The organism is Hymenobacter psychrophilus, assembly GCF_900107135.1.
GTDB lineage: Bacteria > Bacteroidota > Bacteroidia > Cytophagales > Hymenobacteraceae > Hymenobacter > Hymenobacter psychrophilus.
Genome location: NZ_FNOV01000009.1, coordinates 89140 through 146810, shown reverse-complemented (window position 1 = coordinate 146810; position 57671 = coordinate 89140). Strand labels below are relative to the sequence as shown.

Here is a 57671-nt window from a genome sequence, read left to right as displayed (position 1 = left end):
TCCAGCAGCGCCTCGAGGAAGCCGGCATCCGCCTCGAAGCCACCGACGAGGTGCTCGACTTCCTCGGCGAGCAGGGCTTCGACCCCACCTTCGGGGCCCGGCCGCTCAAGCGCGTTATCCAGCGTTTGGTGCTCAACGAGCTGAGCAAGGACATCCTCTCGGACCGCGTGAGCAAGGACGCCGTGGTGGAAGCCATACTCGAAGACGGCCAGATCCGCTTCAACAACGTAGAGATGCCCGCCGTGTAGGTTTTGGTTTGTTTGTGAATGGGAAAGCCCCGCTGGCATTGTGCCGGCGGGGCTTTTTGGTTAATCGTAGGGCTGTAAATCCTTCTTTTTTAATCTGTCCCGGAGTTTCTTTGGCAGCGGCTGGCCAGCGCGGTAGTTCCGTTCGACCTCTTCCTGCCGTTGGGGATTGTAAGCGCTAAAATTCGCAATGCCGATGGCAACCGGAGCAACAACAAACCCTCCCAAAAGTGCTGCCAGGCCACCACCGCTTACAGAGCCAGCGTCGGCATTGGGGCTGGCCAGGCTGACGGCTAATACCAGGGCGCTGCTTAAGCCGCCGCCGGCCCACACTCCACCACCCCGGCGACGACGCTCAAACAGCCGGGAAATTGCGCGTAATGTATCGGAATAGGCCATTTCCTGCGCCAGGGCAGGCGCAGTAGAGGTGCCGAGTTGTTGCGGCAGGCCCGCGACCTGAACCTGGGTGGTATCGGATGGCGGCGGCGCGCTGGTGGGGGCAATTGCAGGTGCTACACCTTCCGCCAGCAAGGGATTGTAGTCAGAAGCAATTCCTTTCGTAACCTTGAATTTACCCCGCAAACGACGCGCTATGTTGGGAGCGAGTCGGCCGGTAGCTGCCAGTTCGCGCAATACCTGCTGCTCCTGGCCGGGGCGGAACTGAATGCGTTTATTCAGCCCGATGAGCATAAAAGCGGAACCCGCCGCTACCCCAGGCGTCCAGACGCCCGCACTGGTAGACTGCTGAGCCGGCAGGGTCGAAGCGAGTATACTACTTGTGCCCAACGCCAGCCAGCCAATGCCTCCCCCGCGCCGGCTTCGGAACAGGCGCCGGATGGCACGGGCGGTATCCGCCCGGGTGAAGCCGGACGGCGAATCCAGGGATACGTAGGGGATGCGGGAAGCCGGTGAGGGATACTGCTGGGCTTCGGCGTTGGGGCTGAGCAGCAGCAGCAGGGTCAGGCTCAGGAGGCCAAAAAAATGGAATAGGTATCTAGTCATAAAGCGGGAGGCCACATAGGAAACGGGCAAATATACCTGTTGTGCGAAAAGCACAGTATCCCCTATCGCCTCACTTATGCCACAACTGCCAAACCGCCACCTCAGTGCGAATAGTGGCACCAACCGCTCCTGGCCCACCGTCGCTGCCGGGGTCCGCCGCCGCCCATTCGGCCGCGGTGTCTTCGCCCAACCTAGAAAGCCGGCAAACTTGTTGGCGGCCTCTGCCTCAAGCAACGAACCAACAAAGCACGCCCGTCCGCACCGCCGGAGCGCGGCGGTGTTGACCTCAGAATACCTGCAGCAGCTAGCGGCTACACCCTCCCCGCAAGTTGCGCGGCCCGTATGCACGTCATATAAACATCCGGGGGCGTTATCCTTTTTGGGTGGCAACCCGTATACCTGGCTCACTGTAAATCAGTACGTAACCTTTGCTCAATGGCTCACCTGCTTCCGATCAACCCTGCCCGCCGATTGACGCTACCGCGCTTTTTGCGGCTCGCCATACTGGCCATCGGCCTGGCCACCGTACTGCCCGGCTGCTCCGACGACGACGACATGGTAACCGCCCCCGCCTCCCCCGAATTCCTGACGGTACGGCAGGCCGCTTTGCATCCCGAGGGTATTCAGTGGGATGAGGCCAACAAGCGGTTTATCGTGAGCTCGCGCACGCAGGGCCGCATTGGCACCGTGAAGGACGACAGCACCTACACGCAGTTGGCCGACGACGCACGCCTGGTTTCCACCATTGGCTTGCACCTCGACGCCAGCCGGAACCGCTTGCTGGCCGCCGTGTCCGACGCCGGGGGTAATGCTACGCGCACCTCGGCCGCTACCCTGCGCAAACTGGCTGCTTTGGCCATTTTCAACGCCAGCACGGGCAGTCTCACCTCCTACATTGATCTGGGGGCGCTGCGCCCGGGTGTCAACCACTTTGCCAACGATATTGCCGTGGACGCCCAGGGTAATGCCTACATCACCGACAGCTTCGCGCCCATCATCTATAAGGTTGACTTGCAGGGCACAGCCTCTGTATTTCTGGAAGACCCGCAACTAAGCGGTGGCACCGGCTTCGGCCTGAATGGTCTGGTGTTTCATCCCGACGGTTATCTAATTGTGGCCAAGGCCAACGACGGCACGTTGTTCAAGGTGCCGCTTGCTACCCCTAAAACATTCACGCGCGTCACCACCACTCAAAGTCTGGTGGGAGCCGATGGCCTGCTGCTGCTCAACCCGCAAACCCTGCTGCTCGTGTCGGGTAGCCAGACTACCGTGTTCCGCCTGACGAGCACTGATGGCTGGGCCAGTACTACGGCCAGCGGCAGTTTCGCTACTGGCCCGGTAAGCCCAACGACTATTACGCGCCGCAGCGATGCGGATGCTTACGTGCTCTATCCCTACCAAGCCACCTCGCCACGGTTTGCCATCACGAAGGCCAAGTTTTAAACGGCACTGCGGCTCCACAAAAAGCCCCGTCGGCCTTGTGCCGGCGGGGCTTTTTGTGAGCCTAAGCAGCCACAGCCCTCCGCCTACTGGTACACCCGCAGCGCCTCGTAGAAGATGTAGGCATTCAACAGCATGAACAGGAACGATGGCAGTGAGGCCCAGAAGCCGTCCTTTATCTTCAGCCGGACGCCAAACCCCAGCAGCATCAGCAGCGTGAGGCCCGCGGAGGCGAGCAGCAGAATCAGCGGCACCCAGAGGCCCAGCAGCAGCCCCACGGCCCCCAGGATTTCCAGCGCGCCCGTAAGAGGGCCGAATTTGGCCAACCCAAAGCGCTTGAATTCCTCCTGAAGCTTGGGGGACACGAAGTAGCCTATTCCGTAGCCCAGGAACGACAGGCTGGAAAGCCAGATGAGCAGCAGTGTGAACGTGCTCATGCGTTAATCAGTCCGGCATGCGCGGCAGCCACGAAAAGCGACAGTAGCAGCAGCACAAACGACGGCACGTACTTGATGAACGGGTTGCGCACTTTAATGTGGGCCAACTGCGCACATACCATCAGCGCGGCCATCAGCAGGGCCGGCACCAGCACTAGCTGCGGGTACCAGATGCCCGCCACCAGCAACGTGGCCAGGGCTATTTTGGTAGCGCCAACCATATTACGCACTAAATCGGGCAGGCCGTACTGTTTGAATTCCAGCACAATATTATCGAACCGAAAAACCCATACAATAATAATGGAGGCCGCAATAATAAGTTGCGCAAGAATAACTAAAGTGTCCATGGCAGTTGCTTCGGGTGCTGCCGGATAGCAAGCCCCGGTAGGTTAGCAACTCCAAAGCACTCTATTAGTTATGCCAGGCGCCGCTGGCTGCGAAAGAAACCGTCGCCTCCGGTGCCTATGGTCGCACTGGTTGCTCGGGGCCCATTTGCTGCCGCAGAACTTCGCGCAGGTAGGCAGCCTCGGCAAAATGGCGGTCGTTTAGCTGGCTGCGGTATTTGGCCGGAACCGGCTGACCGGCGACGTAGGCCTTAGCGGTGGCCAGCAGGTGGGCCTTATTGAACTTAGCGGCGTGGGCAATGAAACCGGCCACGGTACCCACCAGAACCACAACGCCCAGTGGAGGCGAAATGGCCTCGTCAGCTACATGGGTTTGGCCGTAGCGGTCAGTCGAGGAGAGCGGGAAGGTGAGCGACAGCCCGGCAATAAGTGGTACGGAGTACAGCCAGCCAGCATAGCGGCGCTTGCGAAAAAGGCTCAGCAACGCCCCGGTGGTATCGGCCACACCCGCACGGGGCTGGTAGCGGGGCAGGTACCAGCCATTAAAGAGCAGCACCGCGCCCGCATCGGGGGAGGCAGCCAGGGCAGCGGCCGGGTTGGCTGGGAGCGAAAGTTGGGGGCTGATACTGGTTTGCGCGTGGCCTGCACTGGCGGCCCAAAGCAGTAGGATAAGCAACAGGCAGAAACGCATAGGTTATGTGGTAGGAACGTTGGGAACCGTTTTGTACTGAACAGTGGGCCGGTTGAAAAGCGCCGCCGGCTTGCCTGTTTCGTAGCCTGGAATCGGGGATGGCGCAAGCAGGATGGCGCCAACACGCGGCCCTTGCTGGTCGACAATCATGCCGTGGAGTTGGTACTGTCACCGCCACTGATGAGCCTTCAGGTAACAACCTGGGGCGGCCGGCGGCTATCCGGATGCGCCCTTCCCCCTGCGGCCGGCCATAGAAGCTGATGACCACTTGGGCGTATTGTTTTAAAGATAATGACTGCGCAGCTTCTACTTGAAGACAGCATTGGCGAGGCTATAAGAACTTTGGGTCGAAACCGTCTGAAAAATGAGCTTTAGCGGAACCGCCGCGCTAATTGAGCAGAGCAACACAGATCAAGAAACAGGGGCAATATAGGATTTTTCTCCAATGCTAACACCGCCTAAATATCCTATTTACAACCGGAAGCCCCGAACCATTCTGCTGCGAATAAATCCGGCGGCGGCGTCCTTTGGTCGGGCCACTGATTTCCTCTTCGCACAGACGGAACGCTGGCGGAGTCCAGTCCCGAACGGCACCGGCGCATGGCAGCGCTGCAATGAGCATCAACTGGTGCCGACAAAACACTAATAGTTAGGCGTAAGAGCCGTTTTCTGACAGATCTGACAACTTGCGGGCGCAGTTAACGGCAGCCTTCTCAATAAGCCCAAAAAAAATACGCAATCAATCGTAAAGCAATAGTTGTAGAACACATTATAATCCGGATATTGGGCAAGTTTAAGCCCCTATCCACATTACTTATCGCCGATTGGCTTAGTACAATTCAGCACCTCTCACCCATTCACCTTTCGCCCGCCAATCAAATTGGCGGGCAGCAGTTCCGTTGTGGCCGCCCGCTAAGCCCGGGTAGCGCTGCGTGAGCCGGCAATAGTTTACCGGCGGCCGGTTGGCCGACGGCGTATTCCTTTCTCCCATTTTCCCATTTGTCTGCATGGCAAAAACCTTACTTTCTTCGCCGGCCACGCCGGCCGTACAGCTGCTGGCTGGCTGGCGGCCGGCGCTGCTGCTAACGCTGGGCCTGTTGCCGGCGCTGCCTACCAGTGCTCAGCAGCGTCCGCTGCTTAAGCCAGTCGAAACAGCCACCCGCGTAACGCTGCCCGCACCATCGGTCCAGGTTGCGGCTCCAGTCGTTGCGCCCCGACGTGCGCGCCGCGCGCCACTGGCCGCCATTTCCTCCACCGCCACGGGCGGTAACTGGAGCGACCCCGCCTCCTGGGTGGGTGGCACCGTGCCAACGGCTACCGACGATGTGACCATTGTGGCGGGCGCAACGGTAACGCTCGACGTGGCAGCCAGTGCGGCTTCGCTAACGGTAGCCGCCACCGGCTCGCTGCTCAATTCGGCCACTACCAGCTACAGCCTAGCAGTGGGCGGCAACGTAACCAACAACGGCACGCTCGACCTGAGCGCCGACCCCGCCATTGGTTCCGACTTGCGCTTCACCGGCGCGGGCAATGCTACGTTCGGCGGTTCGGGTATCACCGACCTGCAAAGCCTGACGCTGGCCAAAGCAGTGCGGGCCGACGTAGTAGAACTGGACCTGCCCACGCTGTCGGTGAAAGGCAGCACGAGCACCGGCGACGGGTTTCTGCTGACGCGCACCACGGGCGCTACGCCGGCCGACGACATGACCGGCACCCTGAAAATTTCGGGCACGGCGACTATCAGCAACAAGGTATTTGGCAACGCGGCGTCCTATGTTATTCCGGCCACTGGCGGCTTCTGGCTGAACAACTCCAATTTTACGGTGGCAGGCCAGACCGGCTCGGCCACTGTAAGCGGCTTGTTGCGGATTTCGGCGGGCGCTTATAACGTGGGCACGGCGGCCGGCAACTCCCTCACCCTGGGTACGGCTTCGGTTTTAACCGTGGAAGGGGGCGTACTGACTTCGGCCGGACGCGTTACCTCCTTCACGTCGGCCACCGCTGCGGCCGCTACTACGTTCACGCTCAGCGGCGGAACCATTAACGTGGCCAACGTGGGTAATGCCTCCGGTACGCCCTCGTTCGGCATCAATGGGGTCAGCAATGTTTCGGGGGGCGTCATCAACTTGGTGCAGCGCAGCACGGCCACCACGCCGCTCGACTACTACGTGGCGGGCACCTATAATTTCACGGGTGGCACCGTGAACGTGGGCACGGCTGCTACGGCCACCAACTTCGATTTCCGCATTCGCGGCTCGTTTCCAAACCTGACCGTCGATAACACGACCAACCCCAAGAGCGCCTTGATGCAGGGCCAGACCAACGTGTATGGTACAACGCTGGTTACGGCCGGTGCGACGCTGAATCTGAACGGCCAGTTGCTGCTCCAGTTTGGGGCGACTATCGCCAACAACGGCACACTCACGGGCACCGCTGCCAACAGCACCATTTACTTCGCGGGCAGCGTACCCCAGACGGTGGGTGGCACAGGTATCTTCACTACCATCCGCTCCCTTACGTTAGATAACGACGGGGGCGGCCTGACGCTGAATGTACCCCTGGTGGTCACGCGCGTGAACCTGTTTACGGGCAATCTGAATGGCACCAGTAACCTGACCATCGGCGACGGCTCAGCCATTTTCTTTGCGGTTCAGATTGGCGTAACGGGCAACACGACAACGAGTGGTTCCTTCACATCGGCCCCAACTTTCAACATCGGCAACGGCGGCTACCAGCTTATTTACAACTCGGAAACTACCAACCGCACGACAGGCCTGGAGGTACCAACTAACCGCCTTACAGATGTGGTGGTAATCAACAACCCATCGGGTGTTACAGTGGCCGGTGGCAACTTGCTAGTTGGGGGTTCTACTACCTCTTCTCTGGTACTGACCAACGGGATCCTGACTACTTCGGCCGCCAATACGGTTATTATTGGCTCGGCTGCCCCAGTTATCCCGACTGGCTCGGCCATTAGTTATGTGAATGGACCATTGGGCTTATTTGTTAACAGTACTACGGCTGTAAATCGCACCTTCGCCGTGGGCGACGCGGCCGGCTGGCGGCCGGTGGTGGTAACTGGAATTACAACAACTGCCAGCCAGCTTTTCACGGCTACGGTTGTTAAGGCTGCTACCGGTGGCACGCTCTCGGGCGGGCTTTCGAGTTTGAACCCCACCCGCTACGTGCGCCTGCAAAATTCGGCGGCCCTGCCGGCTACGGCCCGCATGCAGCTGAGCTACGGCACCGATGATGTACTTGGCGCCCCGGCCACGACCGTAGTAGCGCAGGCCGCCACGGCTGGCGGCAGCTACGCCAGCCTCGGCGGCGCACCAGCCACGGTGCCTACTACCGGCATCATCTCCACCCAGGACCTGACGCCCGGCAACGATTTCTTCGTGCTGGCTAACACCGAAGGCGGTACGCTGACCTCGTCGGTTGCCGCAGTGTGTGCCGGCTCGAACACGGGTACCATTACTTTGACCGGCAACACCGGCACCGTAACGGGCTACGAGGCTGATTCGGGCAACGGCTTTGTAGCCGTGGCCGGTACCAACACTGGCTCGACCTACACCTTCACCAACCTGACCGTTACGACCACCTTCCGGGCTGTGCTCACGACGGCCGATGGCCGCACGGTGTACTCGGCCCCGGTAACGGTAACCGTGAACCCGGCCACTACGGCCACGTTCACCTACGCCAGCGCTACTTTCTGCCAGAGCGGCACCAACCCCACGCCCACCATCACGGGCACGGCCGGCGGCACGTTCAGCAGCACGACGGGTTTGGTCATCAACGCCACCACCGGCGTAATCGACTTGGCCGCCAGCACAACCGGCACCTACGTGGTCACCTACAGCGTGGGTGGCAACTGCCCCTCGTCGGCCACGTTCAGCGTAACGGTTACGGCCCCGGCCACGGCTGGCTTTAGCTACGCCAGCACCGCGTTCTGCACCTCCAACACCGGCACGCGGGTACCCGTGCTGACTACCGGCGCTACGGCTGGCACCTTCAGCAGCACGACGGGCCTGAGCCTTGATGCCGCCACCGGTGCTATTACACCCGGCACCAGCACGCCCGGCACCTATGTGGTAACCAACACGGTAGCCGCCTCGGGTGGTTGCGCCACGGTTACGGCTACGTTCAGCGTAACGATTACGGCTCCGGCTACGGCGGGCTTCAGCTACGCCAGCGCAAACTACTGCGTGGGCGCCACCAACCCCAGCCCGGTGCTGGCTACTGGCGCTTCGGCCGGTACGTTCAGCAGCACCACTGGCCTGGTTATCAGCGCTACCGGTGTTATCAACCTGAGCACCAGCACAGCCGGCACCTATGTGGTAACCAACACAGTTGCTGCTTCGGGTGCCTGCGCGGCCGTTACGGCCACGTTCAGCGTAACCATCAACGCCCGTCCGGCTCAGCCAACGGTGTCGGTGCAGTACAACGGCCCCGTTACCACGCTCACGAGCAGCGCGGCAACCGGCAACCAGTGGTTGCTGAACGGCACGGCCATTGCCGGCGCTACCAACCCGACTTACGTGGTGAACTCGGCGGCCCAACTGGGCTCCTACACCGTAACGACGACCAACGCGGCCGGCTGCACCTCGCTGCCTTCGGCCCCGCTCGTTGTCACGTCGAGCAGCCAGCCGCTGGCCGGCTCTTCGCTGCAGCTCTACCCCAACCCTACCACCGACGGCCTGCTGACGGTGAAGCTGGGTGGTTACAATAAAGCTGTGGAGCTGACCGTGTACAACGCCGTAGGCCAGCAGGTGCGCACCCTTTCGGTGCCCGCCGGCCGCCTCGAGCAGCCACTCGATCTGAGCCAGCTGCCCAACGGCGTGTATGTACTGAAAGCCCGCACCGAAGGCGGCCTGGATGTACGTCGCATTGTGAAGCAATAGCCTGACCTGTTTTCCGGCTATAGTTAAGGAGCCTGCCGACGTTTGTCGGCAGGCTCCTTTTTTTGCGTTCAGGCCAGATCGGGCCGGGTTTCGCATATTTGCCCACTCATTGCTTCCGGCGCCCGCATGTCTGTTTTCACGACCTACCTCCAGCTCGGCTTTTTCCACATCTTCAGCCTGCAGGCCTACGACCACCTGGTGTTTCTGCTGGCCCTGTGCGCGCCCTATGTGCTGCGCGACTGGCGGCGAGTGGTGCTGCTGGTTACGAGCTTCACGCTGGGCCACTCGCTCACGCTAGCCCTGGCTACGCTCGACTTGGTGAACTACTCGCCCCGGCTGATTGAAACGCTGATTCCGATAACCATCGCCCTTACCAGCCTGCTGAACCTGATGCAAGCCGGCCGCGCTACGTTGCGCCGCCCCGAGCCCGCCGCCCCCGCCGGCCAGCCGCTGGTGCTGGCGCTGCCCAATCTGCTGGCCGTCGGCTTCGGCCTGATTCATGGCCTCGGCTTTTCGAGCTACCTGCGCGAGCTGCTGGGCCCGCAGCGCCGGCCGGTGGTGGAGTTGTTCAGTTTCAATGTGGGCGTCGAGTTGGGCCAACTGCTGATTGTGGGGCTGATTCTGGCCCTGGGCTACGGCCTGATCCGGGGGCTGGGCGTAGCCCGCCGCGACTGGCTGCTGGTAACCAGCGGCGCGGCCCTGGGCATTTCACTGGTGCTGCTGCTGGGCTGAGTGGTTGGTGGTTAGTGGTTAGTGAAGGAACGTCATTCTGAGCATGTGGCGCATGGAGCCAGGGTCCGGAGGCGCAGTTGAAGAATCTCTACCGTTGCGGTAATCCCAACGCCTGCCTAGAAGCGGCAGAGATACCCCGGCAGGCTCGGCCTAACGTGCTATTTTTAGAAGTCCCTGCAACTATTGAGAATATGTTGCCCCTTTCCGACGCAAAAAACGCCTAACTTTCTCCCTCAAACCCCCACCTGCTTTTTATGCTGAAAACTACGCTACTGGCCGCCGGGCTGGCAGTGCTGCTGGCCCTGCCCTCGGCCGCGCAGAACACCAACTCCGGGACCGATAAATTCGCCCAGCTCGAAACGCTGCTGCCCACGCCCAACAGCTACCGCACAGCCTCGGGCGCGCCCGGCAACGACTACTGGCAGCAGCGCGCCGACTACAACATCCGCGTGCGGCTCGACGACGAGAAGCAGGCCATCAGCGGCGACGAGGACATCACCTACACCAACCTCTCGCCCGATGTGCTCACCTACCTGTGGGTGCAGCTCGACCAGAATATCCTCGATAAGAACTCCATCACGACGGCTACCCAGGTGGGCGAAATCCAGGCTCGGATGCCTTTCCAGGCGATGGACTACCTGCAGCGCGACGGATTCGACGGCGGTTTCAAGATTGGCGAGGTGAAGCTGAAAGGCGGCAAGGCGCTGCCCTACGTCATCAACCACACTATGATGCGGATTGATTTGCCCACGCCCCTGCGGCCTAAGCAAGCCGTTACGTTCAGCATCAGCTGGCGCTACAACATCAACGACCAGCTCAAAATCAATCAGCGCAGCGGCTACGAGTTCTTCCCCGACGACAAGAACTACCTCTACGAAATTGCGCAGTTCTACCCTCGCATGGCGGTGTACTCCGACAACCAGGGCTGGCAGCACAAGCAGTTTCTGGGCAACGGCGAGTTTGCCCTGCCCTTCGGTGATTACCGGGTGAGTATTACTGCCCCCGCCGACCACGTGGTGGGCGCTACCGGCGTGCTCCAGAACCCCAACGACGTGCTCAGCAGCGCCCAGCGCCAGCGCCTGCAGCAGGCCCAGGGCGCCAAAAGCCCGGTTTTGATTGTGTCGCCGCAGGAAGCGGAAAAGGCCGAGCAGACCCGCGCCAAGGGCACCAAAACCTGGACCTACGCCGCCAAAAACGTTCGTGACTTCGCCTGGGCTTCGTCGCGCAAGTTTATCTGGGATGCCATGGGCATCAAGCAAGGCGGCAAGGACGTGCTGTGCATGAGCTACTACCCCAAGGAGGGCAACCCGCTCTGGGGCAAGTATTCGACCGAGGTAATTGCGCACACTATCAAGGTGTACTCGCGCTATACAATCCCCTACGAGTATCCGGTGGCCATTTCGGTGCACGGGCCGGTAGGTGGTATGGAGTACCCGATGCTGAGCTTTAATGGCGGCCGGCCCGAGAAGGACGGCACCTACTCGGCCGACCGTAAATACGGAATGATTTCGGTGATTATCCACGAAGTGGGCCACAACTTCTTCCCGATGATTGTGAACTCGGATGAGCGGCAGTGGACCTGGATGGACGAAGGCCTGAACTCGTTTGTGCAATACCTGACGGAGCAGGAGTGGGAGCGGGACTATCCCTCGCGCCGCGGCGATGCGGCCCAGATTGTGCCCTATATGCGCACCGATAAAAGCCTGCAGACCCCGATCATGACCAACTCGGAGTCGGTGCTACAGTTTGGCAACAACGCCTACGGCAAGCCTGCCATCGGCCTCAACATCCTGCGCGAGACCATTATGGGCCGCGAGCTGTTCGACTACGCCTTTAAGGAGTACGCCCGCCGCTGGGCCTACAAACACCCCACGCCCGCCGACTTCTTCCGCACGATGGAAGACGCTTCGGCCGTGGATCTCGACTGGTTCTGGCGCGGCTGGTTTTACACCACCGAGCATACCGACCTGGCCATTGCCGGCGTGAAGCAGTACAACGTCAACTCGCAGAACCCCACCGTGGAAAAGGGTCTGCAGCGCGAACAGAAGGACAAAGCGCCCCGCACCATCTCGCAGCAGCGCAACCAGACGGCCATTGCCCGCACGCTGGTCGATGACAAGCCCCAGCTCAACGACTTCTACAACAGCTACGACCCGCTGGCCACCACGCCCGCCGACCAGCAGCGCTACCAGCAGCTGCTGAAAACCCTGAGCCCCGAGCAGCAGCAGCGCCTGGGCAGCGGCCTGAACGTGTACGAAGTGAGCCTCAAAAACCTGGGCGGCCTCACAATGCCCGTTATCATGGAGATGACCTACGCCGACGGCCAGAAGGAAATCCAGACCATTCCGGCCGAAATCTGGCGCAAGAACAACGCCGAGGTTAGCAAGGTATTCGTGACCGAGAAGCCGGTGGCCAGCTTCGTAATCGACCCCTACCAGCAAACCGCCGACACCGACCTGAGCAACAACGCCTGGCCCCAGCAGGCCGCGCCTTCGCGCTTCGAGCTGTACGAGTTCCAGCAGCGCGCCGCCCCGAACCCCATGCAGCAGCAGTCGGCCCTGCAACAAAAGGAGCAGAAGCCGCTGACCACGCCGGTTTCGACGGGCGGTTCGAACTAAAGAACTGGTGTTTCTGACTTGAGTCAGAAGGCTGAAAATGCGAACGGAAAGAGCCGGGCTATCTTTAGTCCGGCTCTTTCCGTTTAGCAACTATTCCTTTTCCCCGAACCCAACCCGTTTTCTCATGAGACTTCTCGATGGCCTGCTGGGCAATGCTTCCGAAACCGACACCAACGCCATTCAGTTAGAACTGGCACAACTGCTGGCCCCCGGCGAGGAGGTGCGCAAATCCTACGTCGTTATCCGCGACCTTATGGTATTCACCACCAAGCGGCTGCTGCTGATTGATAAGCAGGGTGTAACGGGCAAAAAGCGCGAGTACATGAGCATCCCTTACCGTAGCATCGAGCGGTACAGCACCGAAACCACCGGCCACTTCGACCTCGACGCGGAGCTAAAAATATGGGTGCGCGGTATGGCCGAGCCTATCAGCAAAACCTTCCGCGACAACACCCTTATCTCCGACGTGGGCCAGACGCTAAGCGAGTATGCTCTCTAAAGGCGAGATGGTGAAATGGTGAGTTTACGTTCCGACGGCACAAGCGGCCCTGATTGCACCACTTGCGCAGATAGCACGTAAACTCACCAGTTCACTATCTCACCGCTTATGGCTTTGTTTTCTTCGGCCCACATGCTGGCCCAGGCCCGGCAGCACCCGCTGCTGCCGGTTTTCTACCACGCCTCCGAGGAGTACGCCCGCACGGTGCTGGCGGCCGGCTACGCGGCCGGAGTGCGGCTGTTCGAGTTTACTAACCGTGGAGAGGAAGCGCCCACCATTTTCGGCCGGCTCCAGCGCTTCGTGGAGGCCGAATACCCCGATCTGCTGCTGGGCGCCGGCACCATCTACACGCCCGAAGAAGCGGGCCGCTTCATTGAGGCCGGCGCCGACTTCATCATCCAGCCCATCACCAGCCCCGAGGTGGCCGCCATCTGCCGCAGCCACGACCTGGCCTGGCTGCCCGGCGCCCAGACCCTGAACGAGGTGTACGCGGCCCACCGCCTCGGTGCCACGCTGGTCAAGCTTTACCCCTCGGCCTACCTCACGCCCGCCTACCTGGCCATTTTGCGCGGCCCATTGCCCCACGTACCCCTCATGGCCACCGGCGGCATTCAGCCAACGGTAGCAACGATGGCCGAGTGGCAGGCGGCCGGCGCCACCTGCGTGGGCCTTGATGCCCGGTTGCTCGATACCACCGAGCCGGCCCGGCTCACGGCGCAGTTCGCTGAGTTGCTGGCGGCGTTGCGGCCAACGCAGTAGCATAGCTTTCTTTATGGCAGAGGCCGCTATCCAACTGGATAGCGGCCTCTGCCATAAAGAAAAAGCAGGTTATTATCCGCCCACTACCGGGGCCTCGGGGGCCGATACGGGCGGGATGTAAGCAGAAGTGGCGGCCTTTTTTTCGGCGGCTTCAACAACGGAGCGTTCCGCGAAATCGTGGCGCTTGAAGGGGCGGATGATCAGGCGCAGCGCCTTGTCGGAGCTGAAGTAGCTGATGGCCCAGCTGATGAGCGTAACAGCCTTGTTGCGGAAGCCCACCAGCGTCATCAAATGCACAAACAGCCAGGTCAGCCAGCCCAGAAAGCCGCCAAAATGCAGGTCGCCGGGCAAATCGACTACGGCCCGGTTGCGACCCACGATGGCCATGCTGCCTTTGTTGGTGTACTTGAAGGGCTGCAGGGCCTCCCCCTGGAGTAGCCGCCCGAGGTTGGCGGCCAGCTGCTCGGCCTGCTGAATGGCCACCGGCGCCAGCATGGGGTAGCCGCGGGGCATTTCGTCGGTTACCATGTTGGCCACGTCGCCGATGGCGTACACGTTGCGCAGGCCCAGCACCCGGTTTTGGGTGTCGACGCCCACGCGCTTGTTGCGGGCCACAGCGTTTTCGGGCAGTCCGTCGAGGGCGGCCCCGTTCACGCCGGCCGCCCAAATAAGGTTCTGGGTGCGAATGAACTCGGTATCGGAGTAATAGATGCGGCCGTTCTCATAGCGCTGGGCGTGGGTGTTGAGGCGCAGGTGAATGCCCATCTCCTCGAGGTAGTGCTTGGCCTGCACCTGCGACTCCTTGCTCATCGGCCCCAGCACCTCGGCCCCCGCCTCAATCAGGTAAATTTCCATCTGCTTGAGGTCGAGCTCGGGGTAGTCCTTGGGCAGCACGTCCTTGCGCATCTCGGCCAGCGAGCCGCAGATTTCGACGCCCGTCGGGCCACCGCCTACCACTACCACGTTCATCAGGGCCTGACGCTGGGCCGGGTCTTCGGTCAGGATGGCCTTCTCGAAGTTCTGAAACAGGTAGCTACGCAGGTTCAGGGCGTTGGGCACGCTCTTGATTTGCATGGCATTCTGCTCGATGCTATCAAGCCCAAAGAAGTTGGTGAGCGAGCCGGTAGCCAGTACCAGGTGGTCGTAGTGGATTTCGCCGATGTTGGTTTCCAGCACGTTGCGGGCCGGATCTACCCGCTCCACATCGGCCATGCGAAAGAAAAAATTGTGCTGGCCGGCAAAAATTTTCCGAATCGGGTAGGCAATGCTGTCGGCCTCGAGGGCTCCGGTAGCCACCTGATAAAGCAGGGGCTGGAAGTTGTGGTAGTTGTTCCGGTCGATAACAACCACCTGCACCGGCAGCTTCGCCAGATCTTTGGCCAGCCGAAGCCCGGCAAAGCCGCACCCGATAACAACGATGCGGGGCTGGGAGGTTTGCGGCAGATTGGTATCCATAAACAGGAAAATGCGTGGGGGTCAAACACTTGCTTTACCCGGAAACGGCTGGCAGGGTTGTAGTTGGTGAGATGGAAAAAAAGAACGTCATTCTGAGCGCAGCGCAGTGAAGTCGAAGAATCTCGCGTGCCAAAGCAATTTCCGACGACAGGTATTACCATTGCACGCGAGATTCTTCGACTCCGCTGCGCTGCGCTCAGAATGACGTTTTGTTTACTTTCTCCCCACTCAATACCCCCTAGTAATCCACGCCCTCTTTCTTCTTGAACTCGCCGTCTTTAACCTGCTTGATGAGCTGCAGCCAACTGAAAGGGTTGAGCAGCGGGTTGTTGGTGGCCGGCGTGGCGCCGAAGCCCATGCGGCGCTGCTGGTCCTGCTGCTGGGCCTGCATGGTTTGGCGGTAGTTGCCCATGCTGGTAACGGGCAGCGTGTTGAACATGCGGCGCATGGTCTGCTCGTTGAGCTTTTCGGCAGCCGAGCGGTCGTTTTCCGAGGGCGTCTTCATGGCCAGAAATGCCTGCTTGAAGGCCCGTTCGGTGGCGTAGGGAAAAATGCGGACTTCGGGCAGAATGGTGGCATCTTCCTGCAGCTGCACAATCACCGAGTAGCTCAGGCGCGGGTAGGTTTCGGGCACGATGACGTACTGGTTGCGGTAGCCCAGGCTGCGAATCACGATGCTGTCGCCGGCCAGTACGGGCAACGAGAAGTAGCCGTACTCGTTGCTGGACGTGCCGCGGCCCGCTTTGGGCACGAAGATGGCCGCGCCGGGCACACCCAGCAGCGAGTCGCCGGAGGCCACGATGCCGGTGAACTGCACCACCGGCCGCTGGCCCTGGGCCTGCGCCGCACCGGGCCGCAACAGGCCCAGGGTGAGCAGCAGCGCAGTTAGCAGAAAAGAAACTCGAACCGAAATCACAACGGGCAGATAAGTCATTAGGAATACCAAAGATACGGCACTTTCGGGGGCTGCTGGCGGGTTTGGCTTAAATTCGGGCCGGCGCCGGGGTTCGGTCGCCGCCCTTGTCTCCCGCTTTCGTCTAAAGATGCGCCTCAAACACTTTACCGTTGCATTCGGCCAGCAAGTATTCCGGGCGCTGGCCGATGAAAGCCGGGTGCGCATCCTGCATTTGCTGTGGCGCAACCAGGAAATGTGCATTTCCGACCTGGAACAGGTGCTCGATTTCTCCCAGACCAAAACCTCGCGCCAGCTGGCCCACCTGCGCAGCGCCGGCCTCGTCAGCTTCCGCCGCCTCGATAACTGGGTGTTCTACTTCATCAAAGACGAAGCCCAGGATTTATTGCGCCAGCTGCTCGGTTACATGGAGCGCGACGCCCAGCTGACGCAGGACCAGAAAATCTACCAGACCCTGTGGTCGAACCGCGAGCTGGCCGCGTACAAGCTCCAAAACCGCCGCTGGCAAGGCCAGTGAGGAGACCTGAGAGGTGAGATGGATGATTTTGTTCATCATATCATATCACGAAGTCTCACTTCTCAGATCAGATATCTTCTATCTCAATGCGTAGCATTCCGTGAAATCAGTTGACAAGGCGGCCCGGCTGTTCGTGTGCGTGGCTCAGAAGGACGAAATTGGCCGCGACGTGGCCAAGGCCCTCAAGCAGGAGTTGAAAAACCAGGGTCTGAAGACCCGGCTGCTGGACGGCGAGAGGTGCAAGGTGCGGGTGCAGACCTGCAACTGCCTGGATTTGTGTAAGCAGTGCAAAAAGGGCTCCGGCGCGGCCGTTATCGTGTATCCTGAAGGCGTAAGCTACGGCAACGTGCGCCCTCGAGATGCGGCCGAAATCGTGCACGAACATCTGGGCGAAGGCCGGGTTGTAAAGCGGTTACAGCTTGATTAATTGCTCGTTATAACTCCGGCCGCCGCAGCGCCTCTTTATCAACCTACCTCTCGCCTAATTGCCCCCAAAGTGAAATACCGCCACCTTTTCTTCGACCTCGACCACACGCTTTGGGACTTTGAAACCAACGCCGACCAGACGTTGCGCCACCTCTACGAGCAGCACGAGTTGAGCCGCTACGGCACGTTCACGGTCGAAGAATTTATCCGAGTGTATTCAGATATCAACCATGGGCTTTGGCGGCTGTACCAGAACGGCAAAATCGGGCAGCAGCAGCTGCGGGCCACCCGTTTTCCGCGCACGTTTAGCAGGCTGGGCCTTACGGAGGCCGATTCGCCGGCCGATATGTCGGAGCAGTTCACTGATATTCTGCCCCTGAAATCGGCCGTATTTCCGCACACCCACGAGGTGCTCGACTACCTGCAGGGCAAGGGCTACGTGCTGCACCTGATTACCAACGGCTTCCGCGATGTGCAGCACGTAAAGCTGCAGTCTTCCAACCTGACCGATTATTTCCGGGAAGTTATTACCTCCGAGTGTTGCGGCCACCTCAAGCCCGACACCCGCATTTTCGAGCATGCGCTGGAACGCAGCGGCGCCACGGCCGCCGAGAGCCTGATGGTGGGCGACAACCTGGAGTGCGACGTGCTGGGGGCCTACAACGCTGGCCTCGACCAGGTGTATTTCAACCCCGACAAGCGCCGCCACTTCAACCAGATAACCTACGAAATCAGCTGCCTGAGCGAGCTGAAGGGCATTCTATAGGGGCTTGAAGTATGCCCGCCGGGGCCCGAACAGGCAATCAGCTACCTTTGCCGGATGATTCGACTGATTGGATTTTCGGGCCGCCGGGGCAGCGGCAAAGACACCATCGCCCGGTTGCTTCAGCAGTTACAGCCGGAACGCAGGTGGCACATTCGCTCGGTGGGCGAGCCGATTAAGGCCGTCTGTGCGGCCCTGGCCGGTGAAGGCACGGCCCCCTACTTCTCGCAGCAGGGCAAGGCCGAACTGCTACCCACTTTCGGGCGCACCCGGGGCGAAATGCTCCAGCAGGTGGGCTTGGCGCTGCGCCACTGGGAGCCCGCCATCTGGGTGCAGGCGTTCTTCTCCCAGCTTCCCACCAACCAGCACACGCTCATTCCCGACGTGCGCTTCCCCAACGAAGCCGACCTCACCCGCAGCCGGGGCGGCCTGATGCTGCGCGTGGAAGGCGACCCGCTGAATCAGCGCGGCGACGGCACCCGCGACGACGCCCACCCCAGCGAAACCGCCCTCGACGACTACCCCCACTTCGACGCCGTGCTGCACAACACCGGCTCGCTGCCCGACCTAGAACGGCAGGTACGGGAGCTGCTGACCCAGCTGTAACACTCAACTCCGTTTCGCGACGAGCGAAGCGAGTATCCGGCACCGGGCCGTTTGGAGTCCCAGGGCTAAAGCCCTGGGCTACGGAGCGCACCTGCCGAACCGCTGACTAGCCCAGGGCTTTAGCCCTGGGTCGTTGGGCCGGTAACCGCGGCCCCACCGGCGCGTAAAACGAAGCTTCACGTTTTACCTTCCCCCTGATTATGTGCGGACGCTACAGCCTTATTGCCCCACCCGGCCTCATAAAAGAACGTTTCGGAGCCGAACTGGCCGACGACTTCGCCCCGACTTACAACGCCGCGCCCTCCCAGCACCTGCCCGTCATCACCAATGCCGCGCCCAACCAGGTGCGGCTGATGCAGTGGGGGCTGGTGCCGGCCTGGGTGAAGGACCGCACCAGCGGCCCCCAGCCCATCAATGCCCGGGCCGAGACGCTGGCCGAAAAGCCCTCGTTCCGGCAGCTACTCCAGCGCCGCCGCTGCCTGGTGCTGGCCGACAGCTTCTATGAATGGCAGCAGAAAGAAGCCCACGGCCTGCCGCCCAAAACGCCCCACCGCATCCTGCTCACGTCCGGGCAGCCCTACGCCTTCGCTGGCCTCTGGGACGAGTGGCTCGACCGCGCCACCGGCGAAATATTGCCCACCTTCACCATCATCACGACCGAGCCCAACGCTTTGATGGCGCCCCTACACCACCGCATGCCCGTACTACTGGAAGGGCCGGAAGCCGAGCAGGCCTGGCTGAGCGACGCCGTACCGGCCGCCGACCATCAGGCCCTGCTCCGCCCCTATCCCACTGAACTGATGCGCGAGTACGTTATCAGCAAGCTGGTGAACTCACCCGCCCACAACGAGCCAGCCGTGCTGGAGCCAGCGTAGGTTGAGTTGTCAGTTGTCAGTAAGAGAACGTCATGCAGAGCGGAGCGGAGCATCTCGCGTGCTGACGTTGGATTACTATTACAACGTCAGCACGCGAGATGCTTCGCTCCGCTCTGCATGACGTCCTTGGTTTGCCCCTAACCACGAAGCCTTACCTTTGTCGTCTATCCTCCCAGCCACCCAAAAAACCATCCACTCTATGGCCAACGCCTTTTTCAACGTCCCGCTGCCGATTAATGAGCCCGTGAAGGGCTACGCGCCCGATTCGCCCGAGCGGATTGAGTTGCTCAAGACCCTCAAGGAGCTCAAGCAGCAGGAGCGCGATATTCCGATGCATATTGGCGGCCAGGAGGTGCGGACGGGCAATACCGTCCGCATGAGCCCGCCCCACGACCATAAGCACACGCTGGGCCATTTCCACAGAGGCGACGCCAGCCACGTGCAACAGGCTATTGACGCTGCCCTGGACGCTCGCACCGAGTGGGCCGAGCTGCCATGGGAGCAGCGGGCCGCCATTTTCTTGAAAGCTGCCGATTTGCTGGCCGGCCCCTACCGGGCCCGTCTCAACGCGGCCACCATGCTGGGCCAGAGCAAGAATGCTTTTCAGGCTGAAATCGACGCGGCTTGCGAGTTTATTGACTTCCTGCGCTTCAACGTGCACTACATGAGCGAGCTGTACAAGCAGCAGCCCGCCTCGTCGCCCGGCATGTGGAACCGCCTGGAGCATCGCCCTTTAGAAGGCTTCATCTTCGCTCTTACACCCTTCAACTTCACGGCCATTGCCGGCAACCTGCCCACTTCGGCGGCCATGCTCGGCAACGTCACGGTCTGGAAGCCCGCCGACACCCAGATCTACTCGGCCCAGGTGCTGATGGAGCTGTTCAAGGAAGCCGGCGTACCCGATGGCGTGATTAACCTAGTGTATGTGGACGGTCCGACGGCCGGCAACGTAATTTTCCAGCACCCCGACTTCGCAGGCATCCACTTCACGGGCTCGACCGGCGTATTCCAGCACATCTGGAAGACGATTGGCGAGAACATCAGCAAGTACAAAACCTACCCGCGCATTGTGGGCGAAACCGGCGGCAAGGACTTCATCGTGGCCCACAAGTCGGCGCACGCCAAGGCCGTGGCCGTGGGTATTTCGCGTGGTGCGTTTGAGTACCAGGGCCAGAAGTGCTCGGCCGCCTCGCGGGTGTACCTGCCTTCGAACCTAGCCGATGAGATTCTGGGCTACGTGAAGGAAGACCTCGCCACCTTCAAAATGGGCGATGTGGAGGACCTCTCCAACTTCATCAACGCCGTTATCGACGAGAAGTCGTTCGATAAGCTGGCCAAGTACCTCGACGCCGCCAAGGCCGACAGCAGCGTGGAAATCATCGCCGGCGGCGGCTACGACAAGAGCAAGGGCTACTTCATCGAGCCCACCGTCATCGTCACCAAGGACCCTAAGTACGTAACCATGTGCGAGGAGCTGTTCGGGCCCGTCGTGACGGTGTATGTGTACGAGGCCGACAGGTTCGAGGAAACCTTAGAGGTAGTCGACCAGACTTCGCCTTACGCCCTCACCGGCGCCGTGTTCTCCCAGGACCGCTACGCCATCGACCTGGCCACGCGCAAGCTGGTGCAGGCCGCCGGCAACTTCTACATCAACGACAAGCCCACCGGGGCCGTGGTGGGCCAGCAGCCCTTCGGCGGCGCCCGCGCCTCCGGCACCAACGACAAGGCCGGCTCCATCCTCAACCTGCTCCGCTGGGTGTCGCCGCGCACCATCAAGGAAACCTTCGTGCCCGTAGTGGACTACCGCTACCCCTTCCTAGGCGCTGCTCCGGCCGAGGATTTGAACCGCGACAAGGGTATCTAGCACGAGGCGTTGCTTTTTGCATGAACTAAAAACGGCCACCTTGAATAGGGTGGCCGTTTTTAGTTCATGCCAGCGCTATCATTCGTTGCCAGAGGTATGCCTAGCTTGGCATAAATACCAGCCATCGGCAGACCTGTCCGCTTTCATCTTTGTTCCCAACTGCGAAGGGCCTACCTTTGCCTCCCATGCCGTCGAAAACGGCCTTTTACCCGTTGCTGCCATGCTGCTCGCCGTTCCCGTTCAATACCAGCCCCAGGATTTTCTGCCCATCATCGTCCAGTTCGTGCTGGCCATTGCCTTCGTAGCCTTCGCCATGACGGTTTCGCACTTGGTGGGGCCGCGCCGCAAGAGCGTGGTGAAGGACGAAGCCTTCGAGTGCGGCATCGAGTCGGTGGGCAACGCCCGCACCCCGATTTCGGTGAAATACTTCCTCACGGCCATTCTGTTTGTGCTTTTCGACGTCGAGGTTATTTTCATGTACCCCTGGGCCGTGAACTTCCGCGCCCTAGGCACGACAGGTTTCCTGCAGATGCTGGTGTTCCTGACGCTGCTGATGGCCGGCTTCGTGTACGTTATTAAAAAGGGCGTTCTGGACTGGAACGAAAGCCGTTAAGCCAAACTTTTGCCCGCCGGCTCCTGTTGGCATTAGGTGGATTTACGCCACTTTTTCTTCCCTGACTTTCTGCTCTTATGGATACCCGAGTTCCTGAAATCAAGATGGCCGAGGCGCCCGACGGCCTCGAAGGTGCGGGATTCTTCGCCACTTCGATGGAAAAAGTTGTGGGCATGGCCCGCGCCAACTCACTCTGGCCACTGCCCTTCGCCACCTCCTGCTGCGGCATCGAGTTCATGGCTACTATGGGTTCGCGTTACGACATTTCGCGCTTCGGTTCCGAGCGTCCCAGCTTCTCGCCCCGGCAGGCCGACCTGCTAATGGTGATGGGCACCATCGCTAAGAAGATGGCCCCCATCGTCAAGCAGGTATACGAGCAAATGGCCGAGCCCCGCTGGGTGCTGGCCATGGGCGCATGCGCCTCCTCGGGCGGCATTTTCGACACCTACTCCGTACTCCAAGGCATCGACCGCATCATCCCTGTCGACGTGTACGTACCTGGCTGCCCGCCCCGCCCCGAGCAGGTAATCGACGGGCTGATGCGCATCCAGGATCTGGCCCGCAACGAATCTATCCGCCGTCGCAACTCGCCCGAATACCAAGCCCTGCTGACGTCGTACAATATTAAGTAAGCTATTAGCTGTTGGTTATTAGCTGTTGGCTTCCGTTGGGAGCATCAGCGAAAAAGCTAACAGCTAATAGCCAACAGCTAATAGCTTAAAAAATGGCTGACCAGAACGAATCTACCCCGGCTCAGGAACAGGCCGCTGCCCAAGACCCGGCCGCGCAACAGAACGCGCAACTGCTGGCGCTGCTGCACCGCTTGTTCGGCGAGGCCGCCTTTACTGACGTGGAGGAGTCGTATGGCATACTGACTGCGACCACGACCCGGGAGCAGATTCACGGCATCATTGCGGGCCTGCAGCAGGACGAGGAGTTGCAGCTCAACTTCCTGACCACCATGTGTGGCATCCATTGGCCCGAGCAGGAAGGCCGCGAGTTGGGCATGGTGTATCACCTGCACAGCCTCACGCGCAACATCCGGCTACGGCTGAAAATCTTCTTCCCCATCGCCGACCCGGTGGCCCCTACCCTGACGGACCTGTACTCGGCCGCCAACTGGATGGAGCGCGAGGCCTTCGATTTCTACGGCATCATCTTCCCCGGCCACCCCAACCTCATGCGCATCCTCAACGTGGAGGACATGGACTACCACCCGATGCGCAAGGAATACGCCCTCGAAGACGGCACCCGCGAAGACAAAACCGACCTGTTCTTTGGTCGATAAGTGTTTAGTGCCTAGTGCTTGGTTGATAGTGCATCGAAGAAAGCATCATTCAACTTTGTAACCTGAACAGCCTAAGCTCTACGCACTACTAACTAAGCACTACTAGCAACATGGCAGTAAACGACACGCTGGAAGGCACCCATAAGATAATCGAGTCGGCGCGGGAGCAGCAGCCACACCTGAACCCGCTGGCCCCAACCGTCAACGACTTCAACCAGGAGCTGACGACCCTTAACCTGGGTCCGACGCACCCGGCCACGCACGGCATTTTCCAGAACATCCTGCAAATGGATGGGGAGCGGATTATTTCCGGCGTGCCCACCATCGGCTATATCCACCGGGCCTTCGAGAAGATTGCCGAACGCCGGCCCTTCTACCAGATTACCACCCTGACGGACCGGATGAACTACTGTTCGTCGCCCATCAACAACTTTGGGTGGCATATGACGGTGGAGAAGCTGCTGGGCGTGGAAGTCCCCAAGCGCGCCCAGTACATCCGGGTGATCCTGATGGAGCTGGCCCGCATTACCGACCACCTCATCTGCAACGGCATTCTGGGGGTGGATACGGGTGCTTTCACCGGCTTCCTCTACCTGATGGATGAGCGGGAGAAGGTGTACGAGATTTACGAGGAAGTAAGCGGCGCCCGCCTCACCACCAACATGGGCCGCGTGGGTGGCATGGAGCGCGACTTCTCCGATATTGCCATTGCCAAACTGCGCGCCTGGCTCAAGACCTTCCCGGGCGTGATGCGCGAGTTCGAGGCGATGTTCAACCGCAACCGCATCTTCATGGACCGGATTGTGGATGTGGGCGCCATTTCGGCCGAACGCGCCCTCAACTACGGCTTCACCGGCCCCAACCTGCGCGCCGCCGGCGTCGATTACGACGTGCGGGTGATGAACCCCTACTCCAGCTACCAGGATTTCGATTTCGAAATTCCGGTGGGCACCAAGGGCGATACCTACGACCGGTTCATGGTGCGCAACGAGGAAATCTGGCAGAGCCTGCGCATCATCGAGCAGGCGCTGGAAAACCTGCCCGTTGGCCCCTACCACGCCGATGCGCCCCACTTCTACCTGCCGCCCAAGCAGGCCGTGTACCAGAACATGGAGGCCCTCATCTATCACTTCAAGATTGTGATGGGCGAGATTGATGCCCCCGTGGGCGAGGTCTACCACTCGGTGGAAGGTGGCAACGGCGAGCTGGGCTTCTACCTCGTGTCCGATGGCGGCCGCACGCCCTACCGCCTGCACTTCCGCCGGCCCTGCTTCATCTACTACCAGGCCTACACCGAAATGGTAGTGGGCCAGACCCTCTCCGACGCCATCGTGACGCTGAGCTCGATGAACGTTATTGCCGGGGAGCTCGACGCGTAGTTTTTTGCTGAATTGACCTATATGGAATCGACTGCCGTTAAGCCGCAATTTTCCGAAGCCGCCAAGGCCGAGATTGAGCGCATCTGTAAGCAATACCCCGAGGACCGCCGCAAGTCGGCCATGCTGCCGGTGCTGCACATTGCCCAGGCCGAATTTGGCGGCTGGGTGAGCCCCGAAGTGCAGGACTTGGTGGCCGACGTGCTCGGTATCAAGCCGATTGAGGTGTACGAGGTGTCGTCGTTCTACACGATGTTCAACCTCAAGCCCGTAGGCAAGCATGTACTGGAAATCTGCCGCACCGGGCCCTGCATGCTGCGCGGCTCCGAGGAGCTGACAGCCCAGCTGGAGCGCATCACGGGCGCCAAAGTGGGCGGCCCGGCTTCCGAAGACGGTCTGTTTACGCTCAAGGAAGTGGAGTGTCTGGCCGCCTGCGGCTTCGCCCCCATCGTGCAGGTGCGCGAGCAGTACTACGAGCAGCTCGACACCCCCGAAGCTGTGGACGCCATGCTTGCCGAGTTGCGTAACCAAGTGCATCGCCCTGCTTTGCCTTGGGAAGAAACCGGCCTGTCCAACGCGCTGGCCAACAACTAACGCCTTTTCGCACTGAAATTATGGGACGCAAACTGCTTACCGAACATATCAACGTTGAGGGCATCGAGAAGCTCGATGTGTACCGCAAGCACGGCGGCTACCGCTCGGTGGAGAAGGCCCTCAAAACCATGACCCCCGATGAGGTGGTGGAGGAAGTCAAGAAGTCGGGCCTGCGGGGCCGCGGCGGCGCGGGCTTCCCTACGGGTCTCAAGTGGAGCTTCCTGGCCAAGCCCGAGGGCGTGCCGCGCTACCTCGTCTGCAACGCCGACGAATCGGAGCCGGGCACCTTCAAGGACCGGGAGTTGATGTCGAAACTGCCCCACCTGCTGATTGAGGGGATGATTACGGGTTCGTACGCGCTGGGCGCGAACACCTCGTACATCTACATCCGTGGCGAGTTGCTGTACGTGCTGCGCATCCTCGAAAAAGCAATTGCTGAAGCATACGCAGCTGGTTTCTTGGGCAAGAACATCCTGGGCTCGGGTTACGACCTCGACCTGTATGTGCATCCGGGCGGCGGCGCGTACATCTGCGGCGAAGAAACGGCGTTGCTCGAAAGTCTGGAAGGCAAACGGGGCAACCCGCGCAACAAGCCCCCTTTCCCGGCTGTGCAGGGCCTGTATGCCCGTCCTACCGTAGTCAACAATGTGGAATCCATTGCCGCCGTGCCGGTGATTGTGAACGAGGGCGGCGACGAGTATGCCAAAATCGGCGTGGGAAAGAGCACCGGCACCAAGCTATTCTCGGCCTGCGGCCACCTCAACAAGCCCGGCATCTACGAAATCGAACTGGGCCTGCCCGTCGAGGAGTTCATCTACTCCGACGAGTACTGCGGCGGCATCTGGAAAGGGCGCGACCTGAAGGCCGTAGTGGCCGGCGGCTCCTCGGTGCCGATTCTGCCCAAAGAGCTCATCCTCAAAACTGCCGCTGGCGAAGACCGCCTGATGACCTACGAGTCGCTCAGCGACGGTGGCTTCGTAACGGGCACAATGCTCGGCTCGGGTGGCTTTATTGCTATGGACGAGACGACCAACATCGTGCGCAATACCTGGAGCTTTAGCCGCTTCTATCACCACGAAAGCTGCGGGCAATGCTCGCCGTGTCGTGAGGGAACCGGCTGGCTCGAAAAGGTGCTGCACCGCCTCGTACATGGCCACGGCCAGATGCACGACATCGACCTGCTGGTAAGCGTAGCCAAGCAGATTGAGGGCAACACCATCTGCCCGCTCGGCGAAGCCGCCGCTTGGCCGGTAGCCGCTGCCGTGCGCCACTTCCGCGACGAGTTCGAATGGCACGTAACGCACCCACAGGAAGCCACCAAGCCCGGCGCGATTTTTCCGGGTAAGCTGGTAACCGCCTAGGTTCAAATTGTCATGCTGAGCTTGCCGAAGCATCTCTACCGCTTCGTTGCAATGCTATTTGATTACCCCCGGTAGAGATGCTTCGGCAAGCTCAGCATGACGTCTTTGTCGTGCCGAGCAGTCGGAATCCAATGCTTCAACCCCAATGGCTAAAATAACCTTCGACGGCATCGAGATAGAAGTTCCGGACGGAACGACTATTATGAATGCAGCCCGCCAGATTGGCGGGGCCATTGTGCCCCCGGCCATGTGCTACTACACGCCCCTGAAAGGCTCGGGTGGCAAGTGCCGCGCCTGCCTGGTAAAGGTGGCGGCCGGCTCGGCCAAGGACCCGCGCCCGATGCCCAAGCTGGTGGCCTCGTGCATTACGCCGGTACAGGATGGCATGGTGGTAGAAAACACCATCAACGACAGTGTGCTCGACGTGCGCAAAGGCATTGTGGAGATGCTGCTCATCAACCACCCGCTCGACTGCCCTGTGTGTGACCAGGCCGGCGAGTGCGACCTGCAGAACTTCGCCTTCGAGCACGGCCTGAGCACGACCCGCTACGAAGAGGAGCGCCGCACGTTCGAGAAAATCGACATCGGCCCGCTGATTCAGCTGCACATGACGCGCTGCATCCTGTGCTACCGTTGCGTATACACCGCCGACCAGATTGCCAAGGGCGACCGGATTCACGGTGTGCTCGGTCGCGGCGATGCTGCCGAAATCGGCACATACATCGAGAACATCATCGACAACGACTTTTCGGGCAACGTGATTGACGTGTGCCCGGTGGGTGCGCTGACCGACAAAACGTTCCGCTTCAAGCAGCGCGTGTGGTTTACGAAGCCCGTAAACGCCCACCGCGACTGCCCGAAATGTTCGGGCAACGTGGTGCTCTGGTACAAAGGCAACGACGTGCTGCGCACCACCGCCCGCAAGGACCAGTACGGCGAGGTGAAGGAGTGGATTTGCAACGAGTGCCGCTTCGAAAAAAAGGAAACCAGCGACTGGACTATCGAAGGACCGTCCCACATCGACCGTTCTTCCGTAATTTCGGCCAACCACTACGAACTGCCCGTGCTCAACCAGTCGGTTATTGCCGATCTGCCCGCCAGCACCCAGCGCGAACTGGAAATGAATCCGCCTTTGAAACTTGGATAGTGCTTAGGATGCGTATTTGTTGGTGATTAGGCTATTCTAAACATCGACAAATAAGCATCCTAAGCACTAACAACTAAGCACTATGCTCTAATGATTGAACTCCCCGCACTCGGCTGGCAATCCATTGTCATCTTCGTCGTTTTCGCGCTTTCGCTTCTGATTGCGACCTATTGCACCTACGCCGAGCGCGTAATTGCGGCCTTTTTGCAGGACCGCGTGGGTCCCGACCGGGCCGGGCCCTATGGCCTGCTCCAGCCGCTGGCCGATGCCGTGAAGATGTTCACGAAGGAAGAATTCTTCCCCGGTGGCGCCAACAAGGTGCTGTTTGTGGTAGGCCCCTGCCTGGCCATGATTACGGCCCTGATGTCGTCGGCGGTGATTCCGTTTGGCAACACCATGAGCTTCGGCAACAACCTGTTTTTCCTGCAAGGAATTGAGGTGAACATCGGCATGCTCTGGATTTTCGGCGTGGTGTCGCTGGGCGTGTACGGCGTAATGATTGGTGGCTGGGCTTCCAACAACAAGTTCTCCCTGCTCGGCGCCGTCCGGGCCGCTTCGCAGAACATCAGCTACGAGTTGGCCATGGGCATGTCGCTGATTGCGGTACTCATGATTTCGGGCACGCTGAGCTTGCGCGAAATCACGCTGCAGCAGTCGGTAGCCGGCGAGTGGCAGGTTTGGAACATTGTGAAGCAGCCATTGGGCTTCATCATTTTTCTGGTCTGTGCCTTCGCTGAAACCAACCGCACGCCCTTCGATTTGCCTGAGTGCGAAACCGAACTGGTGGGCGGCTACCACACCGAGTACTCATCGATGAAACTGGGCCTGTACCTGTTCTCGGAGTACGTAAACATCTTCGTCGTGTCGGCCGTGATGAGCGTGCTGTATTTCGGTGGCTTCAATTTCCCTTTTCAGTACGAACTGCGCGACTGGTTCATCAACAGCCAAGGCTGGGAACTGGCTTCGGCCCAGAACCTGATTACGCTACTGGGCACGGTGGGCCTGTTTCTGAAGATTTTCGCCTTTATCTTCTTCTTCATGTGGATTCGCTGGACCCTGCCGCGCTTCCGCTACGACCAGCTCATGCGCCTGGGCTGGACCATCCTCATTCCGCTGGCCGTATTCAACATCGTGCTCACCGGCGCCCTCATCCTATTTGGGGTGATTTAGGTAACTTCAACAATTAACGCTCATGCTGAGCCTGCCGAAGCATCTCTACCGTGCTAGTATCTAATTACTTTGGTGGTAGAGATGCCTCGGCAGGCTTAGCATGACAAGCGACAGTTTTCGTAACTGATATTATGCAACTCACCAACCGAGCCAAGGTATTAGAAAAGAAGCCCATGACGCTGGCCGAGCGGGCTTACCTGCCGGCCATCTTCCAGGGTCTGAGCATCACGATGCGCCACTTCTTCATGAAGAAGGCCACCGTGCGCTACCCTGAGGAGGTGCGTCCGTTCTCGGGCTTCTTCCGGGGCCTGCATGTGCTCAAGCGCGACGAACAGGGCCGGGAACGGTGCACCGCCTGCGGCCTGTGCGCCGTGGCCTGCCCTGCCGAAGCCATTACGATGGTGGCCGGCGAGCGGAAAAAGGGCGAAGAAGGACTCTACCGCGAGGAGAAGTACGCCATCAGCTACGAAATCAATATGCTGCGGTGCATCTTCTGCGGCCTTTGCGAAGAAGCCTGCCCCAAAGCGGCCATCTACCTGCAGCCCGACAAAATGGCCCCGCCACGCTACGAGCGCGACGAGTTTGTGTACGGCAAAGACCGTCTGGTGGAATCCGTATCGCCCGATGAGCGGAGCGTTAAAGGCATTCAGCTCACTTCGGAGCAGGCCGATAAACTTCGTAGTCGAATTGTACAGGCCTAAAACCATCTGTCATCCTTCACTCCGCTTAGGATGACAAATCTTCTTCCCTTATGCATCCTCTCTTCCTCTTCCTGTCGTTCGTGGCGCTACTGAGCGCACTGGGCGTGGTATTCGCCAAGAACCCGGTGCACAGCGTGCTGTTCCTAATTCTAACCTTCTTCACGCTCTCGGGCCATTACCTGCTGCTAAATGCGCAGTTTCTGGCGGCCGTGAACATCATTGTGTATGCGGGTGCTATTATGGTGCTGTTTCTGTTCGTGATTATGTTCTTGAACCTGAACGTGGACACCGAGCCGCACAAGCCGGCAATGGCTAAAATTGCCGCGGCCGTGGCCGGTGGCTCGTTGCTGCTCATTCTGGTGGCTGCCCTCAAAGACATAGTGCCCACCGGCGTTGCGGCCGGCACGCCCTTCAACTCCCAAATCGGCATGGTCGACCAACTCGGCCTCAAGCTGTACACCGACTTCCTGCTGCCCTTCGAATTGGCTTCGGTGCTGTTCCTGATAGCCATGGTAGGTGCCGTAATGCTGGGTAAGCGCGAAGCCGGCGAACGGAACTTCTAAGCCATTTGGATGAATCTGGAAGAAACCAAGCGCGGCGGCTGATATATCAGCCGCCGCGCTTTTTATGTTCTACTGGCTTCCACACTCAACCTACCAGACGAGTAATCCAGCAGACTCTTACCAATCGGCAATAACCCTGATGTGCTTTCGTCTTGCCATCGATTCAACTCTGCATCACCCCTCTTAGCGCTGGTAGCCGCGTTTGAGCGAATAATAAGCACAGTAGTGGATGTCAGAAAGTAGGTTTGGTTATTCTCTCATCAGACATCCTCTTCCATGCGGTTCGGCTTAGGTACTGGTTTAGTCGTCTTCATTACCCTATGGTTTCCACTGGCTGCGCAGGCCCAGCGGAAACTGCTTCCCGTACCCGCTCCCTACGTACGAGCCAACCCAGGAACTAAGACCCTACGGTTGCAAAATGGCCGGTGGTTTGATGGCCGCCAGTTTCGGGCCCGGACCTTTTATGTAGTAGCGGGGTTGTTGCAGCAGCACCGGCCGGCACACATCGACTCGGTGGTGGATTTGGCCGGGCAGTGGGTAGTACCGGCCTTTGGCGACGCCCACAACCATGCGGTAGACCAGCAGTGGAAGGCGTCGGAAAGCATTACACAGTACCTGACCGACGGGATTTTCTACCTCAAAAACCCCAACAACATCCCGCGATACACGGCTCCGCTAGCTCCGCTCCTTAACCGGCCAGGCAGCCTGGACGTGACCTACTCCGGAGGAGGAATCACGGCTAGCGGAGGTCACCCAATTCCTCTCTATGAGGCTTTGGTGGCCCGGGGTGTGTACCAGATTCCACCTGATCAACTCAATGGGCAGGCCTATCATACACTCGATTCGCTGGCCCAATGGCCAGCCGTGTGGCGCAGGGTGGCAGCCGGCCAGCCCGATTTCGTGAAGCTCTACCTGCTGTTCTCGGATCGGTATGGCCAGCCCCACGACACGACCAAAGCAACTTCGGCGGGGCTTAATCCGCGGCTACTGCCCGAACTAGTGGGCCGCATCCACGCCCAGGGCCTGCCGGTGGCCGTGCATTTGGAAACCGCTGCCGACTTTGCCGTAGCACTGCAAGCCGGCGTAGACGAAATAAACCATATGCCGGGCTACTACTGGGATAAGCACCTGCGCGCCGCCGATTACTGCCTCACGCCGGCGTTGGCCCAACAATGCGCCCGCCAAGGTACCCGTGTGGTAACTACCACTTTTCTAACACACGAGCAGTACGCTACTGGCCAGGATACGCTCCAGCGGCAACTAATTCAGCAATTACAGCGGGAGAACCTTAGCTGTCTGTATCGGGCGGGCGTCCAGCTGTCTCTAGGCTCCGATACGTATGGCCAGACTGCCCGCGCTGAAATGCTGAACCTGCTGCGGCTGCGCGTCTTCGATAATGCTACGCTGCTTCGGCTGTGGGCAGAAAATACGCCGCAGGCTGTATTCCCCGGCCGCCGGATCGGGCGGTTGCGCCAAGGATACGAAGCCAATCTGCTGGTGCTGGGTCAAAACCCCCTTACTAACGACTTTGCCACCGCCACGGCGGACATCCGACTGCGCATCAAACAAGGCCAGATACTTCGTTTGCCTTCCCCACCCCCGCAAAAGCTGTAAGTTGAACTCCATGCCCAGTGTGCTTCATTCAGTATCACCTCTACAGGGAGCCAACGACACGGGCCGGTTTAGCAGCCAGGAATGGCTGGGATTAGGCGGATTTTACCTGTTGTTCGCCACCCTTTACGCCGGTGCCATTGCTTACAGTGTACAAGAAGTGCAACCCGGGGCTTTTCCCGACTACTTGCGGCGCACCCTGCTCTACGACTATACCCTTAAAGCGCTATGGACAGTGCCAGTTTGGTGGTTGCTGTTTCGGACGCCGCTGGATGCGGCGGGCTGGGCTCGGAAGCTGAGCGCGCACCTGCTACTGGCACCACTGTGGGTAGCGGCTTGGTTTAGCAGCTACTACGGGTTGCTGCAGTTGCTCGGCGCAACGGGTATGCGTGGTCCCGGCCGCGTATGGGACGTATATATTCCCCTACTTTTTTACGGGGTCCAGTTCGGCCTATTTCACACGGTGCGCTTCACGCAGCAACTGCGGCAGCAGCATCGGTTGGCAGAGCAGTTGCGGTTTCGGGCGCACCAAAGTAAGCTGGCCGCGCTGAAGGCCCAAATCAACCCCCATTTCCTGTTCAATACGCTTAACACGCTCAGTGCGTCGGTTCCGCCCGAACAGGAGCCAACCCGGGCCCTTATTGCTCAGCTAGCGCACACCTTCCGCTTTGCTCTGGAAGCCACCCGCCACGAATTGTTGCCCCTACGGGAAGAAATTCAGTTTCTAGAAGCCTACCTGGCCCTGGAGCAGGCTCGTTTCGGCAGTCGCCTACGAGTAGATCTTCTTATTGAACCGGAACTACTGAGCTGGCTGGTGCCCCCCATGCTGCTCCAGCCACTCGTCGAAAACGCTGTAAAACATGGCATTAGCCCGTGCATAGCAGGCGGTGCGGTGCGGGTACGGCTCTACGCCGCCGGAGCCCGCTGCCTGGGCGCGGAGGTAACGGATACGGGAGTGGGCTGGCCCCAGGGACAACCGCCTGACCTGGCAACTAGCCCCGGCCTGGGGCTCGGCAACACGCATGCCCGGTTGCTGGCCCTGGGCAGCGCCGGCCTGGAGCTACTCCCCCACGCGCCTACTGGCGCCTGCGTCCGCTTCTCTTTTTCCACCGACATTTCCCCATCCTCATGCAGCGCCTCAGCACTCTGATAATCGACGACGAAGCGCCTGCCCGGTTGCTGGTCCGGCAGTATTTGGCGGCATTTGCAGAGTTTATTGTGCTGGATGAATGCGCCGACGGGGTGGCAGCAGTGGCGGCTATCCGGAAACACCAGCCGGATGTGGTATTTCTGGATATTCAAATGCCGGGCCTAACGGGCTTCGAAGTGCTGTTGCAACTGGAGCAGGTACCGGCCATAATCTTCGTTACCGCCTACGACCAGTATGCCCTGGAGGCCTTTAATGCCGGGGCGGTGGATTACCTGTTGAAGCCCTACGACCGGATTCGATTCGAGCAGGCAGTGCGCCGACTGCTCGCGCAGCCCGCTGCTCCCAATGCGGGCCTGCAAAATCTGCTGGAGCACCTGGCGGCTCCGGCCGGACACAATGCCCCCACCTATCCTGTCCGGCTGTTCGTACCGCATGGCATCCGGCTGGTGGCTGTGCCCGTGGCCAGCATCCGCTGGGCCGAAGCGGCCGGCGACTATTGCACCATCCACACCAACACTGGCTCAGAGTTGAGCAACCTGGGCATCACGGCCCTGCAGGAGCGACTGGACCCACAAAGGTTCTTGCGCGTCCACCGCTCTACGCTCGTGGCGCTGGATGCCGTTCTAGCGCTGGAGCGCGACGGCAGCGGCGGCTACTACGCGACCTTGGAAGGGGACCACACAGTGCGCGTAAGTCGGACGTACGCCGAGGTTTTACGGCCGCTGCTGGGGTGAGTAACCGATTTTGATACGCAGGCGATGCTGAATAAAAGCTAAAAAAGCGACCCGTATTCGAGTCGCTTTTTGATTAATTAGCTTTTCGCCCGGCGATTGTGATAGCGCGCCTTGGTGGGGCGGCTGTGGCATGCCCCACCAAGGCGCGAAGTTTGTTTGGAGAAGCCGTGGGATAATCTTTCGTGCTAATAATCTATCGACTCTACTCGAAGTGGTAGAGGAAGGTGATGACGCCAGTGTAGGCGGGCTTCTTGATGCCTTCGATTTCCATTTTTACACCGATGTTGGCCTTGGCAATGCCGCGCAGGTCCTTTACGGCTAGCAGCGTGGCGTGCAGGCGTACGGGCGTGTTTACGAGCACGGCCTGGTTGAAGCGAAATTCACTGATTTCGTAGTTCACCTGCATCTTCAGGTTCTCTACCTGTACCAGCTGGTTCCAGAAATAGGGCAACAACGACAGCGTGAGGTAGCCGTGGGCAATGGTGCCGCCGAAGGGCGACTCGGCCGCGGCCCGCTCGGGGTCGGTATGAATCCACTGGAAGTCGAGGGTGGCGGCGGCAAACTGGTTGATTTGCTCTTGGGTAATAGTGTGCCAGGGCGTAATGCCCAATTCCTGGCCTTCGTGCTGCTGAAGTTCGGCTAAGCTGCCAATAGTGATGCTCATAGGAAAAGGAAACGGGAAAGAGAGGCCCGAAGATACAGTTTCGTGCCCGAAGGACCAGTAAGCTGGCTGCCCCGCAGCCCGCTGCTTATGATGCGGCTGAGCCGGTGTGCTCGCGCTCCTGGCTAGCGCGCTTGCACGCCGTCGCATAGCAAACAGTCCCACAGCCCAAAGAACCCGCCCAAACAGTGGCCTTTTCCGATTTTCAGGATACCTTTGCCCTCCATTGCCCTGGCTGGCTCGCCACCGGGGCGTTTGCTTGGCCGTTAGCCCCCCCGCATGGACCAGAACATACCGCAGGTTATCCAGACGGTTCCCCTTCAGTACTACGTCTTCTTCGCCACTGCCCTTTTCAGCATCGGCGTACTAGGCGTACTTACCCGGCGCAACGCCATCATCATCTTCATGAGCGTCGAGCTCATGCTCAACGCCGTGAACGTACTGTTTACGGCATTTTCTGCCTTCCGTTCCGACCCCAATGGGCAGGTGTTTGTGTTCTTCATCATGGCTGTGGCCGCTGCCGAAGTGGCCGTGGGTCTGGCCATCATCGTGATGATTTATCGCAACATCCAGAGCACCGACGTTAATCTTTTGAGTCGTTTGAAATTCTGATTCGCCATGTCATCCTGAGCGGAGCGAAGGACCTTATCACGCCAGAACAAGGATTGTTCTACTAGCATCCCAACGTGATAAGGTCCTTCGCTCCGCTCAGGATGACACCCGCGCTTCTGCATCCATAACCATGCAAGAAACCGTTATTCCTGCCGCCGGCGCACCGTACGCAACGTTTCTGTACGTGCTGATTCCGCTGCTGCCGTTTCTGGGGTTCCTCATCAACGGCCTGCTCAACCGCAAGCTCTCGGCCACCGTTGCCGGCCTGATTAGCTCGGCCGCCGTGCTGGGCTCGTTTGCCATTTCGGTGTTTCTGTTCCTGAACTTCCAGTACCAATACACCGTGCCGCTGTTCGACTGGATTTCGGTGGGCACCATGCAGATTCCGTTCTCCTACCAGATCGACCAGCTGAGCCTGATTATGCTGCTGCTGGTAACGGGCGTGGGCTTCCTGATTCACGTGTACAGCATCGGCTACATGGCCCACGACGAGAACGTGGGCAAGTTTTTCAGCTTCCTGAACCTGTTCGTGTTCTCGATGCTGGTGCTGGTGCTCGGCTCCAACTTCCTGATTCTGTTCATCGGCTGGGAAGGCGTGGGGCTGTGCTCCTACCTGCTCATCGGCTTCTGGAACAAGAACACCGCCTACAACAACGCCGCCAAAAAGGCCTTCATCATCAACCGCGTCGGCGACCTGGGCTTTCTGCTCGGCATCTTCCTGATTTACCTCACCTTCGAGTCGGTGCAGTTTGCCGAGGTGTTCCAGAAAGCCTCGCTCGGCCAGTTCGGCGCCTACGGCCCGGAAGTGGTGACCGTCATTACGCTGCTGCTGTTCGTGGGCGCCACCGGTAAATCGGCGCAGCTGCCGCTCTACACCTGGCTGCCCGACGCCATGGCCGGCCCCACCCCCGTTTCGGCCCTGATTCACGCCGCCACCATGGTTACGGCGGGCATCTACATGATTCTGCGGGCCAACGTACTCTTCACCCTGGCCCCCGATACGCTGGAGGTCATTGCCATCATCGGCGCGGCTACGGCCTTGTTCGCGGCCACCATCGGGCTGGCGCAGAACGATATCAAGAAGGTGCTGGCCTACTCCACCGTTTCGCAGCTGGGCTACATGTTCCTAGCCTTGGGCGTGATGGGCTACAGCACTTCGCTGTTCCACGTGCTCACCCACGCCTTCTTCAAAGCCCTCATGTTCTTGGGCGCGGGCTCCGTGATTCATGCCATGAGCAACGAACAGGACATGCGCCGCATGGGCGGTTTGCGCAAGGCCCTGCCCATCACGTTCATTACCTTCCTGGTGGGCTGCCTGGCCATTTCCGGCATCCCGCCTTTCGCCGGCTTCTTCTCCAAGGATGAAATCCTGCTCCACGCTTTCCAGCACAGCAAGCTGCTCTACGGCGTGGGCCTGGTTACGGCCTTCCTTACGGCGTTCTACATGTTCCGGCTGCTGTTTCTCACGTTCTTCGGCGAGTTCCGGGGCACCGAGCAGCAGCGCCAGCACCTACACGAGTCGCCCGCGTCCATGACGCTGCCGCTCATCGTGCTGGCCATTCTGGCGGCCGTCGGCGGCTTTATGAACGCACCGTTCTTCCTGGGGGAGGAAAACGCGTACCTGTCCAACTACCTCGCCCCTATCTTCACCTACTCGCAGAAGCTCAACCCCGCCGCCTTCGCCCTCGAAGTTGACCACGGCACCGAGCTACTACTCATTGGCCTCTCGGTGGGTGCGGGCGTGCTGGGCATCATCTTCGCCTACGTGCAGTACGTGAGCCGCGGCGTGCGCCCGGCCGAGGACGAGGCCCCGCGCGGCTTCCTCGACAACCTGGTGTACCACAAGTACTACATCGACGAGCTATACAACGCCCTGCTAGTGCGCCCTATCATGTGGCTCTCGCGCGGCCTCTACCGCTTCGTGGAAAACGGCATCATCGACCCCATCGTCAACGGTTTCGGCCGCGTAACGCTTGGCGGCGGGCAGCTGCTCCGCGCCGTGCAAACCGGCTCCGTAGAAGTCTACCTCCTGCTGATGGTCGTAGCCATCGTGCTGGTCATGGCGCTAAACTTCGGAAAGTTTTAGATACCGCAAAAGCTATGACTAAATGGTATTCCGTTAATCATAATGGCAATTACAAAGAATACATATCATTGACATATGCTGAAGCTGCTGATGGAATAACAGTTGTTGAGCAAGATTTCATACAGAATAATTACAAGGGCCTTAAATATTATTTTCATTACGAAGACAAGCTTAACACCGGGGTTAAAATTGGTTACTGCCAAATCGTCCGTATTAATACTAGAGACCATAGGTACGTTGATCATCCCGGTTGTTCTGTATATGCTGTATTTTCTGACAGAGATGGAGTCAAAATTGAACCAAATAGTTGTTTTGGAGAATCAATAAATGGCGTAGCAAATGCTGTAAAATACATAGCAGAAATTAACAAGGACGAGACATTAGAGAAACACACTTTATTGAAAAAAGTCGAAGAATTATCTAGTAAAGTCGAATTACTAGAAAGCGAATTATTGAGTATTAAAGAAACTCTCGTTTCCGACACCGCACCCTCACAGTAAAGCATGCTGACTGTTCTTCTTTTACTCTGGCCCGTGACGGCCGCCCTGCTGCTGCACTTCTTCAAGGGGAAGTCGGCGCGGGTGGCGGCGCTGGGCGCGGCCCTTCTCGAATTTGCGCTGGCCCTGTACGCTGCCGGCTTCTCCGGCGCCAACCTGGCCCTGGGCGGCGACATCGGCCCCAAGTTCGAGTTCAACTATAGCTGGATTCCTACGGCCGGCATTAGCTTCCACGTGGGCATGGACGGGCTCAGTTTGCTGCTGGTGCTGCTCACCACGCTGCTCGTGCCCATTATCCTGCTCAGCGCCTTCCGCCGCAACTTCGAGAACGAGTCGGTGTTCTACGCGCTGGTGCTGTTCATGCAAACCGGCCTGATTGGCGTATTCACGGCCCAGGATGCCTTCCTGTTCTACTTCATGTGGGAGGTGGCCCTGATTCCGATTTACTTCCTGGCCGGCGTCTGGGGCGGGGTTGACCGCGCCCGGGTCACGTTCAAGTTCTTCCTCTACACCATCATCGGCTCGCTGTTTATGCTGGCCGGCTTCGTGTACCTGTACTTCCAGACCGGCCCGACGGTTGATGGTCTGTCGGCCCACAACGCTTCGCTCAGCGCGTTCTACAACCTCAACCTGCCCGCCGAAACCCAGTTGTGGGTGTTCTGGCTAATTTTCGCGGCCTTCGCCGTGAAGATGCCCATCTTCCCCTTCCACACCTGGCAGCCCGATACCTACACCGAGTCGCCTGCGCCGGCCTCGATGCTGCTGGCCGGCATCATGCTCAAAATGGGCATCTACGGCTGCATGCGCTGGCTGCTGCCCGTCGTGCCCCTGGGCGTTGACTACTGGCAAAACCTGATTCTTATCCTGGCCGTCATCGGCATCATCTACGGCGCCATCATCGCCATCCGCCAGCAGGACGTGAAGCGGCTCATCGCCTACTCCTCGCTCTCGCACGTGGGCCTGATGATTGCCGGCGTATTCTCACTCACCCAGCTCGGGATGCAGGGCGCCAGCATTCAGATGCTGGCCCACGGCATCAACGTAGTGGGCCTGTTCTTCATTGCCGATGCCATTGAGCGCCGCACCGGCACCCGCAACATCGCCGATTTGGGGGGGCTCACCCGCAAGGCGCCGGCTCTCACGGTGTGCTTCTTGGTGCTGCTGCTGGGCACGGTGGCCCTGCCGCTCACCAACGGTTTCGTGGGCGAGTTTCTGCTGCTGGCCGGCGTGTACCAGCACAACGCCTGGCTGGGCGCAGTAGCCGGTATCACCATCATCCTGAGCGCCGTGTACCTGCTGCGCATGTTCCAGCGCGTTATGCTCGGCCCCGATTCGGCCCACTCGGCCACCTTCACCGACCTGACCGGCGGCGAAATTGCCGTGCTCGTGCCGCTCATCGTGCTCGTGTTCTGGATCGGTATCTTCCCCAACTTCTTCCTGAGCCTGTCGGAAGGCAGCGTGCTGGGGATTCTGGGGCAGGTAGTGAAACGGTAGTACCCCACGCGTCCTAGGGTTGAAACCCTGGGCTACGTAGTGCTCCTATTCCTGCTTAGGTCGAAAAGAATCAATCCGAAAAACGATTCGTAGCCCAGGACTTTCACTCTGGGTATATGCAACTTGAAAAACGCTCCATAGCCCAGGGTTTCAACCCTGGGAAATTCGGCTGACGATATGAATTCAATCATTCTGCTTTCTGCGCTGGGCCTGGGCAACCTGTTTCTGGGTTTCCGCCGCTCCAACCGGCTGCTGCTGCCCGTGATGATGCTCATCCTGGGCCTGGTGCTGACGGTAAACTTCCTCGACTGGAACCAGGGGCCGCAGTCGTTCTTCAGCGGCATGCTCATCATCGATAACTTCTCGGTGGCATTTACGGGCATTGTGCTCCTGACGGCGCTGGTGCTCGTGCCCTTCTCGCAGAAGTACGTGCTCGACGAGGAAGCCAACCTGGCCGAGTACTACTCGCTGCTGCTGTTTTCGCTGGTGGGCGCCATTATGCTGGCCAGCTACAACCACCTGCTCATGCTGTTTCTGGGCATCGAAATCCTGAGCGTGGCCATGTACGTGCTGGCCGGTTCGGATAAGCGCAACATGCGCTCGAACGAGGCTGCCCTGAAGTACTTCCTGATGGGAGCCTTCTTTACTGGCATACTGCTGTTTGGCATGGCGCTGGTGTACGGTGCCACGGGCACCCTGGAGCTGAGCAGCATCAGCTTCTCGGTGCAGAACCCGGTCAATGCCTCGCTGCGGCCCATGCTTTATATCGGCATGCTGCTGATGCTGCTCGGCATCGGCTTTAAGGTAGGCGCCGCACCCTTCCATTTCTGGACGCCTGACGTGTATGAAGGCACGCCCACCTTCTTCACGGCCTTCATGAGCACGGTGGTGAAAACTGCCGGTTTCGCCGCCTTCCTGAAACTGCTGGTGCAGGTGTTTCCGGCCGCCACGGCCCAGGGTGTGTGGCTGCCCACGCTCACGGCCATGTGCGTGCTCACGCTGCTCGTGGGCAACGTGGGCGCGGTGGCCCAAACCAGCGTCAAGCGCATGCTGGCTTACTCCAGCATCTCGCATGCCGGCTACCTGTTCATTGCGCTGGTGGCCTTCAACGGCGCGCTGGAAGGTGCCTCGGCCAATGGCATTATGTTTTACTCGCTGGCCTACTCAGTAGCCACCGTATCGGCGTTCGGGGTGCTGAAACTCGTAGCCGACGCCCGACACCGCGAGGATTACGCTGGCTTCCAGGGCCTGGCCAAAACCAACCCGCTGCTGGCTTTCTGCCTCACGGTATCCATGCTGAGCCTGGCCGGCATCCCGCTCACGGGCGGTTTCTTCGGCAAGTTCTTCGTGTTTATGGCCGCCGTCGAAAACGGCTACATCGGCCTCGTGATTTTTGCCGTTGTCATGTCGATGGTGAGCATCTATTACTACCTGCGCCCCATCATCGCCATGTACATGCGCGACGCCGACGACGCTACTACTGAAGCCGTGCCCGTGCCGGTTACCACCTTTCAGTCGGGGGCGCTGCTAGTGCTGGCTTTGCTGACGGTGCTGCTGGGCGTGCTGCCCGGGCTGCTGGCCGGGGTGCTGTAGGGCGCCGCGCTGTTTCGGTTTCGCTTAAGATAACGCCCCTGCCCCACCGGCAGGGGCGTTTTGCATTTTGCCCTCTGCTGTACCCTACGCGCAGAAAAATTGTGGATGAGGTACAGTTCTGTACCCTATCAAGCGAAAAGCAAAAAATAAGGTACCATTGACCCACGCTATCCTCTCTCGCTTCTACTTACCCTACCCATTGCTGATGAAGCTATCCGCTATCCTGACGACGGCCGTCCTGCTGACTACCTCTTTATTGGCCCGCGCCCAAACCCCGGAGTTGAGCCCGCCCGAGCAAAGCTTCGAGCAGTTCTGGCAGGCGTTCCGGGATAACTATGCCTTCTTCCAGCTGAAAAAAGTGGACTGGGATTCCACCTACCGTGACTTCCGCCCCCAAGTCACGGCCCAGACGCCACCCGATTCGCTGGTGGCCCTGTTGGGCCGGATGGTAGAACCGCTGCACGACGGGCACGTGACCATTTCGCGGGGCGACGAGATATTGTTCAAAGGTGAAAGCGCCCGTAATTCGTTTAAACAAAACTTCCGGACAGTGCAGCCGGCCTTCTGGCAGGTGGCCTACCGACAGCTGCGGGCGGCGGGCTTCTCGGCGGTGAAGGGCTTGGGCCCTAAGTTCAAGGATAAGCGGGTGCTCTACGTGAGCCGCTCCGGCCCCATTGGCTACCTCCACCTCACCCGCAACTTCGCCGACCTCACCGGCGCCATCGGCACCGAAGCTCAGGAGCAGCAGGACCACCTGAAACTGGAGCGGCTCTTTTCGAAAGCACTACGCAAACTGGATGGCTGCCAGGTTTTGCTGCTGGATATCCGTGACGATGGCGGCGGGCACAGCGGCAACGAGCTGGCTGGTCATTTCACGGCCAAGCGTTACCTGGCCAACTACAAAGCCCTGCGCCAGCCCGGCGGCTACGACCACTTCACGGAGCCCCAGCCCTCCTACGTAACGCCCGCCGCCAGCCCGCGCTTCCTCGGCCCCGTCGTACTGCTCACCTCCGACCAAACCGCCAGCGCCGCCGAGGACCTGACCATTGCCCTCGCCCAGCTCCCGCAGGTAACCCGCGTGGGCACCGCCACCAAAGGCATGCTCTCTGATATGTACAGCGTGCACCTGATCAACGGCCTCGACGTGACGCTCTCCAACCAACGCTACACCACTCCCGCCGGCCAGCTGCTGGAAGACGTGGGCGTAGCGCCAGATATAATCGTCGAAAACACGCCTGCCGCCCTCCAACAAGGCCAGGACCCGGTGCTGCAAAAGGCGCTGGAGGTAGCCCGGCAGAAACTGCTGCCATGACCGCTTGGAGTCCCAGGGCTGAAGCCCTGGGCTATTAAGTGGATTATCTTATACACAGCCCGTCATTCCGAGCTTGCCGAGGAATCTCGCGTGCTGAAGTTGCCCGGATAATCCCGCTCTCAGATTACCATCACAATGTCAGCACGCGAGATTCCCCGGCTCCGGCTCCGCACACTGGCTTGATGCGCCACATGCTCGGAATGAAGTTCTTTTTTACTCAATCCGCCACTGCGCGCAACCTATCGAACACCCTCATCCGACGGAGCGGTTCAGACGCGGCGGAGCGTGACGGTTTCGCCGTCGGCGTACACCACGGCTTCGTCGGGGAAGGGCTCGTCGCCGCGGAATTTCTGGAGCAGGCGGGCGGTGGTGATGATGTCCTTCTGGCAGTAGCGGGCAATGCGGGGCAGGTCGTTTTCCTCGTAGTACACCCGGGCCACGTCCTTGCCCTGGATATCGTCTTTGGGCGTGGGGATGCCGAACATGGCCGCCAGCAGACTCAGGGATGTGAACGACTTCCGGTCGCCGAATTTCCAGAGTTCCATCGTGTCGAGGTGGGGCACTTCCCAGGGCTTTTTGCCGGCCGTATCGAGGTGGGGCGGCAGCGGCAGGCCGTTGATGAGCAGGCGGCGCGAGAGGTAGGGAAAGTCGAACTCTTTGCCGTTGTGCCCGCAAAGCCGGAACTGCGGCCGGTGGCTGATAACGGCGCTGAACTCGCGCAGCAGTTCCCGCTCGTCGTGCCCGTAAAACGACTTCACGCTGAAGCGAAGCGCCCCGTCGGCAGCGTACCGGAACCGCCCCACCGAAATGCACACCACCCGCCCGAACTCGGCGTAGATGCCGGCCTGCTCGAACAGGGCCGAGGCGTGCAGGGTATCGGGCAGGGGCGCAATGTGGTCGTGGTGGGAAATCCATCCTTTCTCGCGGCGCAGGGCGTGGCACTTGTGCTCCCAGAGCTCCTTGAGCATCTCGTGCAGGTCGTCGTGACAGCCCACGCAGGGGACTGTTTCGATGTCGAGCACGAAGACTTCCTCAAGCTTCAGATCACGGAGCAGACGCATGGCGGGCAGCGGTAAAACGGGGCGAATAAGGGAATATAGGGGTTTTGGCCCTATTGCTCCGCTATGCAGCTATCCGTTACGCCGCTTCAGGTTCTCAATATCGTTTTGGTCACGCGGACGTCCGGCTGCTTCTTTCGCTTTAAGCAACTGCTGATACTGGATCAGGCGCACGGCAACTTCTTCGATCTGCCTGACCTCCGCAGCAGCATAAGCATTGTCGAAGGCCAATCCTTTTAACTCTGTAATGATATCGATAGCAACTGGCGGCCGGCCAAACGTGAAAACATCCATGACCGGATTATCCAAGAAATTCCGGCTGGTCATGTCGAAAGTAGGCATGCCGAACTGCTGAAAAGCGACTACCAACCGCTCATAATTTTCGGCCGACCTTTCCACCCAAATATCCAGATCACCGGTTGTGCGGCTGTAGCCGTGCAAAATAACGGAATATCCACCCACCAACACATATTTCACTTCAGCGGACCACAACGCCCGCAAAAAGTCCTGAAAGTCAGTATTAAACAGGTTGCCCATTTAGTGGCAGTGCTTGCGAGTCGAGAAAGCCGTACGGTCCAACCGGGGCGGGTTGTTCAAGTCATAATTATAAGCGACGCTGTTCAAGTAAGCCGCAGCCCGCAGCCGCTCCTCCATGGTTGATGGCTGCTGCTGGGCGTGGTAGCGGGCATTTTCTTCGTGAGTACCCGCGTGGAAAGCGGTACGATCGAGACGAAAGGACATACTGTCAATATAGAGCTAAAACCGATGATACGCCAACGGCGGCTCCTGATTCCTCAGAGGCCGCCGTTGTAGTTTACCGCTTATACTGTTCTATCAAGTGTTCTATGCTTCCAGTAGGGCCACCAAGGCCAGTCAAGGCTATGACTTCTAGGGGCTCTTCGGATTGACGTAATCTAATTGTCAGCAGGTCCAACATACCAGCTTTCCCTCCATACACAGATTCAACTTTCACTCGCACGTGTTTCCAAGCACGAAAGCCAATGTTTGGAGTCCAAAGGCCAGTTGGTCCGAGTTTTAATGCGGGCTTCGGGCTTAGCAGATTTCGCATTCCAAACCATAGAGAGACAAGGCTAAAAATTAGAGCGCCAGCTACCCAAATTACCCTACCAGGATTTTTCAGACTCAGATACATGGCAGCTACAAGGCTGCACGTTCCAACGAATATGCCACAGTAGCCACCTTTTGAGGAGAAATAAAAGACGTGCGGGTATTCCTCAGGCTCCACGTTCTACTTCCCCGCCGCTACGTCCGTTTTGATGCTCAGCTCCTTCAGCTGCGCGCCGGAAATTTCCGAAGGCGAGTCGATCATGACGTCGCGGCCGGAGTTGTTTTTGGGGAAGGCGATGAAGTCGCGGATGGAGTCGGCGCCGCCGAAGAGGCTGCAGAGGCGGTCGAAACCGAAGGCGATGCCGCCGTGGGGGGGCGCGCCGTACTCGAAGGCGTCGAGCAGGAAGCCGAACTGGGCTTTGGCTTCTTCATCCGAGAAGCCCAGTAGGCTGAACATGCGGGCCTGCACCGTGCGGTCGTGGATGCGGATGGACCCGCCGCCCACTTCCACGCCGTTAATCACCATATCGTAGGCGTTGGCGCGGACCTGGCCGATGGTGTCGGGCGAGTCCAGCAGGGCCATATCCTCGGGTTTGGGCGAGGTGAAGGGATGGTGCATGGCAAAGTAGCGGTTTTCCTCCTCGTTGAATTCGAGCAGGGGAAAATCGACCACCCACAGGGCCGAGAACGTGTCCTTGTCGCGCAGACCGAGGCGCTGGCCCATTTCGAGGCGCAGCTCCGAGAGGGCCTTGCGGGTTTTATCGGCCGGACCGGCCAGCACCAGCAGCAGGTCGCCGGGCTGGGCGTTGAAAGCAGCTTTCCACTGCTGGAGCTGCTCCTGGCCGTAGAACTTATCGACTGACGACTTCACGTTGCCGTCGGCCTCCACCCGGGCGTACACCAGGCCGGTGGCGCCAATCTGGGGCCGTTTTACGTAGTCGGTCAGCTCGTCGAGCTGCTTGCGGGTGTAGCTGGCGGCGCCCGTGGCGCAGATGCCCACTACCAGCTCGGCGGCCTCGAAAACCGGAAAGTTGTGGCCCTTGGCGACGTCGTTGAGCTCCAAGAACTTCATGTCGAAGCGCGTATCGGGCTTGTCGTTGCCGTAGAAGCGCATGGCGTCCTGGTAGGTCATGCGGGGCAGGGTCCCGATTTCCAGGTTCTTCACCTCCCGGAACAGGTACTGCACCAGCCCCTCGAAGGTATTGAGGATGTCCTCCTGCTCCACGAACGACATTTCGCAGTCGATCTGGGTGAACTCGGGCTGGCGGTCGGCGCGCAGGTCTTCGTCGCGGAAGCACTTCACAATCTGGAAGTAGCGGTCGAAGCCCGACACCATCAGCAGCTGCTTGAACGTCTGGGGGCTCTGGGGCAGGGCGTAGAACTCGCCGGGGTTCATGCGGGAGGGCACCACGAAGTCGCGGGCGCCTTCGGGCGTGCTCTTGATGAGCACTGGGGTTTCCACTTCGATGAACTCCTGGCCATCCAAGTAGCGGCGGGTGGCCTGGGCCACGCGGTGGCGCAGCATCAGGTTCTGGCGGACGGGGTTGCGGCGCAAATCGAGGTAGCGGTACTTCATGCGCAGGTCGTCGCCGCCGTCGGTGTCGTCCTCAATCAGGAAGGGCGGCAGCTTGGCGGGGTTGAGCACGTCGAGTTGCTCCACCCGGATTTCGATGCCGCCGGTGGGCATTTTGTCGTTTTTGGAGTGGCGCTCGGCCACCGTGCCGGTTACCGATAGCACGAACTCGCGGCCCAGTTGGCGGGCTTGCTCGCGCACCTCGGCCGTTTCCACGCCTTCTTCGAGGGCCAGCTGGGTGAGGCCGTACCGGTCGCGCAGGTCCACCCACAGAATGCCGCCCTTGTCGCGGGTGCGCTGCACCCAGCCGCAGAGCGTAACGGTTTGGCCAATATGTTCGGGGCGAAGTTCGCCACAGGTGTGGGTTCGGAGCATACGTCTATATTTTGGGCGAAGATACTGGATTGGTAGATGTCAGTTCCCGCAGAGGAGCGCGGAGGGTTTCGCAGAGGTCCGCGGAGGTCGTTCTCTGCGAACCTCTGCGAAACCCTCTGCGGGAAACAACAACTACAGACCCGTTGCCCCGCTGGGAGGGCCGGTTCGTTGAAAAGGGCCGGGTGCCTATGCAGGTTTTCCTATGTTTGTTAGCGCCCCTTCCGGCACCCATCTACCTACACTAATCCGCTGCCTCTCATCCTTCTTCTATGGAACTCCGCATCGAGCACCTCTCCAAAACCTACGCCAACGGCACCCAGGCCCTGCGCGACGTCACGCTCACCATCCCGACCGGCATGTTCGGCCTGCTGGGCCCCAACGGGGCGGGAAAATCGAGCTTGATGCGCACCATTGCCACCTTGCAGGAGGCCGACAGCGGCAGCATCACGCTGGGCGAGCTCGACGTGCTGCACGACAAGGACGCCGTGCGCCGGGTGCTGGGCTACCTGCCCCAGGAGTTCGGGGTGTACCCCAAGATTTCGGCCGAAGAGCTGCTCGACCATTTCGCCGTGCTCAAGGGCATCTCGGATAGTAAGCAGCGCCGCGAAATTGTGTCGGGGCTGCTGCACCGCACCAACCTCTACGAGGTGCGCAAGAAGAACCTGGGCGGCTACTCGGGCGGCATGAAGCAGCGTTTCGGCATTGCCCAGGCCCTCCTGGGCAACCCCCGTCTGATTATCGTGGATGAGCCCACCGCCGGCCTCGACCCGGCCGAGCGCAACCGCTTCCACAACCTGCTGGCCGAAATCGGGGAGAACATCATCGTGATTCTGAGCACCCACATCGTGGGCGACGTGAGTGATTTGTGCCGCAACATGGCCATCATCAACAAGGGCCAAGTGCTACTCACCGGCGACCCGCTGGTGGTGATGCAGGAGCTGCGCGGCCAGGTGTGGCGGCGCGAGATTGATAAGGAGCAGCTGCCCGCGCTTCAGCAGGAGCAGCAGGTGATTTCTACCCGGCTGTTTGCCGGCCGCACCATCGTTCACGTGGTCAGTGGCAGCCAACCCGGCCCGGAGTATGACGGCGTAGAACCCACCCTGGAGGACGTGTACTTCGCCCGCATCAAACAGGCGGAGATGGTGACTGCGGGAGTTGGTGAATGAGTTGACTTAATCAGCTGTCATCCTGAGCGGAGCGAAGGACCTTATCACGCTAAAACGAGTCGTGCTTACGTGATAAAGCCCTTCGCTCCGCTCAGGATGACAGATGGTTCTCTCCCCCTCCTAACTTCCTCAGCTCCTAACTCCTAGCTTCTTCCTCCATGTTTCTACAGATATTCAAATTTGAGCTTTGGTACCGGCTGCGGCGGCCGGCTACGTACATTTATTTCGGTATTCTGCTGGTGCTGTCGTTGCTGATGGCGCTGGTGGTGGGCGGCTTTTTCGAGAGCCTGACGGCCGTCGTCGGCAACGGGAAGGTGCACGTAAACTCGCCCTTCACCATCAACGCCCTAACCAGCGCCCTGACGCTGGTACCGGGCATTCTGCTGGTGTCGGCTATGTTCGGGCCGGCGGTGCTGCGCGACTTCGACTCGCAGATGCACCCACTGCTCTTCACCACGCCCATCAGCAAGTGGGGCTATTTGGGCGGGCGTTTTTTTGGCACCCTCGTGATTACCGTGCTTATGATGGGCGGTATCGGGCTGGGACTGCTGATCGGGGCGCTGTTTCCCGGCATTCCGGCCGACCGGCTGGGGTCGTTTCACCTCAGCTATTACCTGGTTCCTTACCTGACCTTTGTGCTGCCCAACGTGCTGCTGACGGGCGCTATTTTCTTTGCGCTGGCCACCCTCACGCGCCAGGCCCTGAGCACTTACGTGGGTAGCATCATCTTTCTGGTGCTCTATTTCGTGGCTTCCAGCCAGCTTTCCGACCTCGATAACCAGACCCTTGCCTCTTTGCTCGACCCGCTGGGTAGCGGGGCCAACTCGCTGCTGACCAAGTATTGGACGCCCGTTGAAAAGAACGTGCGGCTCATCTGGCCCACCGGGCTGCTGGGTCTCAACCGGCTGCTCTGGATGGGCGTGGGCTTGCTGCTGCTGGGCTTCTGTTACGTGCGCTTCCGCTTCGAGCAGGGCGCCACCGGCAGCGCCAAGCGCAGCCGGCCCCAGCCCGCGCCCGGCGTGGTGGTGGCCCCGGCCGCCCCAGTGCTGCTGCCGCCCGTAGACCAGCACTTCGGCTTTGCCCAGTACTTCCGCCAGTATTTGCGCCTGACCTGGCTGGGCCTGCGCGACGTGCTGCGCAGCCCCTACTTCATCGCCATTGTGGCGGCCGGGCTGGCGTTTCTGCTGGCGGCGGCTTTGCAAATTGGTAAGATTTACGACACGACCACCTTCCCGATTACGGCCCAGGTGATTGAAATCCTATCGGGCTCGTTCTCGCTGTTTGTGCTGGCCATCGTGACGTTTTACGCCGGCGAGCTGGTGTGGAAGGAGCGCGACGCCCGCCTCCACCAGATGCACGACGCGCTGCCCATTCCCAACTGGGTGCCGTTTGCCAGCAAGCTCACGGCCCTGCTGCTGGTGCCGGTAGTGCTGCTGCTCATCGTGATGGTATTCGGCATCGGCACCCAGCTCGTGTCGGGCTACACCCACCTCGAAATCGGGCTGTACCTGCGCTGGCTGTTCGGGCTGAAGCTGGTGGATTACTGGCTGATAGTGGTGCTGGCCATCGTGGTGCACGTGGTGGTCAACCACAAGTACCTGGGCCACTTCGTGATGGTGCTCTACTACGTGTTCACGATTTTCGCCGGGCAGCTGGGCCTGGAGCACAACCTGCTGCTTTTCGGGGCTGATTCGGGCATCCGCTACTCCGACATGAACGGCTTCGGCCACTTCGTGGGGCCCTACCTCTGGTTCAAGCTCTACTGGGCGTTGCTGGCCGTGGCCCTGGCCGTTGTGGCCAACCTGCTGTGGGTACGCGGCTCGGAAACCGACTGGAGCACCCGCCGCGAGCTGGCCGGTCGCCGCTTTACCGGTCCGGCCCGGGCGGCCCTGCTGGTGGCGCTGCTGGGCTTCGCGGCCGTGGGCAGCTGGATTTTCTATAACACCAACGTGCTCAACACCTACCGCGGCAGCAAGGCCCGCCAGCAGCTCACCGTCGATTACGAGCAGAAATACGGCCGTTTCCGCCACACGCTGCAACCCCGCATTGTGGCCGTGGATGTGCAGGTCGACCTGTTCCCGGAGCAGCAGGAAGCGCACGTGCGGGGCCAGTACTGGCTGCGCAACAAAACGGGCCAGCCCATCGACACCGTGATTCTGAACCTGCCCTCCAACGAAGACGTGCGCATCCGCAAAATGCAGCTCGGGGCGGGCGGGACCACCGCCGTGCTGGCCGATTCCGCGCTGGGCTTCTACGTGCAGCACCTGCCTCAGTCCCTGGCCCCCGGCGACTCGCTGCCGCTCACGTTCGATTTGTACTATGATGCCCCCGGCTTTGAGCAGCAAACCCGGCGCACCGGCATCGTGGCCAACGGCACGTTCGTCAACAACGGCACCCTGCCCCACCTCGGCTACAATACCGATGCGGAAATAGGCGAGGAAAGCGCCCGCAAGAAGTTCGGCCTCAAGCCCAAGCTGCGCATGGCTCGCCTCGAAGACACCACCGCCCGCGCCAATACCTACATTGCCTCCGATGCCGACTGGGTGCGCTTCGCCGCCACCGTGAGCACCGTGCCCGACCAGCTGGCCCTGGCCCCCGGCTACCTGCAAAAGGAGTGGACCGAAAACGGCCGCCGCTACTTCCGCTACGCCATGGATGCGCCCATCCTGGACTTCTACTCGTTCCAGTCAGCCCGCTACGCCGAGCGCCACGCCAAGTGGCAGGGCGTGGACATCACGATTTACTACCAGCCCGGTCACGAGTACAACCTGGGCCGCATGGTGCGCGGCGTGCAGGACGCCCTCACCTACTACACCAAAAACTTTGGACTCTACCAGCACCGGCAGGTGCGCATCGTGGAGTTCCCGGGCTACTCGGCCTTCGCCCAGTCGTTCCCGAACACCATTCCGTTCTCGGAAAACATCGGCTTCATTGCCAAAGTGGACACTGCCAACCCCAAAGACGTGGACTACCCCTACTACGTGACGGCCCACGAGGTGGCGCACCAGTGGTGGGCCCACCAGGTGATTGGGGCGGCGGCCCAGGGCGGTACGCTCATGTCGGAAACCCTCTCGCAGTACTCGGCCCTGATGGTGATGAAGCAGAAGTACGGACCCGAGCGCATGCGCAAGTTCCTCAAGTACGAGCTTGACACTTACCTGCGCGGCCGCAGCACCGAGCGCGTAGCCGAGCAGCCCCTCTACCGCGTCGAAAACCAGCAGTACATCCATTACCGCAAGGGCTCGGTGGTGATGTACGCCCTGGCCGACTACCTCGGCGAAGCCAAGGTAAACCAGGCGCTATCAGCCTACCTGAACAAGGTGAAGTTCCAGCAGCCACCCTACACCACCTCGCTGGACCTGCTGCGCGAGTTCCGCCAGGTAACGCCCGATTCGTTGCAGTACCTGCTCACGGATATGTTCGAGCGCATTGCCCTCTACGAGAACAAGGCCGATTCCGTAACCGCCCGCAAGCTGCCCGACGGCCGCTACCGGGTAGATATGGTACTCAGCGCCAAAAAGGTGTACGCCGACAGCCTGGGCAACGAAACCCCGGCCAAGCAGATGAACTACCTGATTGACGTGGGCGTCCTGACCCGCCGGAAAATCAACGGCCAATGGCAGGACGTATCCCTGTACCGCCAGAAGCGCCGTTTCCGCCCCGGCATCACCCGCCTGAGCGTCATCGTGCCCGAAAAGCCCGAGAAAGCCGGCATCGACCCCTACAACCTGCTCATCGACCGCACCCCGGACGATAACCTGAAAACGGTGACGGTGGAGAAGTAGTCCTGCCGCGTAGCGCGAAAGTCCGTTTCGCGACGGGCTAAGCGATTATCTGATACCGGGTCAGTTGAACCTGACGCGCAGGAACTCGCTTCGCTCGTCGCGAAACGGACTTTCGTGCTACATTTTGCGGCGGCCAACATAGTTGGCCTGACTTCTGTAAAGGGAAGGGCAGCACAACTTTTTCCGACTTTCTGCTTTCTCCCTCCGATATGAAATTCTCCGCTCTGCTCGCCTTATCGGCCACGCTGCTTTCCTTCTCGGCCGCCCAGGCCCAGACGGCGACCAAAATCAAGACTAAAACCAAGGCTGCCAATGGCACCGAGGTAAAGACCAAAACCGATGCGGAGCCGCTCGTGCTCGATGGGCCGATCAGGCGGGTGGAAACGCTGTCGGGCATTGATATTTTTCCGGCCTCGGGGGGCAAGAGCATCATGCTCAGCTTCACCCAGCAGTTCACCCAACCCGGTACGCTTACGATGACCAACTATAAGAAGCAGGCCATCTATTCGACTCCGCTCGACCCGCAGAACAACACCGGCGCGCCCGTGGACCTGGGCCGCATTCCGGCCGGCACTTACCTGGTAGAGGCCAAAACCGGCAATTATGTGTACTGGAAAAAGGTGATGGTAAAGTACCCCGCTGCGCCCGCAGCCCGCAAAAAGCGGCGCTAATGGCTTAGGCGGCCCGTCTCTCTGGCGGGCCGGGCAACTGTTTTTGGCTCCGAAGTCGTTTGGGCTTCGGAGCTTTGCTTTTTCGGTGGGCCTTGTAGGGCTGGCCTCATTTCTTCTTTTGCCATGAACTCTGTTTCGCGTTTTTTTCGCTTTGTGCAGCTGCTCGGGTTGTTGCTCGGGCTGCTGGCCTTTGCCGGTCCGGGTCTCCAAAAAACCACCATCGCCAAAAACCTGACGATGGGCGTGCCCGACGGTTTTGCGCCCCTGCCCGACGATGGCATTGCCGCCAAGTATCCGGCCCAGCGCCGGCCGCTGGCCGTTTTCACCAGCCCCAGCGGCCAGGTAGGCCTGAGCGTCAGCCAAAAGCCCACCAATTTCAGCAACCGCGACTACGCCATGCTGCTCAAGATTTATAAGGCCAGCATCCAGAACATGTACGGCAAGGTGCAGTTCCTGCGCGAAGACATCCAGACCATCAACAAGCGCGACTTCGTGGTGCTGGAGTTCGTGTCGACGGTGGCCGACAACCGCCGGGGCGGCGGTAACCTGGCCCCTATCCGCAAGTACCAGCTGGTGCAGTACGCCATCGAGGGCGAGCAGCTGTACGTCTTCACTTTTGATGCCCCCGCCAGCGAGCAGTCCAAATGGCAGCCCGTTGCCCAGGCCGCTATGAAGAGCATTGTGATGAAGTAAACACCAGGGCTTGTGTGTTGGCTATCAGCCTTCTGCCATCCTCGCGCTTGCAGTTATCCACATCACCGAAGCCCTAAAAGTTAACCCGAAGTCCGCATCATGCCCCTTTCCCTGTATTCCGACGAGCAGTATATGCGGGAGGCGCTGAAGCAGGCGCGCTACGCACTGGCCGAGGACGAAATTCCGATTGGGGCCGTGGTCGTGCTCGACAACCGTATTATCGCCCGCGCCTACAACCAGACCGAGCGGCTCCAGGACGTGACGGCGCACGCCGAGATGCTGGCAATTACGGCGGCGGCCAATCATTTGGGCAATAAATACCTGCAGGAGTGCATCCTGTACGTAACCGTAGAGCCCTGCGTGATGTGCGCCGGAGCCAGCGCCTGGGCCCAGGTGCGGCGGGTGGTATTTGGGGCCGCCGAGCCCAAGTTTGGCTACCGCCGCCATGGCCGGCTGCTGCACCCCAGGGCTGAAGTAGTGAGTGGTGTGCTGGCTGCCGAAAGCGAAGAGTTGATGCGGGAGTTTTTCGCCCGGAAGCGGAAATAGGCTACTTTTAGCCCTGCACCGTAACCCTGGCACCCGCGCCGGGGTTGTATATGGGTAGTAATAGACCACCTGTCCTGCTGAGCAGCGCGAAGAATCTCGCGGGCCAAAGTAACTTCCGACGGTAGAAGTACCACTGCCCGCGGGATTCTTCGCGCCGTTCAGCAGGACAGAATACGCTCTGTTTCATACCAAACCTCAACGCTTAACCCCTTTCTATTATGGCTTTCGAACTGCCCGCCCTACCCTACGCCTTCGACGCACTGGAGCCGCACATTGATGCGCAAACCATGCAGATTCACCACGACAAGCACCACCAGGCCTACGTTACCAACCTCAACAATGCCATTGCCGGCACTGATATGGAAGGTAAAAGCCTCGACGAGCTGATGCACAACATTGCCGCCGCCCCTACAGCCGTGCGCAACAACGGCGGTGGCCACTGGAACCACTCCATGTTCTGGCAGGTGCTGAGCCCCAAGGGCGGCGGCGAGCCGACCGGTGCCGTGGCCGAGGCCATTACCAAGTCGTTTGGCAGCTACGAGAAGTTCAAGGAAGAATTTACCAAGGCCGCCGGCACGCGCTTCGGCTCGGGCTGGGCCTGGCTCTGCAAGCAAGCCGATGGTTCGCTGACCATTTGCTCGACGCCCAACCAGGACAACCCGCTCATGCCCGACGCCGGCTGCAAAGGCACCCCCGTACTGGGCCTCGACGTGTGGGAGCATGCCTATTACCTTAAGTACCAGAACAAGCGCCCCGACTACGTGGCCGCGTTCTACAACCTCATCAACTGGGATGAGGTGAACAAGCGTTTCCAGGCCGCCTAACCTTGTTTTTTGTTGCCTGTTCTTCGGATTTTGGTCTGAACAGCTTCTATTTTCTGAACAGATAACGCACCGCTAAATCCTCCGCTCCATTTGGGGCGGAGGGTTTTTTTATGGCTCGCCGTCAGTTTTTTTCTCAGGACAGCAAACCTTTTGCGGGCAGATATGCTTAAGGAACAACCAATGTATCTACATCATTTTGAATTCAATGTCTGACTTGCTTTTTTCCTCTGCCCAGCTCGGCCCGATTACCCTCCGCAATAAAGTAGTGATGGCCCCCATGACGCGCGCCCGCTCGCTGGGCAACGTGCCCGGCCCGCTGGTAGCCGAGTACTACGCCCAGCGCGCTTCGGCCGGCCTCATCATTGTTGAGGGCACGGCCCCAAACGCCGATGGTCTGGGCTACGCCCGCATTCCGGGTCTGTTTAACGATGCGCAGGTGGCGGGGTGGAAGCTGGTAACCGATGCGGTACACGCCCGCGAGGGCCGTATTTTCGTGCAGTTTATGCACTGCGGCCGCATTGGCCATCCCCTCAACCTGCCCGAGGGCGCAGAAATAGTAGCCCCCTCGGCCGTAAAGGCCGGCGGCGAGATGTGGACCGACCAGCAGCAGATGCAGCCCCATCCCGAGCCCCGCGCCCTGACGACGGCCGAGGTAAAGCAGGTAATTCAGGATTTCGCCAAGGCCGCCAAGCTGGCCGTGGAGGCCGGTTTCGATGGCGTGGAGCTACATGCCGCCAACGGCTACCTGCTGGAGCAATTCCTCAACCCCAACACCAACCAGCGCACCGACGAGTACGGCGGCTCGCCCGAAAACCGCGCCCGTTTTGTGCTGGAAGTGGCCGACGCCACAATAGCGGCCATCGGGGCCGAGCGCACCGGCATCCGGCTCTCGCCCTGGGGCACGTTCAACGATATGGGCGCCTACGAGGGCGTCAACGACTTTTACGAGTACCTGGCCACCGAGCTGCAGCGCCGCAACCTGGTGTACCTGCACCTCATCAACCCCGAAACCATTAAAGCGCCAGCCGCTTCGGCCGATACCGTGGGGCTAATGCGCCGCGCCTTCACCAACACGTTTATCCTGAGCAGCGAGTACGACGCCGCCAAGGCCGAAGCCGAGCTGCAGAAGGGCCGCGCCGACCTCGTAGCATTTGGCCGTCCCTTCATCAGCAACCCCGACCTGCCCGAGCGCATGGAAGCCGGTGCCAAGCTGGCCGAGGGCGACCAGGCAACCTACTACGCCCCCGCCCCCGAGGGCTTCCACATCGGTTACACCGACTACCCGGCCCTGGCCGAAGCGCAACAATCGGCATAACCAGACTTAACGCTTGAAAAAGCCCGTCATCCTTTATTTAGGATGACGGGCTTTTTTGATTGGCTTGGTATCGTGGCCGCATCACACGCCGGTTGGTGTTTACCAGGCGCCAGTATCTATATCAACCAAAAGCAGTGTTTGGGCTCGATGGGTTATCTTTAAGTAGCCTCGGTCTTCTTCTTTCGTTGCTTTCCCTACGCTTATGTCCGCTGTTTTGCCCGATATCCAGACCGAAGCCGACATCAGGGCGCTGGTTGATAGTTTCTACGACCGCGTGAATGCCGACCCGTTGCTGAGCCCCGTTTTCAACGACGTGGCCCATGTAAACTGGGCGGCCCACCTGCCGCGCATGTACGATTTCTGGAGCGGGCTGCTGCTGCATACCAACCGCTACCGCGGCCAGCCCTTCGCCAGGCACATCCCGCTACCAATCGGCAGCGGCCATTTCCAGCAGTGGCTGCACCTGTTTTGCCGCACCGTCGATGCGCTGTTTGCCGGTCCGATAGCTCAGGAGGCCAAGCTGCGCGCCGGCAGCATTGCCCACGTTTTCGAGCATCGCATGCGGGCCGTCAATAATCCGCTTTCCATTCTTTAGCGCCTTGCGCCGGTGCCGCAACCCATCCGACCACCGGCAGCGGGCCAAGCGGATTGAGCGGGCACCGCAGGGCTTTGGCCCGAACGGCGGCGGTGGGCCAGTTGGCAGCGGGCGGAGCGCCGCTGGCAAACCCGGCCAGCAGGAGCCTAACCACTGACAACTTTACTTATATTTGAAGGCTAAACCCGTCCCCACCCCCGGGCCAGCCGGCCGGCCAACATCTTTTTGCGTCTTCGGCAACGGCCCTTCCCACCCTTCAACCTACCCCCGGCATGAGCACCAAGCTGCGTCTCATTATTCTGAGTTTCCTACAGTTTTTTATCTGGGGCTCGTGGCTGATTACCATCGGGGCGTACTGGTTTCAGACGAAAGAGTGGTCGGGCTCGGAGTTTGGGGCTATTTTCTCGACCATGGGCATTGCGTCCATCTTCATGCCCTCGCTCATGGGCATCGTGGCCGATAAGTACATCAACGCCGAAAAACTCTACGGCGTGCTGCACCTGCTGGGCGCTGTAGTGCTATGCACCGTGCCGCTGGTAACCGACCCCAGCACGTTTTTCTGGGTGATTCTGCTGAACATGATTTTCTACATGCCCACGCTGGCGCTGTCGATTGCCGTGTCGTACTCGGTGCTCAAGCGCGAGGGCCTCGATGTGGTGAAGGACTACCCGCCCATCCGGGTCTGGGGCACCATCGGCTTCATTGTGGCCATGTGGACGGTGAGTCTGCTGGGTTTCGAAAAGTCGGCCAGCCAGTTCTACGTGGCGGCCGGCGCGGCTTTCCTACTAGGCTTCTACTCGTTTACGCTACCTAAATGCCCGCCGCTTTCCAAAAATACGCCGGGCCGCTCGGTGGTCGATGCGCTGGGCCTGAAGTCGTTTGCCCTGCTGCGCGACCCCAAAATGCTCGTCTTCTTCCTGTTCGCGCTGCTGCTGGGCGCGGCCCTGCAGCTCACCAACGCCTACGGCGACACCTTCCTGCACGATTTCGACAAGGTGCCGGCCTTCCAAGACACGCTGGCCGTGAAGTACCCGGCCATCATCATGTCGATTTCTCAGATTTCGGAAACGCTCTTCATCTTGGCCATTCCGTTCTTTTTGCGCCGTTTCGGCATCAAGCAGGTTATGTTTTTCAGCATGGTGGCCTGGGTACTGCGCTTCGGTCTGTTTGCCTTCGGCGACCCGGGCTCGGGCCTCTGGATGATTATCCTCTCGTGCATCGTGTACGGCATGGCCTTCGACTTTTTCAATATCTCCGGCTCGCTGTTCGTCGAAACCCAGACCACGCCTTCCATCCGGGCCAGCGCTCAGGGTTTGTTCATGATGATGACCAACGGTTTTGGCGCGGTGCTGGGCAGCTCCGTTAGCGGCATCGTGATTGAGCGCTACTTCACCGACGCCAACGGCGTGAAGGACTGGCACAACATCTGGCTCTCCTTCGCCGCCTACGCCCTGGTGATTGCCGTGCTGTTCGTCTTCCTCTTCAAGCACAAGCACAACCCCGAGCTGGTCGACGAGCACGTGGAAGACGTGGAGCCGTTGCTGACGATTGAACAAGCATAATTTTCTTAAGCTTTTAGCTGCTAGCTGTCAGCTTCGTTTTGAAGCCAACAACTGCAACTGGTCTGCACAAAAAATCCCGTCTGGCGCATTGCCAGACGGGATTTTTGATGAATTTGAAACGAATTTCGCGGCTACGTCTGCGGCGGCACCCGAAGGCACCCGCGCCGACTACAAAATCCGCGCAATCCGCTAAAATCCGTGATTAGTTGAAGTAGAACTCGCCCTCTAGCTGGGCGTTTTCGTCGGAGTCGGAGCCGTGTACGGCGTTGGCTTCGATGCTCTTGGCGTACTTCTTCCGGATGGTACCGTCTTCGGCGTTGGCCGGGTTGGTAGCGCCAATCAGGGTGCGAAAATCGGCAACCGCGTTGTCCTTTTCGAGGATGGCGGCTACGATAGGGCCCGACGACATGTACTTCACCAGATCCTGGTAGAAGGGGCGCTCCTTGTGTACTTCGTAGAACTGGCCGGCCCGCTCGGGGGTCAGCTGCACTTTCTGAAGCTCCACGATGCGGAACCCAGCAGCCTCAATCATGCCGAGGATACCACCGATGTGGTTGTCCTGCACGGCATCAGGCTTAATCATAGTGAAGGTGCGGTTGGTGGCCATATGGCGGGGTTTAGTAGTTTGAAAGTCAATGCAGATTTGCGGCCGCAAAAGTAACAGTTTTATAGTGAACAGTTTTTTTATAGTGAATAACGAACAATGAGTAGTGAATAGTGAGTCATGTTCACTATCCACTGTTCACTATCCACTGTTCACTATCCACTGTTCACTATCCACTGTTCACTA

54 protein-coding genes (1 of these 54 running past the window's edge) are annotated in these 57671 nt (G+C 59.8%); 42 read left to right on the top strand and 12 right to left on the bottom strand.

The window, feature by feature from the left end:
* On the top strand, positions 1 to 248 hold the 3' end of the coding sequence (gene clpB / locus BLW21_RS14580; protein ID WP_092741316.1) for an ATP-dependent chaperone ClpB. Its footprint begins 2368 nt before the window's first position; only the last 248 of its 2616 coding nucleotides appear in the window; its start codon lies off the left edge, out of view; the stop codon is at positions 246 to 248.
* A gap of 60 nt (positions 249 to 308) precedes the next feature.
* On the opposite strand, the gene BLW21_RS14575 is transcribed toward clpB, so the two are convergent.
* A complete protein-coding gene (locus BLW21_RS14575; RefSeq protein WP_175470983.1) occupies positions 309 to 935 on the bottom strand; it encodes a hypothetical protein in 627 nt (208 codons plus the stop codon).
* 747 nt (positions 936 to 1682) lie between these two features.
* Between BLW21_RS14575 and BLW21_RS14570 the strand changes: the two genes are divergently transcribed.
* Entirely contained in the window at positions 1683 to 2690 is a 1008-nt protein-coding gene (locus tag BLW21_RS14570) for an SMP-30/gluconolactonase/LRE family protein (protein WP_092741312.1), read from the top strand.
* Between the two features lie 83 nt (positions 2691 to 2773).
* Here the strand turns inward: BLW21_RS14570 and BLW21_RS14565 are convergent, their stop codons facing one another.
* From BLW21_RS14565 to BLW21_RS14555, 3 genes are all read right to left on the bottom strand, one after another.
* Positions 2774 to 3124 carry a DoxX family protein gene (locus tag BLW21_RS14565; RefSeq protein WP_092741310.1) on the bottom strand — a complete coding sequence of 117 codons (351 nt, stop codon included), beginning with the start codon at positions 3122 to 3124 and terminating at the stop codon, positions 2774 to 2776.
* Complete coding sequence (locus BLW21_RS14560) at positions 3121 to 3471, bottom strand: DoxX family protein (protein WP_092741308.1); 351 nt, start codon at positions 3469 to 3471, stop codon at positions 3121 to 3123. Before BLW21_RS14560 ends, BLW21_RS14565 begins: the two co-directional genes overlap by 4 nt.
* A gap of 115 nt (positions 3472 to 3586) precedes the next feature.
* Positions 3587 to 4159, bottom strand: a complete 573-nt coding sequence (locus BLW21_RS14555) for a hypothetical protein (protein ID WP_092741306.1) — start codon at positions 4157 to 4159, stop codon at positions 3587 to 3589.
* A gap of 1007 nt (positions 4160 to 5166) precedes the next feature.
* On the opposite strand from BLW21_RS14555, the gene BLW21_RS14550 reads away from it, so the two are divergent.
* The 5 genes from BLW21_RS14550 (at position 5167) to BLW21_RS14530 (ending at position 13668) form a co-directional block, all read left to right on the top strand.
* The gene (locus tag BLW21_RS14550) at positions 5167 to 9060 is read left to right on the top strand and encodes a beta strand repeat-containing protein (RefSeq protein WP_092741304.1); all 3894 of its coding nucleotides are present in this window, start codon (positions 5167 to 5169) and stop codon (positions 9058 to 9060) included.
* 126 nt (positions 9061 to 9186) lie between these two features.
* Positions 9187 to 9792, top strand: a complete 606-nt coding sequence (locus BLW21_RS14545) for a HupE/UreJ family protein (protein WP_092741302.1) — start codon at positions 9187 to 9189, stop codon at positions 9790 to 9792.
* Positions 9793 to 10046: 254 nt separating this feature from the next.
* Complete coding sequence (locus BLW21_RS14540) at positions 10047 to 12410, top strand: M1 family metallopeptidase (protein WP_092741300.1); 2364 nt, start codon at positions 10047 to 10049, stop codon at positions 12408 to 12410.
* Positions 12411 to 12534: 124 nt separating this feature from the next.
* On the top strand, positions 12535 to 12909 hold the full coding sequence (locus tag BLW21_RS14535) for a PH domain-containing protein (protein WP_092741298.1): 375 nt from the start codon (positions 12535 to 12537) through the stop codon (positions 12907 to 12909).
* A gap of 108 nt (positions 12910 to 13017) precedes the next feature.
* Positions 13018 to 13668, top strand: a complete 651-nt coding sequence (locus tag BLW21_RS14530) for a beta/alpha barrel domain-containing protein (RefSeq protein WP_245711905.1) — start codon at positions 13018 to 13020, stop codon at positions 13666 to 13668.
* Positions 13669 to 13740: 72 nt separating this feature from the next.
* On the opposite strand, the gene BLW21_RS14525 is transcribed toward BLW21_RS14530, so the two are convergent.
* A complete protein-coding gene (locus BLW21_RS14525; RefSeq protein WP_092741294.1) occupies positions 13741 to 15123 on the bottom strand; it encodes an NAD(P)/FAD-dependent oxidoreductase in 1383 nt (460 codons plus the stop codon).
* Between the two features lie 238 nt (positions 15124 to 15361).
* Entirely contained in the window at positions 15362 to 16039 is a 678-nt protein-coding gene (locus tag BLW21_RS14520) for a carboxypeptidase-like regulatory domain-containing protein (protein ID WP_139255224.1), read from the bottom strand.
* A gap of 127 nt (positions 16040 to 16166) precedes the next feature.
* Between BLW21_RS14520 and BLW21_RS14515 the strand changes: the two genes are divergently transcribed.
* The 19 genes from BLW21_RS14515 to BLW21_RS14430 all read left to right on the top strand — a co-directional run bounded on the left by BLW21_RS14515 (position 16167) and on the right by BLW21_RS14430 (position 33395).
* The gene (locus BLW21_RS14515) at positions 16167 to 16553 is read left to right on the top strand and encodes an ArsR/SmtB family transcription factor (RefSeq protein WP_092741290.1); all 387 of its coding nucleotides are present in this window, start codon (positions 16167 to 16169) and stop codon (positions 16551 to 16553) included.
* A 100-nt stretch (positions 16554 to 16653) separates the two neighbouring features.
* Positions 16654 to 16980 carry a (2Fe-2S) ferredoxin domain-containing protein gene (locus BLW21_RS14510; protein WP_092741288.1) on the top strand — a complete coding sequence of 109 codons (327 nt, stop codon included), beginning with the start codon at positions 16654 to 16656 and terminating at the stop codon, positions 16978 to 16980.
* A gap of 69 nt (positions 16981 to 17049) precedes the next feature.
* Positions 17050 to 17745: a YjjG family noncanonical pyrimidine nucleotidase gene (locus BLW21_RS14505; RefSeq protein ID WP_092741286.1), complete on the top strand. Its 696-nt coding sequence runs from the start codon at positions 17050 to 17052 to the stop codon at positions 17743 to 17745.
* A 54-nt stretch (positions 17746 to 17799) separates the two neighbouring features.
* Complete coding sequence (locus BLW21_RS14500) at positions 17800 to 18348, top strand: hypothetical protein (RefSeq protein ID WP_092741284.1); 549 nt, start codon at positions 17800 to 17802, stop codon at positions 18346 to 18348.
* A gap of 200 nt (positions 18349 to 18548) precedes the next feature.
* Positions 18549 to 19223, top strand: a complete 675-nt coding sequence (locus BLW21_RS14495; RefSeq protein ID WP_092741282.1) for an SOS response-associated peptidase — start codon at positions 18549 to 18551, stop codon at positions 19221 to 19223.
* A 199-nt stretch (positions 19224 to 19422) separates the two neighbouring features.
* The gene (pruA, locus tag BLW21_RS14490; protein WP_092741280.1) at positions 19423 to 21087 is read left to right on the top strand and encodes an L-glutamate gamma-semialdehyde dehydrogenase; all 1665 of its coding nucleotides are present in this window, start codon (positions 19423 to 19425) and stop codon (positions 21085 to 21087) included.
* Between the two features lie 220 nt (positions 21088 to 21307).
* Positions 21308 to 21700, top strand: a complete 393-nt coding sequence (locus BLW21_RS14485; RefSeq protein ID WP_092741278.1) for an NADH-quinone oxidoreductase subunit A — start codon at positions 21308 to 21310, stop codon at positions 21698 to 21700.
* A 77-nt stretch (positions 21701 to 21777) separates the two neighbouring features.
* Positions 21778 to 22332 carry an NADH-quinone oxidoreductase subunit B gene (locus BLW21_RS14480; protein WP_092741276.1) on the top strand — a complete coding sequence of 185 codons (555 nt, stop codon included), beginning with the start codon at positions 21778 to 21780 and terminating at the stop codon, positions 22330 to 22332.
* Positions 22333 to 22424: 92 nt separating this feature from the next.
* Positions 22425 to 22988, top strand: coding sequence for an NADH-quinone oxidoreductase subunit C (locus BLW21_RS14475; protein ID WP_092741274.1), 564 nt, complete (start codon positions 22425 to 22427; stop codon positions 22986 to 22988).
* A 110-nt stretch (positions 22989 to 23098) separates the two neighbouring features.
* Entirely contained in the window at positions 23099 to 24367 is a 1269-nt protein-coding gene (locus tag BLW21_RS14470; RefSeq protein WP_092741272.1) for an NADH-quinone oxidoreductase subunit D, read from the top strand.
* 21 nt (positions 24368 to 24388) lie between these two features.
* Positions 24389 to 24958, top strand: coding sequence for an NADH-quinone oxidoreductase subunit NuoE family protein (locus BLW21_RS14465; RefSeq protein WP_092741270.1), 570 nt, complete (start codon positions 24389 to 24391; stop codon positions 24956 to 24958).
* Between the two features lie 20 nt (positions 24959 to 24978).
* Positions 24979 to 26319: an NADH-quinone oxidoreductase subunit NuoF gene (nuoF, locus tag BLW21_RS14460; protein WP_092741268.1), complete on the top strand. Its 1341-nt coding sequence runs from the start codon at positions 24979 to 24981 to the stop codon at positions 26317 to 26319.
* A 145-nt stretch (positions 26320 to 26464) separates the two neighbouring features.
* Positions 26465 to 27466 carry an NADH-quinone oxidoreductase subunit G gene (locus BLW21_RS14455; protein WP_092741266.1) on the top strand — a complete coding sequence of 334 codons (1002 nt, stop codon included), beginning with the start codon at positions 26465 to 26467 and terminating at the stop codon, positions 27464 to 27466.
* Positions 27467 to 27556: 90 nt separating this feature from the next.
* Positions 27557 to 28636, top strand: a complete 1080-nt coding sequence (nuoH, locus tag BLW21_RS14450; protein WP_092741264.1) for an NADH-quinone oxidoreductase subunit NuoH — start codon at positions 27557 to 27559, stop codon at positions 28634 to 28636.
* Between the two features lie 131 nt (positions 28637 to 28767).
* The gene (locus BLW21_RS14445; RefSeq protein ID WP_092741262.1) at positions 28768 to 29337 is read left to right on the top strand and encodes a NuoI/complex I 23 kDa subunit family protein; all 570 of its coding nucleotides are present in this window, start codon (positions 28768 to 28770) and stop codon (positions 29335 to 29337) included.
* A gap of 50 nt (positions 29338 to 29387) precedes the next feature.
* On the top strand, positions 29388 to 29900 hold the full coding sequence (locus BLW21_RS14440) for an NADH-quinone oxidoreductase subunit J family protein (protein WP_092741260.1): 513 nt from the start codon (positions 29388 to 29390) through the stop codon (positions 29898 to 29900).
* Positions 29901 to 30311: 411 nt separating this feature from the next.
* On the top strand, positions 30312 to 31514 hold the full coding sequence (locus BLW21_RS21215; RefSeq protein WP_175470982.1) for an amidohydrolase family protein: 1203 nt from the start codon (positions 30312 to 30314) through the stop codon (positions 31512 to 31514).
* Between the two features lie 109 nt (positions 31515 to 31623).
* A complete protein-coding gene (locus BLW21_RS14435; RefSeq protein WP_217633875.1) occupies positions 31624 to 32661 on the top strand; it encodes a sensor histidine kinase in 1038 nt (345 codons plus the stop codon).
* On the top strand, positions 32640 to 33395 hold the full coding sequence (locus BLW21_RS14430; RefSeq protein ID WP_092741256.1) for a LytR/AlgR family response regulator transcription factor: 756 nt from the start codon (positions 32640 to 32642) through the stop codon (positions 33393 to 33395). Before BLW21_RS14435 ends, BLW21_RS14430 begins: the two co-directional genes overlap by 22 nt.
* Positions 33396 to 33597: 202 nt before the next feature.
* Here the strand turns inward: BLW21_RS14430 and BLW21_RS14425 are convergent, their stop codons facing one another.
* Positions 33598 to 34059 (bottom strand): MaoC family dehydratase, encoded by a 462-nt coding sequence (locus BLW21_RS14425; RefSeq protein ID WP_092741254.1) that lies wholly within the window; start codon positions 34057 to 34059, stop codon positions 33598 to 33600.
* 276 nt (positions 34060 to 34335) lie between these two features.
* On the opposite strand from BLW21_RS14425, the gene nuoK reads away from it, so the two are divergent.
* From nuoK to BLW21_RS14395, 6 genes are all read left to right on the top strand, one after another.
* Positions 34336 to 34668 carry an NADH-quinone oxidoreductase subunit NuoK gene (gene nuoK / locus BLW21_RS14420; RefSeq protein ID WP_092741252.1) on the top strand — a complete coding sequence of 111 codons (333 nt, stop codon included), beginning with the start codon at positions 34336 to 34338 and terminating at the stop codon, positions 34666 to 34668.
* 130 nt (positions 34669 to 34798) lie between these two features.
* Positions 34799 to 36754 (top strand): NADH-quinone oxidoreductase subunit L, encoded by a 1956-nt coding sequence (gene nuoL, locus BLW21_RS14415; RefSeq protein ID WP_092741250.1) that lies wholly within the window; start codon positions 34799 to 34801, stop codon positions 36752 to 36754.
* 14 nt (positions 36755 to 36768) lie between these two features.
* Complete coding sequence (locus tag BLW21_RS21210; RefSeq protein WP_139255221.1) at positions 36769 to 37254, top strand: hypothetical protein; 486 nt, start codon at positions 36769 to 36771, stop codon at positions 37252 to 37254.
* Between the two features lie 3 nt (positions 37255 to 37257).
* Positions 37258 to 38745: a complex I subunit 4 family protein gene (locus tag BLW21_RS14405; RefSeq protein ID WP_092741246.1), complete on the top strand. Its 1488-nt coding sequence runs from the start codon at positions 37258 to 37260 to the stop codon at positions 38743 to 38745.
* Between the two features lie 177 nt (positions 38746 to 38922).
* The gene (locus tag BLW21_RS14400) at positions 38923 to 40338 is read left to right on the top strand and encodes an NADH-quinone oxidoreductase subunit N (RefSeq protein ID WP_092741244.1); all 1416 of its coding nucleotides are present in this window, start codon (positions 38923 to 38925) and stop codon (positions 40336 to 40338) included.
* A 205-nt stretch (positions 40339 to 40543) separates the two neighbouring features.
* Entirely contained in the window at positions 40544 to 41650 is a 1107-nt protein-coding gene (locus BLW21_RS14395; RefSeq protein ID WP_092741242.1) for a S41 family peptidase, read from the top strand.
* Positions 41651 to 41919: 269 nt separating this feature from the next.
* Here the strand turns inward: BLW21_RS14395 and BLW21_RS14390 are convergent, their stop codons facing one another.
* The 4 genes from BLW21_RS14390 to aspS all read right to left on the bottom strand — a co-directional run bounded on the left by BLW21_RS14390 (position 41920) and on the right by aspS (position 45724).
* A complete protein-coding gene (locus BLW21_RS14390; protein WP_092741240.1) occupies positions 41920 to 42711 on the bottom strand; it encodes a 3'-5' exonuclease in 792 nt (263 codons plus the stop codon).
* A 69-nt stretch (positions 42712 to 42780) separates the two neighbouring features.
* Positions 42781 to 43245 (bottom strand): nucleotidyltransferase, encoded by a 465-nt coding sequence (locus tag BLW21_RS14385; protein ID WP_092741238.1) that lies wholly within the window; start codon positions 43243 to 43245, stop codon positions 42781 to 42783.
* On the bottom strand, positions 43246 to 43449 hold the full coding sequence (locus BLW21_RS14380) for a hypothetical protein (protein WP_092741236.1): 204 nt from the start codon (positions 43447 to 43449) through the stop codon (positions 43246 to 43248).
* A 508-nt stretch (positions 43450 to 43957) separates the two neighbouring features.
* Complete coding sequence (aspS, locus tag BLW21_RS14375) at positions 43958 to 45724, bottom strand: aspartate--tRNA ligase (RefSeq protein ID WP_092741234.1); 1767 nt, start codon at positions 45722 to 45724, stop codon at positions 43958 to 43960.
* A gap of 269 nt (positions 45725 to 45993) precedes the next feature.
* Here aspS and BLW21_RS14370 point away from each other — a divergent pair, with 269 nt between their 5' ends.
* The 10 genes from BLW21_RS14370 (at position 45994) to BLW21_RS21205 (ending at position 57074) form a co-directional block, all read left to right on the top strand.
* The gene (locus tag BLW21_RS14370; protein ID WP_092741232.1) at positions 45994 to 46890 is read left to right on the top strand and encodes an ABC transporter ATP-binding protein; all 897 of its coding nucleotides are present in this window, start codon (positions 45994 to 45996) and stop codon (positions 46888 to 46890) included.
* Positions 46891 to 47048: 158 nt separating this feature from the next.
* Positions 47049 to 50675, top strand: a complete 3627-nt coding sequence (locus tag BLW21_RS14365; RefSeq protein ID WP_092741230.1) for an ABC transporter permease/M1 family aminopeptidase — start codon at positions 47049 to 47051, stop codon at positions 50673 to 50675.
* A gap of 209 nt (positions 50676 to 50884) precedes the next feature.
* Positions 50885 to 51346 carry a T9SS type A sorting domain-containing protein gene (locus BLW21_RS14360; protein ID WP_092741228.1) on the top strand — a complete coding sequence of 154 codons (462 nt, stop codon included), beginning with the start codon at positions 50885 to 50887 and terminating at the stop codon, positions 51344 to 51346.
* 123 nt (positions 51347 to 51469) lie between these two features.
* Positions 51470 to 52039, top strand: a complete 570-nt coding sequence (locus BLW21_RS14355; protein WP_092741227.1) for a hypothetical protein — start codon at positions 51470 to 51472, stop codon at positions 52037 to 52039.
* A 99-nt stretch (positions 52040 to 52138) separates the two neighbouring features.
* Entirely contained in the window at positions 52139 to 52585 is a 447-nt protein-coding gene (locus BLW21_RS14350; RefSeq protein ID WP_092741225.1) for a nucleoside deaminase, read from the top strand.
* Between the two features lie 218 nt (positions 52586 to 52803).
* Positions 52804 to 53409: a superoxide dismutase gene (locus BLW21_RS14345; protein WP_092741223.1), complete on the top strand. Its 606-nt coding sequence runs from the start codon at positions 52804 to 52806 to the stop codon at positions 53407 to 53409.
* 205 nt (positions 53410 to 53614) lie between these two features.
* The gene (locus BLW21_RS14340; RefSeq protein ID WP_092741221.1) at positions 53615 to 54724 is read left to right on the top strand and encodes an alkene reductase; all 1110 of its coding nucleotides are present in this window, start codon (positions 53615 to 53617) and stop codon (positions 54722 to 54724) included.
* Positions 54725 to 54926: 202 nt separating this feature from the next.
* Positions 54927 to 55319, top strand: coding sequence for a group III truncated hemoglobin (locus BLW21_RS14335; protein ID WP_092741219.1), 393 nt, complete (start codon positions 54927 to 54929; stop codon positions 55317 to 55319).
* Positions 55320 to 55591: 272 nt separating this feature from the next.
* A complete protein-coding gene (locus tag BLW21_RS14330) occupies positions 55592 to 56881 on the top strand; it encodes a nucleoside permease (protein WP_092741217.1) in 1290 nt (429 codons plus the stop codon).
* Complete coding sequence (locus BLW21_RS21205) at positions 56868 to 57074, top strand: hypothetical protein (protein WP_139255220.1); 207 nt, start codon at positions 56868 to 56870, stop codon at positions 57072 to 57074. The genes BLW21_RS14330 and BLW21_RS21205 overlap by 14 nt, the downstream gene beginning before the upstream one ends.
* 9 nt (positions 57075 to 57083) lie before the next feature.
* Here the strand turns inward: BLW21_RS21205 and BLW21_RS14325 are convergent, their stop codons facing one another.
* Positions 57084 to 57488: a nucleoside-diphosphate kinase gene (locus BLW21_RS14325; protein WP_092741215.1), complete on the bottom strand. Its 405-nt coding sequence runs from the start codon at positions 57486 to 57488 to the stop codon at positions 57084 to 57086.
* Positions 57489 to 57671: the final 183 nt, after the last annotated feature.

Coding starts and splice junctions, on each gene's coding strand:
- BLW21_RS14575 (WP_175470983.1), bottom strand. CDS start 935: ATGCTCATCGGGCTGAATAAACGCATTCAGTTCCGCCCCGGCCAGGAG.
- BLW21_RS14570 (WP_092741312.1), top strand. CDS start 1,683: ATGGCTCACCTGCTTCCGATCAACCCTGCCCGCCGATTGACGCTACCG.
- BLW21_RS14565 (WP_092741310.1), bottom strand. CDS start 3,124: ATGAGCACGTTCACACTGCTGCTCATCTGGCTTTCCAGCCTGTCGTTC.
- BLW21_RS14560 (WP_092741308.1), bottom strand. CDS start 3,471: ATGGACACTTTAGTTATTCTTGCGCAACTTATTATTGCGGCCTCCATT.
- BLW21_RS14555 (WP_092741306.1), bottom strand. CDS start 4,159: ATGCGTTTCTGCCTGTTGCTTATCCTACTGCTTTGGGCCGCCAGTGCA.
- BLW21_RS14550 (WP_092741304.1), top strand. CDS start 5,167: ATGGCAAAAACCTTACTTTCTTCGCCGGCCACGCCGGCCGTACAGCTG.
- BLW21_RS14545 (WP_092741302.1), top strand. CDS start 9,187: ATGTCTGTTTTCACGACCTACCTCCAGCTCGGCTTTTTCCACATCTTC.
- BLW21_RS14540 (WP_092741300.1), top strand. CDS start 10,047: ATGCTGAAAACTACGCTACTGGCCGCCGGGCTGGCAGTGCTGCTGGCC.
- BLW21_RS14535 (WP_092741298.1), top strand. CDS start 12,535: ATGAGACTTCTCGATGGCCTGCTGGGCAATGCTTCCGAAACCGACACC.
- BLW21_RS14530 (WP_245711905.1), top strand. CDS start 13,018: ATGGCTTTGTTTTCTTCGGCCCACATGCTGGCCCAGGCCCGGCAGCAC.
- BLW21_RS14525 (WP_092741294.1), bottom strand. CDS start 15,123: ATGGATACCAATCTGCCGCAAACCTCCCAGCCCCGCATCGTTGTTATC.
- BLW21_RS14515 (WP_092741290.1), top strand. CDS start 16,167: ATGCGCCTCAAACACTTTACCGTTGCATTCGGCCAGCAAGTATTCCGG.
- BLW21_RS14500 (WP_092741284.1), top strand. CDS start 17,800: ATGATTCGACTGATTGGATTTTCGGGCCGCCGGGGCAGCGGCAAAGAC.
- BLW21_RS14495 (WP_092741282.1), top strand. CDS start 18,549: ATGTGCGGACGCTACAGCCTTATTGCCCCACCCGGCCTCATAAAAGAA.
- pruA (WP_092741280.1), top strand. CDS start 19,423: ATGGCCAACGCCTTTTTCAACGTCCCGCTGCCGATTAATGAGCCCGTG.
- BLW21_RS14485 (WP_092741278.1), top strand. CDS start 21,308: ATGCTGCTCGCCGTTCCCGTTCAATACCAGCCCCAGGATTTTCTGCCC.
- BLW21_RS14480 (WP_092741276.1), top strand. CDS start 21,778: ATGGATACCCGAGTTCCTGAAATCAAGATGGCCGAGGCGCCCGACGGC.
- BLW21_RS14475 (WP_092741274.1), top strand. CDS start 22,425: ATGGCTGACCAGAACGAATCTACCCCGGCTCAGGAACAGGCCGCTGCC.
- BLW21_RS14470 (WP_092741272.1), top strand. CDS start 23,099: ATGGCAGTAAACGACACGCTGGAAGGCACCCATAAGATAATCGAGTCG.
- BLW21_RS14465 (WP_092741270.1), top strand. CDS start 24,389: ATGGAATCGACTGCCGTTAAGCCGCAATTTTCCGAAGCCGCCAAGGCC.
- nuoF (WP_092741268.1), top strand. CDS start 24,979: ATGGGACGCAAACTGCTTACCGAACATATCAACGTTGAGGGCATCGAG.
- BLW21_RS14455 (WP_092741266.1), top strand. CDS start 26,465: ATGGCTAAAATAACCTTCGACGGCATCGAGATAGAAGTTCCGGACGGA.
- nuoH (WP_092741264.1), top strand. CDS start 27,557: ATGATTGAACTCCCCGCACTCGGCTGGCAATCCATTGTCATCTTCGTC.
- BLW21_RS14445 (WP_092741262.1), top strand. CDS start 28,768: ATGCAACTCACCAACCGAGCCAAGGTATTAGAAAAGAAGCCCATGACG.
- BLW21_RS14440 (WP_092741260.1), top strand. CDS start 29,388: ATGCATCCTCTCTTCCTCTTCCTGTCGTTCGTGGCGCTACTGAGCGCA.
- BLW21_RS14430 (WP_092741256.1), top strand. CDS start 32,640: ATGCAGCGCCTCAGCACTCTGATAATCGACGACGAAGCGCCTGCCCGG.
- BLW21_RS14425 (WP_092741254.1), bottom strand. CDS start 34,059: ATGAGCATCACTATTGGCAGCTTAGCCGAACTTCAGCAGCACGAAGGC.
- nuoK (WP_092741252.1), top strand. CDS start 34,336: ATGGACCAGAACATACCGCAGGTTATCCAGACGGTTCCCCTTCAGTAC.
- nuoL (WP_092741250.1), top strand. CDS start 34,799: ATGCAAGAAACCGTTATTCCTGCCGCCGGCGCACCGTACGCAACGTTT.
- BLW21_RS21210 (WP_139255221.1), top strand. CDS start 36,769: ATGACTAAATGGTATTCCGTTAATCATAATGGCAATTACAAAGAATAC.
- BLW21_RS14405 (WP_092741246.1), top strand. CDS start 37,258: ATGCTGACTGTTCTTCTTTTACTCTGGCCCGTGACGGCCGCCCTGCTG.
- BLW21_RS14400 (WP_092741244.1), top strand. CDS start 38,923: ATGAATTCAATCATTCTGCTTTCTGCGCTGGGCCTGGGCAACCTGTTT.
- BLW21_RS14395 (WP_092741242.1), top strand. CDS start 40,544: ATGAAGCTATCCGCTATCCTGACGACGGCCGTCCTGCTGACTACCTCT.
- BLW21_RS14390 (WP_092741240.1), bottom strand. CDS start 42,711: ATGCGTCTGCTCCGTGATCTGAAGCTTGAGGAAGTCTTCGTGCTCGAC.
- BLW21_RS14385 (WP_092741238.1), bottom strand. CDS start 43,245: ATGGGCAACCTGTTTAATACTGACTTTCAGGACTTTTTGCGGGCGTTG.
- BLW21_RS14380 (WP_092741236.1), bottom strand. CDS start 43,449: ATGTCCTTTCGTCTCGATCGTACCGCTTTCCACGCGGGTACTCACGAA.
- aspS (WP_092741234.1), bottom strand. CDS start 45,724: ATGCTCCGAACCCACACCTGTGGCGAACTTCGCCCCGAACATATTGGC.
- BLW21_RS14370 (WP_092741232.1), top strand. CDS start 45,994: ATGGAACTCCGCATCGAGCACCTCTCCAAAACCTACGCCAACGGCACC.
- BLW21_RS14365 (WP_092741230.1), top strand. CDS start 47,049: ATGTTTCTACAGATATTCAAATTTGAGCTTTGGTACCGGCTGCGGCGG.
- BLW21_RS14360 (WP_092741228.1), top strand. CDS start 50,885: ATGAAATTCTCCGCTCTGCTCGCCTTATCGGCCACGCTGCTTTCCTTC.
- BLW21_RS14355 (WP_092741227.1), top strand. CDS start 51,470: ATGAACTCTGTTTCGCGTTTTTTTCGCTTTGTGCAGCTGCTCGGGTTG.
- BLW21_RS14350 (WP_092741225.1), top strand. CDS start 52,139: ATGCCCCTTTCCCTGTATTCCGACGAGCAGTATATGCGGGAGGCGCTG.
- BLW21_RS14345 (WP_092741223.1), top strand. CDS start 52,804: ATGGCTTTCGAACTGCCCGCCCTACCCTACGCCTTCGACGCACTGGAG.
- BLW21_RS14340 (WP_092741221.1), top strand. CDS start 53,615: ATGTCTGACTTGCTTTTTTCCTCTGCCCAGCTCGGCCCGATTACCCTC.
- BLW21_RS14335 (WP_092741219.1), top strand. CDS start 54,927: ATGTCCGCTGTTTTGCCCGATATCCAGACCGAAGCCGACATCAGGGCG.
- BLW21_RS14330 (WP_092741217.1), top strand. CDS start 55,592: ATGAGCACCAAGCTGCGTCTCATTATTCTGAGTTTCCTACAGTTTTTT.
- BLW21_RS14325 (WP_092741215.1), bottom strand. CDS start 57,488: ATGGCCACCAACCGCACCTTCACTATGATTAAGCCTGATGCCGTGCAG.